Here is a 57,671-nt window from a genome sequence, read left to right on the forward strand (position 1 = left end):
CGGTTTACAATAACAATTGCTTTATCCGCGCCGCCAACGTCTTTCCAGTTCGTTACTTTACCGGAGAAGATGTCGACCAGTTGTTGCTTCGTCAAATCTTCTACACCTGAATCTTTGTTGCTAACTGGTGCCATAGCTACTACTGCTACTTGATGATCAACCAGTTCTTTTACTTTGGCTTCGTCCTCCAGTTTCTCTTCTGCAAATACATCAGAGTTACCGATTGTAGCTTGTCCGTCAGATACTTGTGTCAAACCAGTACCACTACCGCCACCTTGAACTTGAACCGTTACGTTCTTATATTCATCAACTGCCATAAATTTCTGTCCAGCTTGTTCTACGAGAGGTAGCAATGCTGTCGATCCGACTGCCAGAATGTTACCGCTAAGCTCAGTAGCAGCTTCTCCTGATCCATTGCTTGCGGCACCCTCTGTACCAGCGTCATTTTTCGATCCGCATGCTGCGAGTACCAGTACGAACGTTAAGGTCATCAAAATAAACGGCAACTTTTTAAACATGTTTTGTTTTCCTCCCCCAATGTAGTGATGGCGTTTTGTGAATTTGTTTGTTCACCATCAACTCTTTACTCATTGTAGTTTCGGTATGTCATCTTAAAATCAGTGTTTTGTAAACGCAATGTTAAAAATATCGGCTGTATATTGAAATTTATCTGAGAGAAATTGCGCTGAAGTGGCCGTTCCGGTTACGGATCGTTCTTCTGATCGCTGTTGTCTCCAAATTTCTTTGATCAATCATTTTAATTGTTGTAATTAGGAGACAAAGGCGAACGCTTCGCTTCTTCAGAATCGATTCCGTCCCCTCCACTACGATCGCGGTTTCCCTGTACTGCGCTGTGTCAGCGCTCGTTGAATCTCAGGCATTTCAATCTCCTGCCTGGGAAGTAGGCAAAGAAGGCCAGCCCTACAATGGGCTGGCCTTCTGTAAATACTTAATGTAGATATTGAATCAATCCGTTATATAGAACAAACAAAAAACTGCCTCACAGCCAGTGCATGGCACCAGCTGGTTAGAGAATTTATGCAGATTTCATAGTTGTTAAGGCTTTTTTATCTGACGGGTCGCTTGAATTACTTTTTGGTTGATATACAGGTTTCTTTAACAATCCAATCATACAAGCTGTAATGACGGAACCAACTAAAATACAGACAATATACAATAATGGATTACTTGCCGCAATGGGAATAACAAAGATTCCACCGTGAGGAGCTTGTAACGAAATACCTAGAGCCATGCACATTCCTCCACCAATCGCTGCACCTACAATATTGGATGGAATAACTCGCAAGGGATCATTTGCGGCAAACGGAATCGCGGCTTCTGTAATAAACGACGCACCCATAATATAAGCGGCTTTGCCTGCATTACGTTCTTCGATTGAAAATTTATTTTTAAATAATGTTGTAGCTAATGCAATACCCAGTGGCGGAACCATACCTCCAACCATCAGAGCAGCAGAAGGTTCAAAGATTTGATTGGCGAACATCGCCAGTCCAAATGCAGATGCTGTTTTGTTAATCGGCCCTCCCATATCAGATGCCATCATTCCTGCCAGAAGTGCTCCTAATAAAATAGCATTAGAACCTGTTAAACCATTTAGCCAACCTTGTAACGATTCATTGATCCAAGCCATCGGACTGTTGATGACAAAATACATAATCAAGGCCGTTATAAATGAACCTGCTAATGGCAAGATCAGCACAGGTGACAGGCTTTGCAGTGAGTCGGGTATGCCTTTGACTAATTTTTTCAGAGCTAGGATCGTATAACCGGCGATAAATCCAGCCAGCATACCTCCCAAAAATCCTGAACCTCCGATAGTTGCCAGCATCCCACCAATCATACCAGGTGCCAATCCTGGACGGTCAGCAATACTATACGCAATATACCCTGCTAATACAGGAACCATCAATGCAAAAGCAGCACTACCCCCTGCTGTACTTAAAAAAGCGGCGAAAGCATTATAGTCCGGGCTATTTGGGTCAGCCGCATGAATACCAAACATAAACGAAAGCGCAATCAATATACCGCCTGCGACTACAAAAGGAATCATAAATGATACACCATTCATAATATGGCTGTATATTTTAGGCTGCTTTAAGCGTGTTTTTTCTTTTGCTTCTTTAAAATTACTGTTGCTTTGATTCAAAACGACACCTTTTCCAGCAATCGCATCTTCAATTAACTCTTGTGCATGATGAACTCCATTTTTGACAGATGTTTTAATCACTGGACGATCGCCAAAAACATCCATATCGACTTTGACATCTGCCGCCACAATAATACCATCAGCTTCAGCAATATCTTCAGGAGTCAATTGGTTTCCAACACCTGTTGATCCATTGGTTTGCACTTTAATGTGTACACCGAGTTCCTTGGCCGCATTCTTCAATGCTTCCGCTGCCATAAACGTATGGGCGATTCCTGTAGGACAGCCTGTAACTCCAACCACTTTTTTGCCAGCATACTTTTTAGGACGATGAAGCGCCTGCGCTTCTTGCTCTTCTGCCTGTTCAAATAAACGGACAATCTCTTCTTGATCTCGAGCAAGGATAAGTTTCGCTCTAAATAGTTCATCCATCAAAAAGGTCGAAATTTTGGATAATGTTTGCAAATGCTCTGATGAAGAGCTTTGATCGACTGCAATCATAAAAAATAAATTACATGATTCGGTACTATATTCAATACCGCTTAATGATCTGCCCATAATAATGGCAGGGGACTGTACTCCAGTAGACTTGGCATGTGGAATGGCTATTCCGAATCCCACTTCTGTAGGAACCTGTTCTTCACGTGCCCAAATATCCTTTTTGAATTGCTCGATATCGCTTAAATAACCGTTATCGTTTAACTTTTGCGATAATTCATCTATTAATTCGGCTTTGGTCGTAGCGGTGACATCTAATATGATATTTTCTGGTTTTAAGACATTAGAAATCTTCATGATGGATCTCTCCTCTTAAATTTCTCCCAGTTTATAAAGGGATGCTTTACCTGTAGAACCGAACAGATCCATTTTTTTCTTCACCAGTTCTGTTGCTGCTTTGGTCGCCTCAGGCATCAGTTGATCCGGTTCATATGCATTCGGATTCGCATCGAGTGTCGCTCTTAATTGGTTGTAGAAAGCTCGCTTCATATCGGTTGATAAATTGATCTTCGCTATCCCATGCTTCACTGCTTCTCTAATCTCTTCATCAGGATTATCTGATCCACCATGCAGCACTAACGGAATTTTTACTTTTTCATGAATTTGTTTTAAACGATCGATTTTGATCGAATGGTCTTTGGATTGAGGATAAATACCATGTGAAGTACCTACAGCGACAGCAAGTGTATCGATACCTGTTTGTTCTACAAAAATCGCCGCTTCTTCTGGATTCGTATACAAAATCTCGTCTGCCCCACCTTCCGAGCTGCCTTCATTACTCCCAATCGTACCTAGTTCACCTTCTACAGATACATCGACTAGATGAGCCAGTTCAACCGCTTCCTTGGTTGCCGCAATATTCTCCTCAAAAGGTAAATGAGATGCATCCATCATAACGGACGTATATCCATTGCGAATCGAACGCGTAATATCTTTGATCGTCGCTCCATGATCCAGGTGAATAACAAACGGCACTTTAGACTTGGATGCCGCTTCTCGCACATAAGCTATAAACCCATCAGTGACTAGATCAATTTCATTCGGGTGAATCTGCATAATTGCAGGCGAATTCTGCTCCTCTGCGGCTGTAATGACCACTTTGACGAACTCGCTATTGGCTACATTAAATGATCCGACTGCAAATTTATTTTCATACGCTACTTTAAGTAAATCTTTCATATTAATTAACATTTGAATTCCTCCTAGATTTATTTGGAAGACCAGACTTCCAAAAATTCATCGTAATTGGTGATATGGAGTAGTTTTTCTGTCATATTGGTCTGTTTAAACACATCGTAAATTTCTTCGAAAAATTTGGTGTTATTCACCTTCTGATTTTTCGGCGGAATAAACAGAAAAATGATCTGCGCCATCTGATCACCCCATAGCATTTTCTGCTTATTAATCGCTACCAGTACACGTAATTTTTTGTTATCTCCACAATCAAATGGATGGGGCATCGCGACCAAATTCCCAATATTGGTACTCGACATTTTTTCTCTTTCCACAATACTGGTATATAAATGCTGAATATCGCCTAGTTCTGTAAGTTTTTTTAACAAATCAATTGGATTGTCTTCATTTAGGAAAAAAACATCATCTGGTGATAAATAATATTTGAGTAGTCCACGATTTAACTGAATCGAAATATTCTTCATATCATCACTTGTAATCATTTCACTTACCAAAATGATATTTTGTACATTTAACTGCTGTTGTTCCGCAATCTCGCTCGTTGTGATAATCGTTTCAATTCCTTCGGGAAGAAGATGTATTTCGTGATTAGCTAATAGACTATCGATTCTAATATTCGGAAAATAGAGATTAATCTTACGCTCCAATAGCTTGCCGACTAATAGATTTTTGCCATAAATAATTGCAATACGTTTTCTGTTATCTTGAGAGTTCTCAATAATGCCCATAATGTGTAACGTCAAGTAACCGATTTCATTTTCGGGTATTTTGATATTCAAGCAAAATTGCAATTCTTTTGCCAACACAACTGCGACATTATAAGCATTGGTATATTCTGATTTTATTTGGGCAATAAAAGGATTTTCGACAGGGAAATAATACTTTAATGGGTATAATGATTTGGTAATATGAGCTAATAATCGATCAAGTAACTCTTGGTTTTTGTAGCTGATGAATCCATATTGCTCTCCAACTTTTTGGATCACTGATTTGATTTTTTGTTCCATTTCATTTACGTGTTCATGCCCAATTTCTTCATTTTTTTTGGGTAAGATCTGCAATGCGATCAGCAGGTAACCTAAATACTGATACTCATATTCATCAAAAGGGATATCCATTTCTTGAGCCAGACGGATCAGAATAGATTGGGCTATTTTTAATTCTTCAAAGCTTGTATGATCCAACCTCATATCCTGTTCAGTTATTTTTTGTGCAAGACTTACTCGTTTAAGACTGATCAAAACATTCACACAGATCGAGAATAATTCTTGAAAACTTAGCAATAAATTATACTTGGCAACCTCTTCTTCAATACAAGCGTAGATAAAATGAATAGAAGATTCGTTGAACCAATCGCCAAAATAGTATTGCAGTGCTTCGTCTATCGGCATGTGTTTGAGACAATCGGTAGTGACTAGTTTTTTGAGCAAAATCCGTTTCTCAACTTCGCTTCCTTTAAGCCGGATACCTTGGAAAATAATCGCTTCAATTTCGATGTTCTGCTTTTCTGCTTGAATCGTTTGCACTAATTTTTGCACGTCTTTACGGATCGTTTGAGTCGAAAAATAAAGCGTTCTAGCCAGATCCTCATACGTAATAAAATCAGTCTGCGATAACAGTGCTTTGATAATATGAAATGCTCTTTCTTCGTCATCATCTTCATTTTTATACAGGCTGGATAAATCCCCGACTAATTTGTATCCTTTGCGAGTATTGCCAATAATCATTGCTTTATCTAAATAATTTTCATTCATTTCTTTGATGTCATTGCGAATCGTTCTAGTCGTTACATCAAATAGATTAGCTAATTCGCTTCCACTCACAAAATCATGCTCAGATTGTTTTAAATGCTCTAATAGCTTAATGTAACGTTTTCTCATTTGGCTTTCCTCCTTACACACATACTAATGCAAGCGCTTTATATCCACCAAGCCTATACTCTTTCCTAATAGTTAGGAAGTGATCGTGTATTCGTTTATGATACCCACTTTTTTTAAATTCTAAGTTAGTATTCTATTTAAGAATCGTTTGGGAAGGAAAACAGAACAAAAAAAACCAACCTTCTAAAAAGGTTGGTTTGTGTGTATAGTACCACTACATCCATGACAATAAGCGCGATCCTTACAACACTACCTACTCCAGACACTTAACGGTCTGTGCTAGTTGAAAATGTAAAATACGATTGTACTAACCTAAAATCCAGAGCCACAACGCCAATCCGGCTAGGGTAATTAACAATGTTGGAATCGTCAGGATGATGCCTGCTTTGAAATAATACCCCCATGTGATCTTCACACCTTTGCGGGATAACACGTGCAGCCACAGCAATGTGGCAAGTGATCCAATCGGGGTCATTTTGGGACCCAGGTCGGAACCAATGACATTGGCGTAGATCAATGCTTCCTGAATGATACCTTCGGTATGTGCGCCCTGGATGGCTAGCAGGTTAATCAACACGGTCGGCAGGTTGTTCATCACCGATGATAATACAGCAGCGATGATGCCCATCCCGAGCGAAGCAGCCAGCAGACCATGCTCTGCTATGGCATCCAGCCAGCGGCTCAGATGATCGGTTAACCCTGCATTACGCAGTCCATATACGACGATATACATGCCCACCGAGAACACCACAATCGACCATGGCGCTTCCTTAATTACCCGTTTCAGATCAACAGCCTCGCTCTTGCGTGCCAATAAAGCGAACAGCAACGCAACGGAGCCAACGATAACCGACACGGGAATCGGCAGAAACTCACTGGATGCATAGGCAACCAACAACAGCCCAAGCATGAACCAGGCGATTCGGAACATCCGTGGATCACGTATCGCTTCCTTCGGGTCACGTGCCGCGGAGATGTCGTAGCGAAGGGGTATGCTTTTGCGATAGAACAAAAACAACATCCCCGTACTCGCTACGATTGAGAACAGATTGGGCACAACCATGCGTACCGCATACTCCACAAATGTAATGCCAAAGAAATCGGCCGATACAATGTTAACCAGATTGCTGACGACTAACGGTAACGACGTGGTATCGGCGATAAATCCACTCGCCATTACAAAAGCCAACACCATGCGCTCATCAAACTTCAATGCACGCACCATCGCGAGCACAATTGGCGTCAGAATGAGCGCGGCACCGTCATTCGCGAACAAGGCAGACACCGCGGCTCCCAGCAGAATGGAGTAGAAGAACAGTCTGCGACCGTCTCCTCCAGCCAGCCTTGCCATATGAAGGGCAGCCCATTCGAAGAAACCCGTCTCGTCGAGAATGAGAGAAATCATAATAATGCCGACAAAGGCTAGCGTTGCATTCCATACAATCGATGCTACATCCGAGGCATCATTTAAGCTAACAACTCCACATAGCAGGGCAAGCAATGCCCCGCCAGAGGCAGTCCAACCGATACCCAACCCACGAGGTTGCCAGATCACCAAGGTGATCGTCACTACAAAAATCAGTATTGCTACGTATACCATAGAGCCTCCTGCTGTACCCTGTATCAATATATTATTTCGTTAATTCGATCTTTTTTTGTAAGATTACACCGCTATACGCGCAGAATAACCAGACGATATATTTATACAGGGCTACAGGAGCAATGTCTATCTTTATTTTCTTCTATTATAAAAAGTGTGGTAAATTATGGCGTTCCAATGTTAGATTTTATTCTTTGCCCTTATCCTTCGGTGTATCCTCCACCATCTTGAACATGCCGAGCAATCCTTGCAATTGTTCCGCCATGCTATTCAGATGTGCCGAGGATGATGCGATCTCTTCTACCGATGCCAGTTGTTCTTGCGAAGATGCAGACACGGATTCTGTATTCGCAGCCGATTCCTGGGTCACATTCGAAATATCACTCATCGCCTTGGCAACGTGGGATGCACCACTCTCCAGTTGCTTTGTTGTTGCGGACAAGTCATCCAATGTATGAACCGCATCTTCCACTGCCTCCCGAATCTGAGCAAAGGATTGTCCTGACGTATTCACGGCCTGAATTCCTTCTCCTACCCGAGTCTGAGCTGCATTCATGGCGATTAGAGCGGCATCCATGTCCTGACGGATATTATGAACCACCTCACCAATCTGCGCTGCCGAACTCCCGGATTCTTCTGCCAGTTTGCGTACCTCACCAGCTACAACTGCAAACCCACGACCCGCATCCCCCGCTCTTGCCGCTTCAATAGAAGCATTTAATGCGAGCAAGTTCGTTTGTTTGGAGATGGATGCAATGACATCAACCATGCTACCAATCTCAACGGAACGGGCATTCAGAGATTGAACCACAGTCCCCAGCTGCTCCACCGTTTTCTGAATGCTGTTCATCTGCTCCACAGCCTGTCCTGCTGCCGCATTACCAGAAGTAGCTGCTCCGGACGTATTCCGCATATTCGCCGTAATCGATTGCACACGCTCGGACATCATTCGAACATCTTCTGCCATTCGGCTCATCTGTCCCGATCCGTCTTTCACGCTGTTTACCTGCTGCTCTGCACCTTCAGCCAGTTCCTGAATGGCCTGTGTTGAATGTTCAATCGCTTTGGTAGTTTGTTCTGCACTGGCAGACAACTCTTGAGAAGAAGCTGATACCTGCTCTGTCGTTTCCTGTACACCCAGAATCATCATTCGAAGGTTATCGACCATACGTTCAAAATACTTGGCAAGTTCTCCGACTTCATCTTTACGCCCTGTTTCCATTTTCACGGTCAAGTCACCTTTACTTACGGCTCTGGCAGATTCCTGCAGTCGTTTAATTGGACGCAGCATGGAGCGTGTAAACCAGATAATAAAGAGGAGCGTAAGGAACGTAGCCGCCAGAATAACAATAAATGTGGCCATGCGGATATCCTTACTCGCATTAGTTATTTCACTCTTGAACATCGTGCCGGCAATTTTCCAGCCTGTTGCTTCATTTGTTGAGAAAATTATCATCTTCGGCTGATCGTTGAACACGTAATCGAATTGACCTTCTGGACCTTCATACATCTCATCCAGCAAGCCACTCGTTTCCGGCGTACCTGCATCTGCTACAGGGGATACGACATAGTTTTTGTTTGCATCCATAATAATGACGTAGCCTTCTTTGCCCACCTTAATGGATGCCTGCTCTTGCAGGTCTGTCAGGTCTAGAGATAAACCGATGACACCGGATTGATCCTTTAATGTTTTGGAGATAAACACAACTGCAACGCCATCGGTATTAACAGACACAGCTGATACAACAGCTGTACCTGGCTTTTCCATCGCAAGCTTGTACCACTCCCGCTCCCTAGGATCATAATTGGCCTCTTGAGCATTTCCAGTCTTGGCCTTACCACGCACCATAACTCCCTCTTGGGTTCCTACAAAGATGTTCAGAGCATCGGGATGCAAGCCCAGATATTGCTCCAGCTTCACCTGAAGCTCCGGACTATCGTTCTCCCCTTTGACCAGGCTCGGATCAAGGGCATCCGCGAAATAGTTAATGTCATGAATCTTGTTATTCACTTGGCTTTCTACAATTGTATTGGCAGTACTCACACTTTGCATGGCACTATCCACTAATTGTCCTTGTACGCCATCTTCAGCCATCGTTAGTGTGATCAAGCCGACTGCCAAGCTTGGCAGGAGTAGAACGGCCAGGAAGGAGACCAATAGTTTGTTCCTTATATTCCAGACAAAACCTTTCTTTTTCTTCTTTTTATTTTGATTATGTTTTGGTTTGGCAGGTTTCGCTGCTTTCATTGGTTTATTATCCTGAGTTTCACTCATGTCTTTCTCCCCCTCAAAATGTAAAAATGCCCTCTTTCTTTGTATGTATGGATCAATCTAAAAGGCTTATCTTATATATCGGCTAAATGAGGGTATTTATTTGAGAGAAAAATGTGCAGGCACGCCAAACAAGCCACCTCTGATCAGAAGCGACTTGTACAAGGTACAGGTTACTAATTATTCCATGAATTAGATGAAGTATTGGAGTATGGACCGTCTGGGGGATGTGCCGAGGGTTTACCAAAATAGTAGCCCTGTGCAAGCTCAATACCTATGGAACGACAGAATTCAAACTCTTCCATTCGTTCGATCCCCTCGGCAAGGACTTGCCCTCCAAATCGACTCGACATCTCAACAATATGAAGAATTTGCTGTTGTTTGGTCGAATCCTGATCACAACGGTCAATAAGACTTCGATCTATTTTGACAAAATCCGGTTCTAACCTATTCATCAACTCTATTGTCGAATATCCGGCACCCACATCATCCAGTGCAACCGACATTCCACGGGAACGATATACCTCAAATATTTGCTGCAAGATGGGCATATGCTGAATCTGCTCTGTTTCCACGACTTCAAACACAAAATCTTTAGGGTCCAGCGAAAGACGTTCAATCGCTTCAAACGTATGTGTCAGACAATATTCGGGATTATATATGGAGGAAGGCAGGAAATTTACGAAGCGTTTGACACCATGCGGCAGAAAAAGGGCACTGGTCTCAATAGCAGTAATACGCGCCAATCGATCCAGAAAAGAATGTAGTCCGGTCTCACGCGCAACTTCAAATAATTCATAGGAACTGAAGGATTTTCCATTCTCAGCAGGACGAAGCAAAAACTCATATCCGATAATCTGCTCCGATGCATCAACGATAGGTTGCATATGACTGCTGAATTGATGCTCCAGAATAATCGAAACAAGCTCCGCATGCTTGAAACGGGACTCCTGCATGGTTAGACTAATCCAGCTTTCTTCATTAACCTGTTCGTAAATAGGCATAATCTGAACGGTTAGGGAATCACGTAATATCGGATCAATTTCGCCGATCTCTTCTATTAAGCTCTGAACCGTCTCAAGATTCGAAAAATCCATCCACATCATGTCATCCGACGTCTCGATAAGTCTTCCCGGCGTTTGTAGCGCTTCCAGCAAAGCGGGGGAAATGGGACGCAAGTACAAGGTACCTTGGCCCTCTATAGCATAGATTGGACTGCAGCCACTGCAATTCATGTAGGACCCCCCTTGCCAATTTAGATTCCATGTCCATTAATGTTCACTTGTATATACCCAAAGTTTGTAAATATTATATCATGGGTCTTAAAATTAATCTCTACTGTTTTGATGACTTCCTGTATGACGGTTCTTGGAACAAATATATTCAAATTTGCAGAAAAAAAGACCGACAGTCTGATGACTGTCGGTCTCCCTCAACTTATAAAACTTTAAGAAGCGGGAATCACAATTTTCTGTCCAACTTTCAGGTTATGCACATTTGAGATTTGGTTAGCTGTCGCAAGCTTGCGCCAGTCCACACCATATTTTAAGCCGATACGGTACAAGTTATCGCCTTTTTTCACCACATATACCACTTTGCCGCCCGCTGGTTTCTCAGGCTGTGGCTTGGTCGTTGGTTTGGTTGGAGTAGTCGGATCCGTAGGTTTAGTTGGCTTTGTAGGCGTAGGAGCAGGCTCCGTACCTGGTTTCGGAGTTGTTGTTGCTTCTCCAGTCAATTTCATGCCGTATTCAGCAAAACCATCATCATTTGTACCAATGAAAGACATCGCCGGGTTTGCTTCAACCAGATCTTTTGCATCCGGGGAAGAAGCAAACACAACTTCAAGATCGTTCAGCGCTGCTGCGGTTAACCCAGCAGATGGTTTAATTGGTGCCAGGGACCAGTTGCCGTCCGCTGCCGGGTTAATCGTTTTGTTCTCACGGATATAGTCGATGATCACTTGACGGTTCTCATCCGGTGCAGCCAGAACGATACGTTTACCGTCCGGGTTAGCCAGCTTGGACGAAGAAGCACGGTAGTTATTCGTCGCTACGATGAATTTTTGCGCTGGGTCAATCGGTTTACCGTTAAAGCTCAGATCCTTGATCCGGCTTGCGGATGCATTTACAACGGTTGCTTTGCCGTCATACTTGGCTGGTTGTGTCACATCGATCTGATACGTTACACCATCGATAACATCGAAGTTGTAGGTTGGGAAGTCGTTGTTGATCAGTTGTTGTTGTCCACCTTTAGCCGGGTCGATCTGGTTGAACTGGCCTGCAGACCATTCCAGCCACTCTTTCAGTTCTGCGCCGTTAACCATTACAGCATGTACCGTATTTGGATATACGTACAGGTCAGCAACGTTTTTGATCGCAATGGTGCCTTTAGGAATATTCGTGTAATACGAAGCGCCTGAACGTCCACCGGCTTTGAACGGTGCACCTGCGGACAATACAGGGATTTTCTCATATTCCGTACCTTGCATATGTTTTTCGACATACCATTTCTGTGCATTCGTTACGATCTGAATGGATGGATCATCCTGAACCAGAGCGAAGAAGCTGTTGATAGGTGCAGTCGTTTCGCCCACCGGACCACGAACATACTCCAATGTACCTTCATGCTCTTCATGAACCGCATCAATGATGTCCTGATCCGCATCTACTAGTGGCTTTTTGTTGGCTGTGTCATAGATTGGGCGAGCTTCCGTTTTGGAATCCACCACTTTCCATTTGCCATCAACCAGTTCCAGATCCAGGTCGATGATACCAAGATGATCACCCCAGAACCCTGGCTCTACAGCAGGAACGCCATTAATTGTACCTTTCTCCAGGTCTACCCCTTTTTTGCCCGCAAAATCAGCACTTGGGAATACTTTGTGAGCATGTCCAAACAGAATGGCATTAATGCCTTCTACCTGGCTCAGATACAGTACGGAGTTCTCCATCAGATCCGTTTGAGGGATATCCTCAAATCCGGAGTGAGGGATGGCTACAATAATGTCGGCACCTTTTGCTTTCATCTCAGGAATGAATTTTTTCGCGGTAGCAATAATATCCTTGGCGATTACTTTGCCTTCAAGGTTGGCGCTGTCCCACTGCATGATTTGAGGCGGCACAAATCCGATCACACCTACTTTGATCGTATGTTCTTTGCCAGTCTCATCCGTTACTTTTTTATCCAAAATCTCATACGGTGTGAAATAGTTCTTGTCATTTGTCTCATCATCATCACCATCGTCTACATAGACATTGGCATTAATGTAAGGGAAGTTCGCTCCCTCCAGCGTCATGTCCAGGAAGTCCAGACCATAGTTGAACTCATGGTTACCGATGTTACCTGCATCATAATCGAGCAGATTCATCGCTTTATATACAGGGTGAGTCTCACCCTTTTTCAGTGGATCAATCTTCGCAACATAGTCTCCCAGCGGGTTACCCTGAATCAGATCACCATTGTCGAACAGCAAGCTGTTCTTGGCTTCATCACGTGCTTTTTTGATCAGTGTAGCTGTTTTGGCGAGTCCATACTGGTCTGTCTCTTTGTCGGAATAATAATCATAGTTAATCAGATTGTCATGAATATCTGTGGTCTCCATGATCCGCAGTTTAACTTTGGTAGCATCCGCAGCCGATACAGGTACCGGAAACACCGCAAGCACGTTTAATGCAACCAAAGCGGCAGTCAGGCTTGATAATACTTTTTTTCTCATTTTCAAAATAACCCCTCCCGGTTATGTACATTGAATCATGCATTAATGGGCAAACGAAGAGCGCAGAAAAAGATAGATTTCATGGGTTGTGCGTACTGACGCTCTGATGACATGCATCGGAATTTCAGGTAAGTTTATCTCACATGAACATCTATTTATGTCTGTGCTTGTCGTTTACATTCCAAATCATAACGCAATGATCAGCCATTGAAAAGCATTATTTTTACATTACCCGCACATACCTAGGCGAGTTTACATTATCATGCGTGATTTCGACAATTTTTTCAACATTTTAGTAGGTATTTAGTGCTTATTATCTTTAAAATACGTATATTACATGTGTCTTACATGTATATCCAATTCAGCGTTATTCATCCATACCAAAAACCGTGAAACCATAATGGCTTTCACGGTTGGATTAAACTCTGCACGTATTTTCGCATAAGGACGCTACTTTGCAGAGGTTATTTTCATATTCGGATTATTGTTCCCACACATGATGTTCATGATCTTTCCCCGTGTATTCAATACGAGTCGGGGTGATGTCCAGAATGACGTAATTAGGATCATTAGGTCCATCGAACCACGCCTTCAGTTCGTCGTTCCACACTTGCTCACGCAAGCCTTCGTTCTTTGTCACTTCACAGGTTCCTTCGATCTCAACTACTTCCTTGGAACCACCAGCCTCATAACCAAGTAGCAGGCTAACATTCGGATTATTCTTCAGTTCCTCTACTTTGTGTGTACGGCGGTTCGTTGCCAGATGAATGTTCAGTCCATCGTTGAAAAGCGCCATATAGCGGGATTTCGGTTTACCATTCTCCACAGTCGAGAAGCTGCAAAAAGGGTTGTTTTCCAATGCTTTTACAATGTTTTGTTCCAATTCAGTCTGGTTCATGGGAAGTGCTCCTTTCGGTTTTGGGAGTATATTGGAAGGACTATGTAGAAGGCCGTTGCGGGTACGGATCGTTCTTTGGATCGCTGTTATCCCCAGATTTTTTTTGATTCCCTTTTCTCAAGGGAAAAATCCGGTGATAAAGGCGAACGCTTTGCTTCCTCAGAATCGATTCCGTCCCCTCCACTACGTCTACTGTTCTTCCGATTAAGGGTGGATAATAAAAAGTACAAGAGAAGTGTAGTTGTTACCATCTCTTTGTGTTTAATGACAGTTCATTAATCCCTTATTACTAGAGAAAGCTGCAAATGCTTTTGTAATAAGCCTGTACTTATAGTGTACCCACCTCACCTATGGTGAATCCATGAACCGATACGCAAACGTGACCAAATTGGAAAAGTTCTTTATAAAAATGTTTACATAAAGGGGTTAGCACGATATTTCTTCTTGGCTGATTTAATTCAGATCTCCAAGATAGATTGATGAAGAACCCGATTTAAGAAGCAATTCACCAATGGTTTTTGGATATAAACGAATCTGGGACAGCTCTTCAAGTGCAATCCATTCCACGGCGACTTGGTGGTCGTCTGGATTGGAGCCTTCAAAAATAGTTGCAGCTGGATCTAAGAGGCTGCACGCAAAATAAAATTCAACCTGGTGGATATCTGCATCCCACTCGGCGAATTCATGATTTTTACCGATATACTCCCGGATATGTAACAGCTCTCCAACGTTCACAGCCTGACCAATCTCCTCCAGACATTCGCGTGCGACCGCATCCTTGAGCTCTTCACCTTTCTCCTGTCCTCCACCCGGGAACACATAAGCGGTACCATATTGGTCTTCCAGCCGGATGACCAGCAATCGTCCATCCTGCACAATGACAGCCTTCGCCGAATTGCGTATGGGTTTCATTCTGTTCATTCACTCCTTTTCATTCCAAAATTTCAAAGTTCAATCCGAACAACCTAATACTACGATTGTTCTGCTGAACAGGCGTATCATCCCGTGGTATGCGCGGATAACTTAATGCATTCCGATTCCAACACGTGACGAATCTCTTGCGCAAATGCGAGAGCGTTTGCTCCGTCACCGTGGATACAGACCGTCTCTGCCTTAATGGGAACCAACATACCATCCGTGGATGCAACCACGCCATCTTTCACCATCCGAAGCACTTGAGCAATCGCTTGTCCCGATTCTTCAATGAGGGCTCCAGCTTGGCTGCGAGGAGTTAACTGTCCGTCCGTCCCATAGGTTCGATCTGCAAACACCTCGCTCACACTGCGCAGACCGATGCGATCCGCAGCGTGAATCAACTCACTGCCCGCCAGACCATACAAATACAGTTCAGGCTGTACTTGATAGATCGCCTCCACGATGGCTTCAGCAAGCTTCGCATCTTCTGCGGCCATATTATATAAAGCACCGTGCGGTTTCACGTGATGCATTCGCCCTCCGCTTGCCCGAACAAAGGCATCCAGCGCTCCGATCTGATATACCACCATGTCATATGCTTCCCTTGGCGTAATCTCCATTCGTCTTCTGCCAAACCCTTGCAAATCCGGCAACCCGGGGTGGGCTCCAATTGCAACCCGATGCTCCAATGCCCTCTCTACCGTCATCCGCATCGTAGCCGGGTCCCCTGCATGAAACCCGCAGGCAATATTGGCTGACGTAATTAAGGGCAGAATGGCTTCATCCGATAGCGTGCGATATACACCATAACTTTCGCCCAGATCACAATTGATATCCAAAGTTTTCGAGGTATTCATTAAGTGCCCCCCATTCCTGCCATTCTTCTGCGTATCAGTTTATCCATGAGTTGCATATTGATTTCCTGTTCCATGTACAACTGCCGGGCTTGATCATGCGTAATCTTTTTAAAGAAAATTTGGGTTCCTGGCCTAGCCTGAGCCAGGATAGGCATATCCACCCGAGCTACCTGTGCAATGACAGGATAACCTCCAATCGTCTGATGGTCCGCCATCAAGATGATTGGCTGACCATCCGGTGGCACCTGCACCGTGCCATAGGTAACGGCTTCAGACAGCCGATCCAAGGGCTGATCCAGCTCCAGTCTGGAGCCTTGCAAGCGATAGCCCATCCGATCGGATTGCGAAGAAATCACGTATTTTTCGGCATAGAATTGTCCAAGACTTTCTTGGCTGAACAGCGAACTATCCTTGCTCTCCATCACACGAATAACAGGTTGCCCATAATAGTCAGGTCTTTCACGTTCAGATAAAAGCCACGCAGGCGCCAATATTCGGTGGTCTCGCTCACTCTCCTTTACCTGCTGCTCCATACGCTGCATCCATACTCGTGCTTCGGCAGAAGGTTCACCATTGGATAACAGATCCTCCACGCGCAAGGCTCGCCCATCCAAACCGCCAAGACCTGTCTTGAGATCTGTACTTCGACTTCCCATCACTTCAGGCACAGCTATTCCGCCCGCAATCGCCAGATAACCACGCAAGCCATGACGACATTGGCCAAACTTCAGTACACTTCCTGCCCGCACCAGCACAGGACGCCACAAAGGTACAGGCAGATGATCCACCGTTGCCGTCAGATCGGCTCCACATAATGAGACTAGCTGGCTCTCCTGAAATCGAAGCTCTGGCCCCCTCATCGTCATCTCCAGTACTGCCGCATGTCGGGAGTTGCCCACAAGCATATTGGCTGCTCTGGCTGCAAAGGTGTCCATGACCCCTCCAGGATGAATACCATACCGGCGATAGCCGGTTCTGCCTTCATCCTGAACGGTAGATAACAGACCAGGGCGAATCACTTCGATACTCATCGTTCGCCCTCCTTCCGCTTCAACGCCAGATAGTCCTGCATCGTAATCTGTTCAAATCGAACCCGATCACCTGCTGCCAGCAAACTCGGTATGTTCTCATCCGGCCGAAACAACCGGAGTGGCGTTCGTCCAATACATTGCCATCCTCCGGGTGTGTCCACTGGATATATTCCCGTCTGTTTGCCACCAATACCTACTGTACCCGCCTCAACCCGAAGCCTTGGCGTTGCACGTCTGGGCGTAGTAATCTGTTCAGACAACCCGCCGAGATATGGAAAACCCGGTGCGAATCCTATCATATGTACGAGATAATCCCCGGATGTATGAATCGCAATAACGTCCTCTGCGGTCAGTCCATGTTCACTGGCAACGTAGTCCAGATCAGGCCCCCACTCGCCACCATAACATACGGGAATCGTGACCGTTCTGGGTTTGCCTTGGACGGATTCCTTCATTTGATTCAACTGCTGAAGCAGAATACGGCATAACTTGGGGTACGGGGAGATGAACGGATCATAAAATACTGTAACGGACGTATATGAAGGCACCCATTCGATCATGGCTGGCAGAGTGCTTCTTTCCAGCAAAGCACATACAGACATCACTCTGCGCTGCACAGCGTCAGACAATTGATCCCCGCAATCGATGGTAACCGCTGTCTCACCCAGCGGAGATAAGATCTCCTCCGTCCATGCATACGGCTGTTTGGTCATGTGCCATCTCCCCCTTTGTCCACAAAGTTTGCTAGCGTTTTAACGTCAGAGCATCCATCTATTAAGACTCCCTGGACGAATCCAAATGCACGCTGCAGTTGTACAGTTCGCATTGCCACGTATCATCTTTCTTGGCAATCCGGGTAATGGATGTGTTGGACAGCTTCACGCTGATATCCAGTTCAGGCACCAGACCTCGCAGTGTATTCCGTAGAACGGCTCCGTGACTGACAACGATCACTCTACCATCGGGGTGCTGCTGTACAATATCCTCAAGCATCGCACTGCCTCGAACAGTCCCTGCATCCGCAAGCTCCCGTCCCAGATCCAGGGTACTCCAGTCCACTCCCCACTTGGCTATACGTTCTGCTTCCGTCGTTCCTTCGACCTGACCCCCGCCCATCTCGCGAAGTCTAGGGTCCAGATGAATCTCCTGAATACCCAGGCGATCACCAATGATGCGAGCCGTCTCACTTGCACGTTCCAAGTCACTTGCATAGATGGCATCCCAGGATTCTTCGGCCAGCCTCGCGGCAAGTAATACCGCCTGTTCCCTACCATCCTGATCCAGCGGATTATCCGTCTGTCCCTGTGAACGTTTTTCCTTATTCCACGCTGTACTTCCATGGCGAATCAATGCAATTTGAGTCATTGTTGTTCCTCACCTTTTTCTATATGAAGTTCTTCTTCTGTAAAATGTTTGCGTGCCTTCGGCTTGGCAAATTTGCCGCCATTATATTGAGCAGACCCGTTTCTCGGAATCGAGAGACTGTCCCAAGCTGTTTCTTTGAGCATTTTCGCGGCAAATACAATCTGCCCGACATGATACGGATAATGCGCCAATTGCCGAATAATTGCCTCCATAACGGTATGACCTTCATTGCGAATGTATATGATATGAGACAATTGTTCCGGGGTAAACGAACGAATGGCTTCGAGTAGGCATGTCCAGCCTTCTTCCCATTTAGCGAGCAACTCTTCCCGGGATGCAATATCATTCACGAATTCAGCATCTCGCTCACGCCACGGTTTCTCACCATCTGTTGTCAGTACGTCCGTCCAACGGGACAGCATATTGCCCCACAGATGTTTTACGATTACCGCAATGCTGTTCGCGTCTTCATTCCAGGATTGAAACAATTGCTCGGACTCCAGTTGTGCCATGGCTTTTTCCCCGAGCTGCTTGTAATACAGAAATTGCTTCTCCGCTGTCTCCAGAAAAACCTGATTCATATCCATCCGTTAACCACCCTTCGGAAAAGTAATATGACCCCTGATCACGTTCAGAAAGATACGTCACATGTTATTTTATTCAGGAAATGAAAATGTACCGTCTGCATTCGGTTCAAATGGAATGACTTTGCGAACCGCATCCAGATTGAGCTCTCCATAGATATGTGGATATAGTTCATTCAATTCGTAGAGATCCTCATACACCAGTTCTGGCTTCAATGCCTTCTCATCAATACTAAGTAATAACAGATCTGTGCGGCCTGCATAATATTGCCCGGCTACCCATGGGATCTGTTCCTTAGTGGAACAATGAATGAATCCGTCTGTCTCCAGGCTATCTGGTGCATACTCAGTCCCCTTTGACACTTGCTCCCACAACGAACGGGAAATAATACTATAGATCATGGTTCCGCCTCCTTCAATTTCTACGATGTACCCTATATGTCATTGGAAGTATTATAGATCATCCCGGATACGGGAGTACAATTTTTGATCCGTAAATACACCTTTGATCTTCAACTGTTTGCGTAACAAACCTTCGTACGACATGCCCAGCTTCTCCATTACGCGTGCAGAGCCTATGTTGCCTGCATTACATTTCCCCTCAAGCCGATTGCAGTCCAATTCCTGAAAGCAATAATCCACGATGGGTTGCATCGCTTCTGCTGCGAGCCCCTTACCCCATTGACTGCTGGCTATCGCGTACCCTAGTTCAGCACTCTGCATGGGTTCGTTGAGATGAAAAATGCCACCCCTCCCGATCAAGGTCCCTGTTTCCTTCAAAATAAAAGCCCAGATATGTACCGTTTTCCGTTCATAATTATCCAGTACCCGCTGAATATATTGAATTGAATCCTCCACCGTCTCATGGCAGTTCCACAAGCTTTGCTGACTCACTCGCGGATCAGAGGCAAATGCATAATATTCATTGAGATCATCCATCACAAGGCGTCTCAGCTTTAACCGCTGTGTTTCGAATTCGGGCAATTCGGCAAAAAGTTTTTCTACATTCATTCAGCACACCTCCATGATTCACTTGAGTTCATGATCCAGCCATCTTATTTCTCAGGAAATAACGATCTATTATAACCATGCACAGAATACCGACCGTATATCGAATCAGATCGATTACCAGAAAACCATGTCCCAAAATAAGAGCACCTAATACGGTAGAGCGTATCTCAATCAGCCAAGGCGTCTGAATCAACTGTGAGAACTCAATCATCCAGCTGAATACACAGCTCAAACACATCGCCCATACCAAGCTGCGATGAGGCCACACCATGCGTACTCCGAAATAAATCATGCCTGCCCAACATGCATCCCCGAAATGTTCATGCACCCAATTTGGCAATCGTTCACCATAGTGTCTGGATGCGAGCCCTGCCGCCATGGTCATCATGACTGCGAAGAAATAGATCAGCCTGTCTCTGATAAGTACGCTTTTCAATCAATCACACGCCTTCATCAAGCACTTGTAAAATAAATTGCGTTTTGGCAGCGGTATACGATTCCCTATCTTCCTTGTTCTCATCAGCAAGCTTCGCCTTCAGGACGGCGTAAGCTTCCACCAGATCTGGGCGTTTTCTCAGCACATCCCGAAACCGAATTTGACGATCCCAGCGTTCTTCTCCCGGGCGCATCAGATGCAGGTGTACAGCTCTCTTGCCATCCTTAACCCTGACCCAGAATCGTCTGTACTCCCGTCCATCCAGTTCAGGCGGAACGTAATTCCAGCCCACCGGATTCAACTGATCCGCAATCAGATCCATGTCGTCCCATGACTGTACCTCTGCCATCAGATCAATAATGGGTTTGGCGGGTAACCCTGGAATGGACGTGCTTCCGATATGTTCGAATTGATGGATATTAAACTGCTGTAAACGGTGTTTGAGTTGCCGGATTTCTTCCTGAGCCTGCGCATCCCAGTTGGGGTTGGCCGGAGCAATCTCTACCGCCTCTGTCGCCCAGGCAGGCCAGTTTTCCGGTTGCATTGGATCTTTCATTCAGGTACCTCCTCTTCACCATGACATTTTAAATGGTAACCTTCTCTGTATTTTTCATAGGTGCTTTGCTTCATGCGCTTAATCGTAGTGCTCCGTTGAAATGTAAGTATGGAACTTAGGGATAAAAGAAGATATTTCAGGTAAGTCAGATCACTAGAGTTAGAGTCTGAGCTTATAATCGAAGCTTTCATATTCATCCAATCCCCTTATATAGTTGTTAAAGCAGAAGGCATTTCAGATACATATTTCTATATATCCAAAAAAGGAGCGTATGTCTACGCCCCTTGGTTGTCTGTTACCTTGATGATATTGATGATTTTAACGTGTCATGTACTGATTTTATCTTTGAATTGATGCAAGCACTTCATTATATAAATATTTATTTTACCGTAACAGGGATCGTCACTTTTTTGTTGCCCCACTTGGCTGTTATGGACGTTTTACCTTTGCCTACAGCCACGATCTTGCCATTTGTTACTGTCGCTACGCCCGGCTTTGTGCTGCTCCACACCGCACTGTTGGTCACAACAGTGGTCTTGCCCGTATCATACTGGGCCATCACACTCAGCGTTGTACTTCCCTGTGGGGACAAAACCAGTTTTTTCTGGCCAGTAATCAACTTTTTGAGTAGAGGTACAACGGTAACCTCTGCCTTTATTGTCTGATTTTGATAAGTTCCTGTCAAGGTGGCTTGTCCCTCGGTCAGCGTCTTAACGGCTCCATTTTTCACGATAGCTACATTTGTATTGGAAGAGGTCCATATCACTTGTTTCGAAAGGTTGATCGTTTTGCCGTTTGCGTAGGTGCCGATCACCTTCAACGCTTTGGACTTCTTGATGTTCAGCTGCATTGTGGCAGGAGTGACTTCAACTTTGGTAATCTCGTCCGTCACGGCAACAGGAACTTTTACAATCGTTGTTCCGTACTTGCCTTGCAGCAATACTCTGCCGGGTGTAACGCCTTTGATTTTACCGTTTTCCAGCACAGCCGAAGAAGTGGATACGGACCACACAATCTCAGACGTCACATCCTCTTCCTTACCATTCGCACGGGTAATGCTTACTTTCGGAAGGGTGCTTTCACTGCCTTTAACAAAACTGTAGGATTTCGGTGAAGCTTTGATGCTTTTGATCTTCTCCTGAACTTGGACAACCAACTGGGCTTTAGCCCCGTCTACCTGTGCAAAAATGGTTGCTTCGCCCGCGGCCACAGCCTTGACTTTGCCTTTCACCATCGTCGCAACCGCTGCATTACTGGTGGACCAAGTCACGCCTTCGGTAACATCCTGCTTGTTATCAAAACCTTCTACGGTTGCCATCACCTGAAGCTTAGCTGTCTCGGAAACACTCATCTTCTGCGGGCTGCTATTGGTAATTTCAATCGATGTCACGTCACCGGTAGCCGCCAAAGCCAACGAAGGGACCAGTACGGTCAATGCAATCATTAGAGCAAGTGTGCCTCGAAGCGCCAGTTTGATTCTATTCATTTCAATATCCATCTCCCATAATCCAATATTTTACTTCTATTATATTATATCGGATACGAATTGCATAAAGTTGAATAACGTGAGTGAGAGTCTTGTAACAATTCATGATTTTCATTGTATAATATGGGAAGGTCGCGTAATACTGTTTTAATAAACCTAAAAAATGGGGTGGGATATGTATGATCGAAAAGAATTTGCTTGATATGGTTTCACCTAAAAATAACCGTAAACGTATGAAAGCTATCGTCACTTCGACATCCACCAAGATTCGTCCTGAAGACGAAATGGTTCTATTGATGAAAACAGCCCGCAATCGTTTCAAAAAAGCCCTTGAATCTGGACAAATTGAAATCATTAACGAGCGTGAATGGAAGCTGCGTTAACATTTAAGAAATAACTTTATTTACTTACATAAACGAAGAAATTTTAATCAAAGAAGTAAGCTATATCTGAGGTTCAAGCACTTACCAGCTCAGTTAAATTCAGCACAAAATATTAGGAGATCGGTTCGTTAAATAGTGTTACCGTTTAAAAGGGGATGTCCATCGTCACATACAACATGACGTGTGGAACATCCCCTTTTTGAATTACTAGAGCGTTACCTAACCTCTCTAATTCACTTTATCCTGCTCTGGCAAAATCAAGCTCTCGGCCCCGCCCATATAGGGCCGCAGGGCTTCCGGAATGTGAATACTTCCATCCTCCTGCTGATGATTCTCAAGCAAAGGAATCAGGATACGCGGCGATGCCACCGCCGTATTATTCAACGTGTGACAGTAGGCCAACTTGCCTTCGGCATCCAGGCAACGAATGTTCGAACGGCGAGCCTGAAAATCATGCAGATTCGACGACGAATGGGTTTCTCCATATGCACCGCGGCTCGGCATCCAGGTCTCGATGTCATACTGTTTGTACGTTTTCTGCGACATATCTCCGGTACATACGGCGACAACACGATACGGCAGTTCCAGTAATTGCAGCAATTCTTCGGCGTGTCCCGTAATCTCCTGTAACATGCGCTCCGATTCTTCCGCATCAGGAGCACAGAGAATGACCTGCTCAACTTTGGCAAATTGGTGCACACGATACAATCCGCGCACATCACGTCCGCCGGAGCCAACCTCATTGCGGAAACACGTCGATACCGCGGCCAGCTTCACAGGCTCTTGAACATCAACAATCTCATCCGCATAATACGAGACCAGCGGCACTTCAGAAGTTCCCACCAGCCACTTGTTCTCCCCTTCGAGTTCATAAACCTGATCTCGACCGGTTGGGAAGAATCCGGTGTTCACCAGTGCGTCCTCCCTGACCATCAACGGTACTTCCATCGGTGTAAACCCGTGCTTCAGCAGCAGATCAAGCGCAAGTTGCTGTACTGCCCGATGTAATAACAGGCCAGCGCCTTTTAATACATAACTTCGCGTACCGCCAATCTTAACTCCACGAGGAATATCGATCAGATCATGCAACTCCCCAAGTTCCACGTGATCTTTGGTGTTATACTCGAACGTTGGCACCTCTCCCACACGTCGCAGCTCTACATTATCCGCATCCGACGAGCCATTGGGGGTATCCGGTGATACGATATTGGGTACCAGCCATTGCAGCTTGGTTACTTCCTCCTGCACAGGGGCAAGCTTCGCTTCCACCTGTTCCAACTGTTCATTGAGCTGTTTCACCTGAGCGCGCAAACCCTCGGCCTGTTCCCGATTCCCCGCTTGCATTAGCTTACCAATATCAGCAGATAACGTATTGCGCAACCTGCGACCTTCTTCAATTTCCTGCAAAAGTGCTCTACGTTCTTCATCCCGCTCTAACAATGTGCGAATGTTGATCTTGATTTTTTTCCCGTCTGCTGCAGCCTGAACCTCTTCTGCATGCGCCCGAATCCATTTCATTTCTAGCATGGTCACCGTCTCCTTTGGCTGTAAAAATACAAAGAGCGCCCTCATCCCTTGGGACGAGGAGCGCTCTGCTCGCGGTGCCACCCAACTTGCTGAATCAGGATATCCTGCTTCCAGCCTCTTGGTCCGCGATAACGGGCGGTTCCGGTTAACTTGGGGAAATATCGCTCCCCTGGCGAAAACGCCTCCGAGTTGGATGCTCTTCAACGGCATGGTCCGATCTGTAATTGTTGGTCTCAGTATATACGAACGCCGGACCTAATTGCAACCTTCTGTATCGATCAGGAATTCATGGCACAACGTAACATGTCCTGTTATGATAGACTTTGTCTTCAAGATTGCGCTTTATTGTGATCCTCAATTTATGTATATAAGTAAAAGGAGTTCTTTATGAAAAAATTACTTTGGATCGGATGTCTGTCCTATTTCCTGATTGGACTTGCCCACGTTGTGCTCGGTTCCATTCTGCCGGTTGCACTTGAACATTATGGCAAAGATTATAGCCAAGGCGGAACGCTGATCTTCGCTCAATTTGCCGGATTCCTGGGTGGTGTATTGTTATCTCCATGGCTGAACAGACGCTTTGGTAAACGGGGAGGCCTGTTAATCGCCACAGCACTGCTCTGTATCGCAGAATTATCCTATATGCTGCTGCCCCCATGGGGCTGGATGTTCGTCATCGCACCCGCAGCTGGCTTCGGATTCGGAATGGTTGAAGCTGTTATTGGAACCATTATCATCGCTGCAATCAAAGACAATACAGCCGTTGCCATGAGTCGACTGGAAGTGTTATTCGGGATCGGCGCGATGGTCATGCCGCTCATTGCCAGTGGTCTGATTGCTGCCGGATACTGGCGCCTTTCCTTTCTCGTTGTTGCGATCTGCGCCGCGCTGACCTTTGTTTTCTGGGCGAAAGGATCATTTGGAGAGCTCGATAAGTTTCTGGAGCGACAGAATTCAAATCATGCTTCCTTAAATACGCACTCTGCTGGGACATCGGGTGAGATGCATCCCGCATCTGCAAGTACATCCAGTCCAACCTATCGTGGCAGTAACAGGACTCTTCTGGTATTATTCGTCCTGTTCTTCTTCCTCTATGTTGGCACAGAGATGAGTCTTGCGAACTTCATGCCGGCGATCCTGATTGAGAAAATGAACATGAAGGAAGCCGGAGCAGCGCTTAGTGTCACCTGTTTCTGGATTGCCATGTCCGTGGGACGACTCTTCGCCGGGTATATCGCAGAGAAATTCCAATACCGCGTCTATGTTCTGTACAGTTGTCTTGCATCTGTTCTTTTGTTAATGGTATTTCCATTTACAAACCAAATCTGGTCTGCATTTCTCATCATCTTACTGCTTGGACTTGCGATGTCAGGGATATTCTCCATTGCCCTTGTCTTTGCCAGTAAACTGCTGCCCGGAACAGAAGAATCCACACCCAGCATTTTGATTGCCTCAGGTGGGGTTGGCGGTGCCATTCTGCCTTTGACTACGGGGTGGAGTCTTGATCATCTGGCGGTTAATCAGTCTGCATGGATGCTTGCCATCTTTGCAGTTGGCCTGTTTGTCATTAGCGTAATCACGTATCAATGGCAGAACAAACATATAGTGAATTCTGCGACTTAACAGTTATGTGTTGATCCAGTCCTGAGGATTAGAAATACCTATTAAAGAAATTGAAATGTCCACCGCCATGACCTGACGGTGGACATTTCTTTGTAGCGTTACTCTGTTCTAACGAACCTAGCACACGCTATTCCCATCCATTTCCGCATGTTTGAAATCTAACGAATCCTAGAGACGTTATTATAGATAATTAACTTCAATTAAATGCCTCGTTGGAGGTTTTTTGCATAATAACGCCGCTGAGATTCGTTAGATTTTTCATTCCTTAAAAACTGGCCTAATACGGCGTTCTCGATTCGTTAGCGCTGTAATCATGGTGGCAAGTACCCTATCTCTGCCTCTCTGATCACCTTTCATTAGAGGTGAGAATAATATCTATTCATTTGCGTAAGATTGCCCAGGAAATACTTAGGGCCAGCCAAATCACACACTTTTGTTAACGACAGGGCACTACAGGGCCATTGCCTTTGATGAATTTACCAAATACATATCGGACGAGCGGTCCCAGAATGATTAACTGATATGGAAGCGCAAGGCTGAAGTTACGAGCAATGGTATGGAGATACGTACGGAGTACGGATGACCCACTTAATTGATCCGCAAGATATGCCGAGATCATTCCATACAAGGACATGATCAGAACCATGCCAATCACCATAAAAAATGATATAGCAAGCACACCCATAATCTTGTTGGACTTGTCAAAGGGCAAGGAAAAAGCAATCTTTCTCGCTATAGGTCCAACGATGAAAGACTCCACCAGAAACGCGATGACAAAACATACTATGAATTGAAGCAGTATCTCAAGCGGGGACATCTTACCGAGTAACCCACTGTGCCATAGATTGAAGAACATCATGATCAAGACCATTCCTGTGCACATCATTAATCCGAAAATAATTTGTTCCTTCTTGCTTGTTGGCAATTCTCTCATCCTCTCTGTTTACCTTCGTAATTATAGAGATGAGGAAACCCTCCACATAAGTGAACATTCTGTGAACAATTATGATTTTCCCAAATTAAAACCGGATTTGACAACCATGTAGTACAGCCCTATGATATCCCTTAAAATGGTAGAAAGATTCATGGTATAAGGAGGATTTGGATTATGAGTTTTCAAAAACGCATTGACCACGTCGGCATTGCTGTGCGTGATCTGGAGACCACGCTGCGTTTCTATACGGAGATTGTTGGTCTTGAATTGAAAGACCGGGTAACCCATACCAACGGCGTCATTCAGCTCGCCTTCCTTGGCTTCAATGGAAGTAATGAGACTGAGATTGAGTTAATTCAAGGATACAGCGACAAGCTGCCTTCCGAAGGTACGGTACACCATTTTGCGATCCACGTGGACGATCTTGATTCTGAGTACAAACGCATCCAAGCCACCGAGGCCGAATTTATTGATGGAGAGATTATTACACTGCCTAACGGTTACCGCTATTTCTTCATCTATGGACCTGAAAAGGAATGGATTGAGTTCTTCCAGCGCTAAGAATTGGAGTTGATTTCATGAACATTTTAATTACCGGCGCAGCCGGGAAAATTGGAAGGGACTTGTCCCAACACTTGTCAGAAGCATATCACCTGCGACTAACAGATTTGAATATCGACAGACTGCATACGTATCAAGAAACCGACCATGAGATCATGACACTGGATGTGACAGACCCTGAAGCCTGTCAGCATGCTTGCGAAGGCATGGATGTGGTAGTACATCTGGCGGGAGACCCTTCCCCGAATGCCGGATTCTTTGAATCGTTGTTGGACATCAATATCAAAGGTACATTTAATGTATTCCGTGCAGCTAAGGACCAAGGTGTGCAAAGAGTCATTCTGGCGAGCAGTGCACAGACGATTGAGGGGTATCCCATTGATGCTCAAGTCTATCCGGACATGCCAACACGCCCACGGAATTTGTACGGGGTTAGCAAATGTTTTGGAGAATCGCTCGCTTCCTATTTTGCGTATACCGAAGGTTTACAAAGTGTAGCAATACGTATAGGTGCATATGATGATTTTCAACCGGACGGACCAGCGCTGGAAGCAAGGGATATGAGCGCGTATATTAGTCCGGCTGACTTGTGTGATTTGATGTTCAAAGCCATTACAGCTACCAATCTGGAGCCTTTCACCATACTGCATGGGATCTCGAATAATCGGTTTAAACGATTGAATCTGGAAACCACTCAGAAACAGGTAGGTTATGCCCCAAAATCCGATGCTTTTGCACTCAGCCAGATTTCCTTATATGATTCGCCACGATAATTATTGAAAATAACACATCTAAACAGGCTGATACACATATGTATAATGGCCTTCTTGATTAATTCATACGTGTCCCCATCCAGTTCCTGACTGGACACGTTCCACCCGCTGGCCTATAATTACACCTAGTAATGCCCGTAACTTCATAGTTTCCCAGGGGAGTCGGAATTGGCCGGCTGAGAGTGTATCCCACCAAGATACTAACCCTTAGACCTGATCTGGATCATGCCAGCGTAGGAATCGGAGTATATCGAAATGGCACAGCCCTATGGCTGAACGCCACCTCTCTAACGCCTGCACGCGTCCCGGAATACGGGACGCTTTTTTAATGTTCTTTTATATAGCCAGAGAGCTAAAAAAAGTGACGTTATCCAGATCTCAACTGGTATAAATCTGTCGATTTATGCAAGATGATTTGATATGAAGCCAAGGAGTACCCCGTGCCAATTGGCCGGACATACCGAAGGAGAGAACCACAGATGAAATGGCGTAAAACGATGGGATTGTTGCTCTTATGCGTGCTTATGGTGACTGTAGCCGCATGTGGTGGCAAAGAAGCTGCCCCAGCTGGGCAGAACGGCAACACAAATACGGAAAGCAGCAACGAAGGTGACACTGCCGCCCTGAAAGATATTAAAGTGGTGCTCGACTGGACACCAAATACGAATCATACCGGCCTGTATGCGGCTGTAGATCAAGGTTTTTATAAGGCCGAAGGCTTGAACGTGGAGATTGTACAACCAGGCGCCGGTGGCGCAGATACGATGGTCGCCTCCAATGAAGTACCGTTTGGCGTAAGTTATCAGGAGAGTGTAACTCAAGCCCGCACACAGGGTGTTCCTCTCGTCTCCATTGCAGCAGTTATTCAGCATAATACATCCGGGTTCGCTGCTCCGGCAGATCGGAATATCAAATCACCGAAAGATTTTGAAGGTAAAACCTATGGCGGTTGGGGTTCCCCAGTCGAAGAAGCCGTGATGCAATCCATTATGGAAGGCGACGGAGCCGATGTATCGAAAGTGAAAAACATTAATATGGGTGACGCCGACTTTTTCACCGCAGTAAAACGGGACATTGATTTTGCATGGATTTTCTACGCATGGACGGGTATTGAAGCCGAACTGCGCGGGGAACCAATCGACATGTTATATGTGAAGGATTATTCAGATGCACTGGATTATTACACGCCTGTCCTCGTAACCAACGAGCAGACGATCCAAAACGACCCCGAGTTGGTGAAAGCATTCCTGAAAGCCACCTCCGAAGGGTATCAATACGCAATTGATCATCCCGAAGACGCAGCGAACATTCTGATCAAGGCCGTACCGGATCTGGATAAAGACCTCGTACTGGCAAGCCAGAAGTGGCTCAGTCCAAAATACACGGATGACGCCCCGCGTTGGGGTGAGCAAAAACAGGAAGTGTGGCAGAACTACACCGACTGGATGTTTAGCAAAAAACTGCTTGATGAACAGATCGATGTGAGCAAGGCATATACAAACGAGTTCTTACCCCAATAAAATTTCTCATATAAAACGAACTTAATATTTACACGAGGACGGAGAGGACAGAAATAACGTGAAAAAGCGAAGCGGTCGCCTTTATCACCGGATTTTCCCTTTAGAGAAAGGGAATCAAAAAAATCTGGGGATAACAGCGATTGGAAGGTTATTCTGTCATCGAAGTGGCAAGTGTAACAGTCATTAGTTCATTTTATATATCACGAAAGGAGCCGTGATCTCTCATGGCAAGCACATTACTTAGCATTCAGGTTATTCCGAAAACGCCAAATGGCGAGAACTCTTATCCTTACGTTGATCGCGCCATTGAAGTTATTCAGCAATCCGGCCTGAAATATCAGGTGAACGCGCTCGACACCACGATGGAAGGTGAACTGGAGGAACTGCTGGAAGTTGTACGTAAAATGCACGAGGTACTTGTGGAGGCTGGCAGCCCAAGCATCATCTCCCAGATCAAAATCGCCCATAGCCCTACTGGCTTCAGCATGGATACCCTGACGGAGAAGTATCGCTAATGCCTGCCTATTTCAAAAGTGTATGGCCGCCCATTGTGGCGGTTATTCTCTTTATAGCGATATGGCAGGGAGCCGTCTCCCTCTTCCATATTGAGAAATGGATGCTGCCTGCACCATCCGACATCGCCCGCGAAGCGGCAACCCAGGCCGAACGACTTGGTATGCACGCTTCCGCAACCATTCAGTTAACGCTGATTGGATTCGCGGCTGGAACAGCGGTTGGATTACTGATTGCAATGGTGCTGCATTTGGTTCCTTTTCTCAAGTCGGCCCTGTACCCTCTACTTATTCTTAGTCAAAATATCCCAACTATCGCGCTCGCGCCGCTCCTGTTAATCTGGTTCGGATTCGGGCTGTTGCCCAAGCTGATTACCATCATCCTGGTCTGTTTCTTCCCCGTTGCAGTGGCGGCTATGGACGGCTTGACCCGTACAGATGCAGCGATGATGAACTATATGCGCATGGCTGGTGCGAAACGTCATCAGATTTTCTGGAAGCTGGAGCTTCCCCATGCGCTGCCATCCGTGTTCTCCGGTGTCAAAATCGCCGCTACCTATAGCGTGATGGGTGCCATCATCGCCGAATGGATTGGTGCAGACAAGGGTATTGGTTATTATATGATGCTGCAAAAGTCGGCTTATCGTACGGACCGCCTATTCGTGGCGATCATGATTATTGTCGCGCTCAGCTTGCTGCTCTTCCTGTTCATTGCCCTGCTGGAGAAGCTGCTCGTGCGCTGGCGGCCACAGAAGCGGTAGTAAAGCAAGTAATCTGTATATTAGGAAGTGATGACCATATGAATCGGCAACAGGATGAACAAGTCCAGCCTGGACGAGGAGCAAGTGTAATGGAGCCAAAGCATGGTGAAAAGCTTCACCATGCTACCCCTAATCGACCTGCTGCTCCTGCTTCGATTCCACCTGCACTGGACGTCGTTGATGTTCATGCATCATTCCGTGAACGGCGCAGCAAGCTACCGGTTCTGAACGGCCTGTCCATGACTGTGGAGCAAGGCGAGTTTGTTGCTATCGTTGGACCTTCTGGCTGTGGCAAGAGCACCCTGTTCCATATCATCGGCGGTCTGCTGAAGCCACAGGAAGGCCAAGTGCTTATGAACGGTCAGAATGTAACGGGACAGCGTGGCAAGATTAGTTATATGCCACAACAACCCGCTCTTTTCCCTTGGCGCACCATTGAAGACAATGTACTGCTCGCTGGAGAAGTAGCTTCAAGTGCTCCCCCCCGGACCGAAGCACTTGCAGAAGCTCGTAAGTGGTTAAGCAGCGTGGGTCTTGCCGGGTTCGAGCAGGCATACCCTCATATGCTGTCGGGCGGAATGCAGCAGCGTGCTGCATTTCTGCGCGCCCTGCTCAGTCCGCAGGAACTCATGCTGCTGGACGAACCTTTCAGCGCGCTGGATGCACTGACACGTAGCGACATGCAGCGCTGGCTGCTCGATATCTGGGAACAGAACCGCCGCTCGGTGCTGTTCATCACCCATAATATCGAAGAAGCATTGCTGCTAGCGGATCGGGTCTATGTATTATCCAACCGACCTGCAACGGTGTTGCACGAGGTGCATGTTCCTTTTGATCGCCCAAGACGAGAAGAAATTACGGAGGAATCCGCATTCCTTGCGCGTAAACGGGAGATTGCTCAGTGGATGCGAGAAGAACAGCAGAAAGCCCGCCTATCTTGATAGTGCGGGTTTTTAAGTTATTATTTTCCTTTATTGGGTGATCCACCACAAAAAAATCTGCGTAACATAGTTAAAATATAAATGACCACAAGGAGGAATTCCCTCGTGCATTCTCAAGCTTTTGCACCATTCATTGATGCTCATATTCACTTCGATCAGTATACCTCTGACGAACAACGCGAAATGCTCCTATCTTTCCCGTCTCAGCAAGTCGAGGCAGTCATCGCCGTGTCCATGAATCTCGCTTCTGCCCAGGCTAATCTGGAGCTTGCAAAACAACATCCACGTAATATCTATCCGGCCTTCGGTTTCCATCCGGAACAGGAACTGCCGTCCATTGCAGAAATGGACCTGTTCTTCCAATGGATCGAGAAGCATATGGGACAAGCTACAGCCATCGGAGAGGTTGGCCTTCCCTATTACAATCGTCAGGAAGCGGAGCAGACAGGGCAGCGCTTCGATCAGAGCGGGTATATCAAGCTGCTTGAACGTTTCATCCAACTTGCCAAAAAGCATAACAAACCACTTGTCCTTCATGCGGTATACGAAGATGCGGATATCGTCTGTGATTTGCTGGAGCAAAATCAGTTCCGCCGTGCTCATTTCCACTGGTTCAAGGGATCTCGCGAAACCATTAGACGCATGGCTGATAATGGATATTTCATCTCTTTCACGCCAGATATTCATTACGAAGAAGAGATTCGTGAACTCGCCCGGCAATATCCATCAGAACAAGTGATGGCCGAGACCGACGGACCTTGGACCTTCCAAGGACCATTTCAGGGACGAATGACACACCCCGCCATGACCAGACAGGTTATCCAGGCATGGAGTGAGATCACCGGCATGGGAACCGAGCGGGCCGCCCGTCTTTTTTATCAGAACACAAAGCGTTTCTATGGCTTAACTTGAGTACATTTTAGGTAGCAGCAAGTACTCTCGCTTGCCCTGCCAACACAGCACAAAGAAGCCAGTCGGTTTCGCCCCGACTGACTTCTAGTCTACTATTATATATCAGTTGAACTAAATTTTTACACAGGAACGTAGAGGACAGAAATAACCTGAGGAAGCAGAGCGGTCGCCTAAAAGCTTTCTGAAAGAAGGCTACTTCGGAAGCATACGCTATCACTAGATTTTCACCTTCACAAAAATTGGATCAAAAAATCTGGGGATAACAGCGATCGGAAGGTTGTTCTGTCATCGGAGTGGCAAGTGTAACTACCTTTAGTTCAACTTAACGCTTCAAGAATCCTTTGCCTTCCAAGAACGGTCTCACTTGCAACCTTGTCGGCTCAGTCAAGCGCTTCGCCATCAGTTCGGACCATGGAGTCGTTCTTTCACCGTTAGTCCGTTCTTTCATGTAGGCTGTCGTTGTCTCATCATACTGCTCAACACCTTTGATGCTCTGCTCGGCATTATAACGATTACGATGCAGAACTGCATTAAGTGGCAACCGCGGGCGAATTCCCGTTTCCTGATCTGCAACACCAATACACATGCCATACACCGGATATACCCCTTCCGGCAATCCCAACAGCTCAGCAACTTCCTCAATCCGGGTACGAAGCCCGCCAATATATACGATTCCGAACCCTAGTGACTCTGCTGCCAGAGCGGCGTTCTGGGAAGCCAGTGCAGCATCAATTGTGGCTACCATGAAATTCTCGGTTGAATCAGCATACGATTCCTTCTCAGGAAGATGACGTTTCGCAGCATCACTCAGTCGATACAGATCAGCACACCATACGAGAAACACCGGACATTCATTGACATAGGCCTGATTGCCTGCCAATTCAGCCAGCTTGGCTTTTTGCTCTAAATCAGTCACAGCAATTACGGTATATGCTTGCACACTACTTGAAGAGGAAGCCATCTGCCCAGCCGCTACGATGGCTGCAAGCTGCTCATCACTTACCGGGTCTGGCTTGAATTTGCGTACAGAGCGGTGTTTCATCATCAACTCAATGGTTTCATTCATGGCTGTTCACTCCCAATCCTCGTAATACGAACTCAATTGTCTGCTCAGCAAGCTCGTCGGTATTCATATCCTGATAATCAAAGCCAAATCGTGAATTCTTGGCCCGTTTGTGCGCCAAAGCCACACCCATAACCTGAAGCATCGCATAAGATACGGACTCGACCTGGAACAATCCCTGGTCTTTTCCTTCTTGCAGCAGTTCCCTCACTCGGGTCCATACAGGGTCTAGAAAACGAAATACGGTAGCTGTACGATGTGTACGCAGTGTAATTTCAAGCTGCACAATATCGCTCATCTCCCGATCCGTCATCGTGAACTTCACAACTTCACCAATAATTCGGCGGATACCTTCCACAGGCGAGGACATCGACTCTTCCGCCAGCGAGTTCATCATATGCCCAGGGAAAAAATGCTCAAATAATGCTTCGAACACCTTTTCTTTTCCGCCAAAATGATAAGACACCAACGACACATTGGCACCTGCCTCATCACATATTTGACGAACACTCGTCCCGTCATACCCTTGCTGTGCAAAAAGCTTCTTGGCTGCAAGCAATATCCTCGTTTTGATATCCAACTCCGGTTCCGTCATTCCGTCCCGCTCCCTCTTGTCCGTTCATCTCATTCGCTCCAGCTCAAGGACTGCAGCCAGCGATTCATCTGTCTATTATATTACACCAAGCACCCCGATGAAAATCATCGGGGTGCTTGTCCTATCTATGAAGCCATAACATGCATCTGCTGTATTAGTTGTTTGCTTGAGCAGGGCTTGGAGCCATAGCTGGCATGCGTTGTTTTTTCAACAACGTCACGACCAGGGACAACGCAACGGCAACCAACAGCACAATCACGATAGAGCCCGCAGCAGACTGAACTCCTGGGCCCCCCAACTGCACGCTCAGAATACCCTGAACGGCGTATGTTGCAGGCAGGTACTGCCCAATGCCGCTATAGAAGCTGTTCAGCAATTCACGCGGTACCATTGCACCGGAAGATACCAGCTGCAAGGACAGTGAGATGATGTTGAACAGACTTCCTGCAGGTCCGAAGCAGATCAGGAAGAACTGGGAGAAGAACATAAACGTGCACAGGAAGAGCGCCTGGAACAACCAGAATGCAACGAATCCTTGTGCAATCTGTCCTCCCAGTGCCACGATCAATGATGATCCCAGCAAGGAAACGACCAATGCAGAACCCACGTTAATGACTACTCTCGCGCCAAACAAAGTCAATCGGGAATAGGTAGATGACAGCATACCCATAGCTGTCTGGAGGTTCATCCCCATGATCATGGCACCTACATAGGAAGCCAGTACCATCATCATCGGCACCATCTGATTATTCATCCCGTTAACCGGGTTGATGGACGTTGTCGTTCCTTCCACTCGGGTAGTCAGGTTAGTAGCGGCTTCAGCAGCCTGATCGGCAGGCGTACCTGAAGCGGTTAACACCGTCTGTACTCCTTGTGCTGTAGCTTGTTTGTTAATCGTGTTTGTCACACTTTGTGATACACCTTGCATCATGCTTTTAATCGTAACCGGGTTTGCTTCATTAATGGTGTATTTAATCTCGGCGGTGGAGCCAGCCGTCTGAAGCAATTCGTTAAATCCAGCCGGGATATCCAGCACCATGTGTACTTGGTGATGATTCAGCTGATCCAACGCTTCAGCCGCACTCAGATTGGATACGGTATGAAAAGGCAGTGTTCCTGCGAGCGAATCCGCAATTCCTTTGGACATTTCGCCGTCCTCGTTCACAATCGCAACCGTCAATTCTTTCGTACGGTCATTTACTCCAGAATATGCGGTCATCCAGATCACGCTAAAGATCACTTGGAACATAAGTGCTGTTACGATCCCTACAATCACTGGCGGTTTTTTAAACAATGTACGTAAAGCCTGTAACATAAAAGGTGTCCTCCATTACTCAAATAGTTCTAATTTGATTTAAACAGTTGTTTGAATCAAACGATCGTTTAAATTTTATGTGAATATGTCCATATTGTCAACTCATTTTTGAAAAATTCAGAAAACGTAAGCTTTATTCATGAATACAATCGATCTATTTTCACAAAAGAGCATTATGCTATCCTTTCTCCGTAGAAAAGAACATCTATACCAACGATTCAGGCTTACTTTCTGGCGACTCAACTGTATTTTTTCTCAACAAAAAACACGGTCCGCCGCAGCGAACCGCACATTTATTCATCCTTACTTCATTTACAATGAGGCGTTGAATATATCTCCAAACAAAGTTCGGTCAGTTATTTCTCTTCAGCTTCATCCGTTGCAGACGTAGGGAATTCAGTACAACCGATACGGAGCTGAACGCCATCGCTGCCCCTGCCAGCCATGGAGCCAAGAAGCCAACTGCCGCAATAGGAATACCAATAACGTTGTAACCGAGCGCCCAGAACAAGTTTTGTTTGATGTTCCCCATCGTGCGCCGGCTCATCTCAATGGCATCTGCAATGCTGTTCAGATCACCACGCATCAACGTAATATCCGCCGCTTCCATCGCTACATCCGTTCCTGTTCCGATGGCCATCCCAATATCAGCAGTAGCAAGTGCCGGAGCATCATTAATGCCGTCACCTACCATCGCTACTTTCAGGCCACTCTCCTGAAGTTTCTTCACTTCCGCAGCTTTACCTTCCGGCAGAACCTCAGCCAGCACTTTACCGATCCCTGCCTGTTCTGCTACAGCGCGAGCTGTTCGCTCATTGTCTCCCGTGATCATGATGACATCAATTCCCATCGCCTGAAGACGCCCAATGGCTTCTCGAGAGGTATCCTTGATGGTGTCAGCCACAGCCACGATCCCTGCCCACTGACCATCCACTGCTACCAGCATCGCTGTACGCCCTTGTTCCTCCAGACGGTTCATCTGCTGAACGGTTTCCTCAGAGACATTCACCTGTGCATCCGCAAGCAACCGACGTGTGCCGACCAGTATTTCCTGCCCTTTTAATGAAGCTCGCACGCCATATCCCGGTATGTTCTCGAACTTCTCTGTTGGGGTTAACTCCAGACCCTTGGCACGAATACCTGCAACAATGGCCTCTGCCAGCGGATGCTCAGAACTCTGTTCGGCCGCTCCTACACGCTCAAGCAGATCGGATTCCGTCCAATTCGGAGCCGTGACAATATCCGTAAGCACCGGTTTACCTTGGGTTACTGTACCTGTTTTGTCGAGCACCACGGTCTGAATCTGTTGTGCCGACTCCAGATGTTCGCCGCCCTTGAACAGAATGCCATATTCAGCCGCACGTCCTGATCCAGCCATGACAGAGGTCGGCGTTGCCAGCCCCAGTGCACATGGACAGGCAATGACAAGCACGGCAATCGCTTTTTCAAGGGAACCAGCGAAGTCACCTGGACTTGCAAACAGATACCAGATCAGGAATGTCAGCGCAGCTATGCCAACAACAATTGGAACAAATATGCCTGAAATGACATCTGCAATCCGCTGGATCGGTGCTTTGGAGCCCTGAGCTTGCTCGACTACTTTAATAATCTGGGACAAAGCCGTATCCGATCCCACTCGGGTCGCACGCAGTCGTAATACCCCGTTTTTGTTCAGCGTAGCACCTGTAACGGGATCTCCCGGCTTTTTATCCACGGGAAGGCTCTCTCCACTTAGCATGGATTCGTCTACTGAGGATTGCCCTTCTTCAACGATACCATCCACCGGGATGCTATCACCCGGCTTCACCAGGACCAAATCACCCACCGCAACATATGCGGCAGGAACTATCACTTCCTGTCCATCACGAATGACACGAGCTTCACGTGGAGCCAGTTCAATTAAGCTTTTGATTGCCTGTGAAGAGCGACCTTTCGCCACAGCTTCGAACCATTTTCCCAGTAAAATTAACGTAATTAGAATCGCACTTGTCTCATAATAGAGTTCTACCGAAGGCATGGCGGCTGTGCTCGTTCCCATTGCCCCATGATCCATGGTTGTAGAAGGTAAGTACCCACTGGATAACGTCAGATACAGACTGTAGAAAAACGCTGCGCTGGTACCAAGTGCGACGAGAACGTCCATATTGGCACTGCCGTTACGTAGCGCTTTGTATGCTCCCACATAGAATTGCCATCCAATCACGAACTGTACTGGCGTTGCCAGAATCAGCTGGAACCAAGGGTTCATGAACAGATCTGGGACATAGATTCCGGATGTAAACGAGAAATGCCCCACCATTGCCCACAGCAAAGGAATCGATAACAACGCAGATATCATCCATTTCCACTTTTTGCGTTGCAGCTCACGTTCACGAACCGATGTGGTCTCTTCTTGCGTCAATTGCAGTTCAGCACCGTAGCCCATCTGCTTGATCTTGGCGGTAATATCCGAAGGTTTCAATGTGCCAGCGGCATATTCGATATGCCCTGTTTCCAGCGCCAGATTCACATTCGCCTGAGATACCCCAGGTAATCGGGAAAGACCTTTTTCAATCCGGGCAGAACAGGCAGCACACGTCATACCCGTAATGTTCAGATCAACCGATTCGGACACCGTAGCGTAGCCCAATGCTTCCACCTTATCTCGCAAGGCACTCACGTTGGTTATCTTCGGATCATAGGAAACGGTCGCCTGTTCAATGGCAAGATTCACATTGGCCTGCTGCACGCCTTCCATACGAGACAAGCCCTTTTCGACTCGCGTTGAACATGCGGCACAGGTCATCCCCGTGATGTGCAGTGTTGTCTTTAGTCCTGGTGCGTTTGCCATAGGTGGTATTGGGGTGGGTTCGGATAATCTATCCATTGGTTTATTCGTTGAGTTATCCATCATATCAGCTCCTTTCATATCGATTCAATTTATCGCAACATACCCCTAAGGGGTATATATCAGACAGAAAATTAGGCTTAAACCTGACTCGTGGGAAAAGGGGTTTGCCCTCATTGTGCCCATGAGCATGTTCGGTTTAAGCCTGTGATCCCGTTAGACTACATCGTATCCCTGATCTTCAATCGCAGCTTTGATCTGATCCACGTTCACTTTCTGCTCATCATATTCCACCGCTACTGTTCCCGCTGCCAGATCAACCTTACCACTCGCACCGGTATTCTTCACAGCTTCTTCAACCGACTTCACACAGTGATTGCAAGACATTCCCGTAACGTTCAATGTAACATTAGACATTCTAAATTCCTCCTTGGGGTATATTAAAATGATAAATTAAATAGGTGAATTGATATAACTTACTTCATTAACTTCCGCATCGTAACCAGCAGTTCGTCCACAACCTCATGTTCACCAGCCTGAATACGCTCAACGATACAGCTCTTCATATGGCCTTCAAGCAAAAGTTTGCCTACTGAATTAAGAGCAGACTGAGCCGCCGCGATCTGCGTCAGCACATCATCACAGTACGTATCCTTCTCGATCAATCCCTTGATCCCGCGAATCTGACCTTCCACACGGTTCAAACGAGAAACCAGGTTACTCTTCATCTCCTGCGAATGGTGACTCTTGCGCACATGCTTCCCATCACTGCCCTCGGCATGACAGGATACCTCTTCTTGAACTGTAGCCAAAGCTTCCGTTGAATCTGAAATGGAGGATTGTAAAGGTTCCTCGGGATGGCTCTGATGATCCATCATGAACACCCCTTTTCTCTCGTTCTTTTCTAAGAGTAACATACCCCATGGGGGTATTCAAGAGTATTCTGATATTTTGATAAAAATGGATGAATCCTTCCTAATTAAATAGAGCGATGCATCTTACAAGGTATACTCCATCCTGCTGCTGCGGACGACTAGACCCATCTGTTCATAGAAAGCCTGTGCCCCAGAATTAAAAGTCGACACGGACAATTCCAAGCTGTCTGCCTGAAGTTCTCTCCCTAACTCGATGAATGCTTGTAGTAACTGTTTGCCTGTTCCTTGACCCCGATGCTTGGTATCCACTACAAATTCATGGATGTACAACATCTTGCGATCCACCATCAATGGGTTATCCTGAATTACACTTAACTGCGCGCTCCCGTAACCCAGAATCAAACCCGTTTCGGAAGACTCGGCAACATACAGGTAACGCTTGTCCGTTTCCAGCAGTTCGGTGAACTCCTTTTCCTCCATTCTGGTCTCTAACGCTCTGTATAGGTCCGCCCGCGCCTCGACATGCATCTGGTGCAGGTCATCCATCAACAATGACACGCCAGAGTAGTCCCTCATTTCTGCCTTTCGGATGTTAATCGTACCTGTACTCATCCCATCACTCTTTCATCTAATGAATTTTACATTATTATACAACCAAAAAGCAGATACCATAAGGGTACCTGCTTCGCTAAATTTATCTTCATTCCATCAAGCCCGTAGGATGCTCATGTTGTTTATTTTTTCGAAGAAGCATTTCCTTCATTAAAAGCAACAGGTGATGGCTTCGCTGCCCATTCGTCCGCCTGCGGTTCAATGTCTACTCCGCTCAAAATCTTCTTTTTTTCCATCAAGGAATCCCCGTCTTCATCCAGTTTGTTGCGAATTTCTGCCTCGTCCTGAGGTTGATTGTTCTGTGTCATCGTAGAATCCTCCCTTATGTGTTTATCTTCAATATGATGTTCCTTTATATAACTTACCCATTTTTTGCTTTATCATTCTCCACTAGGGACAGACGCCATAGCTAACGAATCGCACACACCTTATATGGGCAAATATGGGCGGAATGAAAATGTAACGAATCTCAGACACGTTATATTACGGTAATTCATCAGAATGGGTGGATAAAAGGGACCTTTACAGTCATTAGCGTGCCTACGATTCGTTAGAATTTCACACTTGCGATTTCCGCCCGAATAAGACGTGCTGAGTTCGTTCAGTCGAAACAGTACACCATTCATAACCTCCTTTTCTCAGGTCAGCTCGCAATCACAAATCACCTAAAAAACTTATCGTCGATACAATTTCCCAACTCTTTTAGGCGCAAAAAAGGGCATTCCCCCAGGCCATTTTCATGACCTTACAGGATGCCCTTTTTCCTTATAGTCCACCCCAGGTGGACGTTTAACCGATTTATTTCTGGTTTCGTATTACGCCTGATCTTGGCGAGCAAGCGCGGCTAGTGCGCGTAGCGCTGCATTAATCTCGAGCTCCACCGCTTGTCCCACCGCATCCGTATGCGGATCATACTCGGCTGCCAGATCACTGTCCGCGAATCCATCGATCGCGACAATGGCTCCGGCGCGAGCGCCACGCAAGGTGCTGACGATGTAGAGCGCCGCAATTTCCATCTCAGCTGCAAGTGCTCCAGCCTGCTTGTACTTGCGGTGTGGAATCTCTTCCACGCCTGCAAAGAACGCATCCAACGTTACGGTGATACCAACGCCCACTTTGCCTGCAAATGTTGCAACATCCGCGCTTTCTTGCTCGCGAGCAGCTTCGATCAACGCTTGTGTCACCCCAATGTCCGCTACCGCTGGGAAACCATCCGGCACCAGTTGGCGAGTCAACCCGTCCGTACGAACAGCGGCTGTACTCACAATCACACTGCCTGCCGGATAATCGGCTGTATACGATCCCGCTGTACCTACACGAATCAGAGTTGTTACACCCGCGCGAATCAATTCCTCGAAGCAGACAGCTGCTCCAGGTGAACCTACACCATGGCTGACCACAGCGATCTGTACCCCTTCATACAAACCAACAAATGTACGATACTCTCGACTGAACGCCAGTTCTCTCGCCTGCTCCAGCTTACGGGAAATCTTCTCCGCACGTGCCGGATCACCACAGACGATGGCGTATGCCGGCATGTCTTCCGAATGAATCTGCAAAATAGGCATCAACATATCAATCAAACTCCTTCTTCGTCCACTCGTCTTCCGGAATCGGCAGATCCTCACCCGAGAAGCGTTGTTCCTTGAACGGATCGGCAAAATGGTGGAAACCATTCACTTCCCAGAATCCGTTACGGTCTTCTGTCATAAACTCCAGACCACGTATCCACTTGGCACTCTTCCAGAAGTACAGTTGTGGCACAACCATACGCAGCGGAAAACCATGTTTGGGTGTTAGTGGCTCACCGTTATATTTGAATGCAAGCAATACATCATCATGCATCAACTCTTCGAGCGGTACATTTGTCTCATAATCATGATCTGCATGGATCATGACGTATTTTGCCTCTGGTTTAACCCCCAGAAGTTTCACAAAATCGGAGAAGCGAATACCTTCCCACGACGTATCGAATTTCGACCAACGGGTAACACAGTGAATATCACTCACCGTGTTCACCTGAGGCATCGCCTGCAACTCAGCTAGGGAGAACACTTTCTCCTCTTCCACTTCACCGAACACCTTCAAGTCCCATGTGGAAAGGTCATATTCCGGCACTTCCCCTTCATGCAGAATCGGGAATTTCTCCGTCAGCATCTGTCCTGGCGGCAGCCGATCTCCGTGATCGTTGCCTGTTTTGGGTGCCGGAGTTTTACTTTTTTTCAAACGTTCAGCCTTGTTATGCAAGTGGAATTCCTCCTTCTTTTACTGTCTCTAACATAGACATTCAGGAATTAACGCGAGCTTCCGCCCGCTTTCAGTGCATCCTGTGCATAGGTACGGTCTTTGAAAAAGAACATCGCGACCAGCGTTACAATATACGGCAGCATCAACGTGAAATGCGTTGGCAGGGAGAATCCTTGCAGACGAATACTTAATGCTTCCATGAAGCCAAACAGTACACTGGAGCCCATCACGCCAAGCGGATTCGCTTGCCCCAACATCGTTGCCACCAGCGCGATAAAGCCACGACCAGCAGTCATGCCTTCGGTAAACATCGTTACCTGACCGAGCGACAACTGAGCTCCAGCCAGAGCACACAACACACCGCACATCAGAACGGCACCATACTGGATGCCACGTACCTTGATCCCGATGCTCTGTGCTGCAATCGGGTTCTCACCGACGGAGCGCAGGCGGAAGCCGGATACACTTTTGAACAGATAAAATTGTAATGCAATCACGAGCACAATGCCGAGGTAGACCAGAGGGCTATGTCCCGATATTACATCGCCGACCCACGGAATGTCCTTAATCAGCGGAATATCCCACTTGGGAAGTCCCACCATGTCTTTGTCGTAGTATGCACCTTTTACATCAAAAATCGCACGCAGTGCAAAGGTCGTCACCCCCGCAGCCAGGAAGTTGAGCGAGATCCCGACCACGATGGCGTTGGCCTTCAGATTAATGCTTATAAAGGCAAAGAGCGCCGAGAATAACATCACAATTATAATGGAAAAGAGTACAGCCAGCAGCACATTGCCAAACAGATAATTGCCGACAATCGCGGAGAATGCACCGATCAGAACCAGTCCTTCAAGACCCACGTTAAACAGACCGACACGAGAACATAAAGCCCCACCGAGCGCTGCAAGCAGGATTGGAGTCATAATCCGCAAGGTTGAGCCAAACATGGCTGCATCAAACAGTTGTTGCATTGGACTTTTTCTCCTTTCTCCGCTTCAGGAATGAATAACCGATCTGAGCTGATACAAATAACGTCAATACAGCTTGGATGACACTGCCAACTTCCAGCGGCACATCCGTATTCCGTTCCATCCCCATGGCACCTGTCTGTAGCGCAGCCAGCAAAATAGCTGCTACAGCTGTACCGAGTGGATGCGAGCGGGCAAGCAGCGTTGCCATAATGCCGCTCCATGCGTAACTTGCCGATGACAACGAGCCATCAAGGAAACGGTACTGTGTACCGAGCACTTCCCCCGCACCCGCGAGTCCAGCAAGTCCGCCACTGATGACCATGGACAGCATCATCATGCGAATGCGCCGAACACCACCGTAGGTTGCAAAGGACGGGTTGCTGCCGAGCATGCGGATCTCGTAACCGGTCACCGTTTTATGCGTGAACCAGTAGATCAGAATAGCCGCTACAATGGCAATAATGAAGCCGGCATGCAGCCCCATCCCTTGGAACAACTTCGGCAACCAGATACTCTGATCAATCATGGGTGTCTGAGCCATTGCTGCAGATCCTGTGCGGTCCTTGAATGGATAGGAGACCATGTAGCCCCCGAAATAAATGGCAATATAGTTAAGTAGTAAGGTTGTGATCAACAAGTTCATGCCGAAACGTGCATCCAGCCAGCCTGCAAACAGGGACCAGATTCCCCCTGCAACAATACCTGCCACAATAGCAACAATACACACAAACCAGCCTGGTCCTGGCAGATAGAGCGCCGTGAGCGCGGCACTAAGCCCGCCAAGAATCATCTGGCCTTCGGCTCCCATATTGAAGAATCCGGCACGGAATGCCAATGCTACGCCAAGCCCCGCCAAGATGATTGGTGTGGAACGAGCCAACGTATTGGTGAAGAAGTAGAAGTTGCCGAAGGCCCCTTTCCACATCTCCGCATACGTATCCACCACATTACCGCCAACGATCAGAATCGCTACAGCCCCTGCAATCAGACCGATGAATACGGCAAGCAGCGGCTGCACGAGTCCGCGAAGTGTTTCTTTTACCCGATTCATATCCGCTCTTTCCCTCCTGCCATTAACAAGCTGATCTGTTCCTCAGTCGCTTCCTCTGCTCTCAATTCTCCGGCAATCTCACCTTCATACATGACAATAATCCGATCAGATAATTGCAAAATCTCCGACAACTCGGATGAAATGAGCAGAATGCCCGCGCCCTCGCTACGTTTGCGCAGCAATTCGGCATGAATCGTCTCCATCGCTCCGATATCCACACCACGTGTTGGTTCGGCTGCAATCAGAAACGGTGTATCCTGTGCAAATTCACGGGCAGCAATCAGCTTCTGCAAGTTTCCTCCGGACAAAAACTGTGCCTTGGTCTCCGCAGAACCTGTCTTGATGCTGAACTGTTGGATCCAGCTCTCTACCATCGTTCTTGCTGCCTTGGCTTTGATAATACCGCGTGACTGCAAGCGATGATGGTGTCCCATTAGCCCGTTCTCACGAACGCTCGCATCCTTGGCCGCTCCCCACATGTAGCGATCTTCCGGAATATGAGCAAGTCCATGCTCCCGGATGCGTCGTACAGGCCAGTTGGTTGTATCCTGCCCGGAGAGTACAACGCGACCACTATCCGCCTTACGTAGTCCGGCAATGACCTGAATCAGTTCCGACTGGCCGTTACCCGAGATACCCGCTATGCCAACAACCTCACCTTTTCGAACCTCCATATGAATGTCCTTGAGCGCCGAACGATCCTTCGCTCCGGACAGATTGACCCCTTCCACCTGAAGCACCGCTTCCGCTGGAACCGATGGCTGCTTGTCCATACGCACAAGTTCACGACCAACCATCAGACGGGATAGTTCCTCCACATGTGTATCCTTCGCTTCCAACGTACCTGTCACCTGACCATCCCGAAGCACCGTGATTCGGTCGGCTACATCCATAACTTCTTGCAGCTTGTGTGTGATCAGTACAAAGGTTTTGCCCAGCTTGGCGAGTGATTTCATGTTCGCCAGCAGTTCCTTCACTTCAAGCGGTGTCAGTACCGCCGAAGGTTCATCCAATATAATGATGTCTGCGCCCTGATGCAGCACCTTGAGAATTTCAACACGCTGCTGCATGCCAAGCGGGCACTCGGACACTTTTTTCCACGGGTCAACTGGCATGCCATATTGTCTGCCAAGCTCATTTACCTGGGCTGCTGCCTTTTTGCGGTCAAATGCGCCTGCCTTAGCCGGTTCGCGTCCGATCACGATGTTCTCCGCCACCGTAAAGGAAGGGAACAGCATGAAATGCTGATGCACCATACCGATGCCACTTGCCATCGCCTGGGACGGCGTGGCAAAGCTCACCTCACGTCCACGGACTTTGATTGTGCCTGATGTGGGCTGTTCCATACCGTACAGCATACGCATCAAAGTTGTTTTACCGGCCCCGTTCTCACCTACCAGGGCATGAATCTCTCCCTCACGCAAATTAAAACGGATGTCACGGTTAGCGGTGAAGCCGCCGTATTTCTTCGTAATCTGCTCCATCTCCAACAGCATATCTCGCGTTCGCTCCCCTCAGTTCAACTTAAAAAGGTTACACTCGCCACTACGATGACAGAACAACCTTCCGATCGCCGTTATCCCCAGATTTTTTTGATCCCTTTTGACACGGGAAAATCCGGGGATAAATGCGAGGTGTATGCTTCCGAAGCAGCTTTCTTTCAGAAAGCTTTTAGCGTTGCTTCCTCAGGTCATTTCTGTCCTCTTCGTTATCGTGTAAACGATAAGTTGAACATAGACTGGTCATTTAATAGCAGCAAAACCGGCTGCCTGATCGGGCAGCCGGCTGATCATTTCCATCATTCATTCATTGAAAAGAACATTCAACACTATTGTTGTAATGGATCTTTGACTACGATTTTGCCGGATACGATATCATCCTTGATTGCTTTAACCTTGTCGATCACTTCTTGTCCAACAAAAGCATTTAGCGGAGATTCGCTGTCACGTGTAACGTAAGTCAGGCCTACACCGTCTTCTTTCAAACCGTAGTTAACAGCGCCTGCTTTGAAGTTGCCTTCTACGAAATCTTTCACAGTCTCATAAGCAACCGTATCGGTTGACTTCAATTGAGACAGTACGATATGTTCCGGGTCTTCAACCGTACGGTCCGTATCCTGACCGGAAGTGTAGAATCCTTTTTCTTTCGCTGCTTCGAACACGCCGAGATCACCTACAGCGGATGCACCAGCGATGAAGTCAGCGCCTTTGCCGAATTGCACCAGCGCCAATTCTTTGGCTTTGGCCGGGTCATTAAATCCACCTACATAGTTCACGAGGAATTCTGCATCCGGATTCACGGATTCCAGTCCAGCTTTGAAACCTTCCGTATATTTCTTGATCAAGGGTACATCCATTGCTGCAATCATGCCGACTTTGTCTGTTTTGGTGGACAATCCAGCAGCTGCACCGAGCAGGTACGCCCCTTCATATTCACGGAAACCAACGCTACGAACGTTAGGAAGATCAACGGTTGTATCTACAATTGCAAAGGACTTGTCCGGATTCTCTGCTGCGACTTTCTTCAATGCATCTTCTGCCTGGAAAGTTGCTGTAATAATCAGATCATAATTCTCGGCAACCGCAGCACGCAGATTTTGTTCAAATGCTGCCGGGTCTGTCGATTCAATCGTCTTGGTATCTACTTTGAATTCTTCGCCTGCTTTTTTGAAACCTTCATCCATCTGTACAAAGAAAGGGTTAACCCCTATTTTTTCGGGAAGTACGAGGGCCATCCGAAGAGATTTCTCCGAATCACTGCCTTGGGCGGATTGTTCGTCTTTGGAAGCCGAATTCCCACAAGCTGCCAACAAAATAGCCAATATGATGATCGATAAGACGAACGATAAACCTCTTTTCATTTTGAAAATACCCCTTTTCAACATTCTTTTTTCTTATCCTAGCGGATACTGTCGATCCTTGTCAATAAATCTTTGAGCGTATACACTCAAATAGAATATAATTGACAATTCGCTTTCTACCAAGCTTTGGAAACCGTTCTGTATCAAGCTTTTTTTCGTTGACATCCAGCGCGTCTCCGTGCTAAAGTCAATCCAATTATTCTATTCTTATAGGAATTGTCAGAATTATAACCCGAAGCTGATTATTTTCCAACCCATTTTAAGGAGGCTATTCATTTGAAAAAAATCACCCAGATCACGTTGGCGGCCCTACTCGCCGCTCCGGTAACACTCGGCAGCCTTAGCTTGCCCGCTTCCGCTTCTGCAGCATCTGCAACTCCGGCTAAACCCACCACCTCACAAAGTGTCAAAGGACCGGTAGCTCAGGCGCCAGTAACCTATACGGAAAGCGCAGCGGATTTTGCTCAATTCTTGCAAGCGAAATACAACATTCAATTGCCGCAACAGATTACCAAAGGTGATTTCATTCAAGCCATTGCAGCCATCACGGAAGCAGCTCAAGCAAGCGACAATGAAGCCAAAGCTCCAGTCTTTACCGATCTGTCTTCTGGTGATTCTTCATATGATGCTGCCGTATCCTTATACAATAATGGGGTTCTTACCGGTACAGAAGTACGTGCCAAGGATCATCTGAGCACTTATGCAGCGGTCTTCATCGCGGTGAAAGCAGCCGGATTCAAGGAACTGGCTTATACATATCCTGCTGAGAAAACAGCCAAAGCGCTTGCCAAAGTTGGCATTAGCCCGAACCGTGTTCAGGGACAAGCCGCACAGGAACTGGCTGCGGCGATCGATACAGGCCTGATTCCCGAAAGCCTATACCCCGCTCTCCTTAAAGGTGGCGTAGCAAGTAAAGATTTCGCTGATATCTTGCTTGGACGCGTACTAGTCAGTCAAGGGAAGTACAAACATGAGATTGGGCGTTCCGGCGATGCGGACATCTATTCCAAACTATACGCTGCATATCGCACAGCCGATCTAATTGAATCACCTGAGCTGAGAAAGATTGTGGATCAGGCCCTGCGAGATGATCTCGTAACAGGTTATAATCTGAAGGATAGCCGCTTTGATTCCAACTTTATCGATGAACTGACACTTACCTACGGCCACGATAATATTCAACATGCTGTACAGTTGGTTGGTTTGTTGCATAGCGAAGGTATTGATGCTGATGTACAATTCCAGCCAAAGACATCTGCCTTCATTTATTTGAAGGAATGGGGCGAGCCAAAGGAAACACCTGATTATAAAGTGACACAGATCGAGAACGGCAACTATATCGCTTCTGCGAAAGAATATGATATTCAGTTCGAGTTCAACAATGTGGCAGACAAAGTCCGCTTCAATGACATTGTGCTGAAATATGCCAAAAAGAATAGTGACAGTACATCTCCACTGATTCTCAGTTCCTGGTGGCAACCGCTGTATTATTCACCAACTGCATTGGCGAACTACCCTGTCATTTCCAATAATAAGATCGCGCTTGGCAATTACTATGCTCAGTCCTTCTCTCTAAAAGAGAATGCCAAATCCATTCGGGAAGGTTTCCTAAAGTTGGCACCTGATGCGGACATTACGACGTATGACTTCTGGGTGGATCAGCCTTTCTTCAACTATCTGAACGGTGGATCTGAATAAAATAAATTCCGTCTCCAACCGAATTAAAGCTCGTATTTTGGCACCATAAGCAGCCGTCCTTTACCGAATTTTACAGGGGTTTCGACCCCTAGATTCGTAAAGGCGGTTTTTTGTTCAGCATTTTGCAAATTTCTTCTACAAAATCATTTTTCTCATGCAGGAATTACCAATATAAGGTCGAATCCTTTATGTACACAAACACGCAATCATATTGCATATCTCCGCACGAACAGGAGTTACTCCATGGTATATGACGGTATTCTACTAGGCTTGATCGTTGGATTTTTTCGGGGCGGGTTGCGGCATGGGCTCAACCAGTTTGCAGCACTCAAGCTGCGAAGCGGCTGGATTTTCCCTGTATTGTTGCTAATCCAGTTCTTTATTTTCTATCTCCAGGAACGATTCGAATGGGTGGCATCCATTAATGGATATCTCTTTGCTGCCGTCTACATTACAGGGCTTGCTTTCCTGTGGCTCAACAGACACCATACCGGTTTCATGCTCATCTGGATTGGGGTATTTCTCAATTTTGCCGTGATGGCTGTAAATGGTGGGCGCATGCCTGTTTCTGTGGAAGCCTCCGCTGTACTGGGGCCCTATTATGTAGACATGCTCAGGGAAGGCGGCGCCGTATCGAAGCATTTTATGATGGATGCATCTACAAATCTGCCTTTTCTCGGTGATATCATCCCACTCTCCAGCCCTTATCCACGGACTCAGGTGATCAGTATCGGTGATGTGGTCATGAACGTTGGCATATTCCTTTTTATCCAATACATGATGGTGAATCGGGACAAAAAGGCTGTGCAACCTGCTAAAACTCATCAGGCTTGAAGAAAACAGGTAGACTCCAAGGAAGGGAGGTCTTCTCCATGAAAAAATTTGAAGGTGTGAAATATTCCCGCATTGTCATCAACGCAATCATCGTGGCTTCTGTCGTTGTAGCGTTAACTTCGGGATACAAGCTGGGCGGCTAGTATCCATACCGCCAAACAAGACAAACAGGCTGCCAGCGGCCTGTTTTTTCTTTCTGGATTTTTGGCAGGCAACTTGGTATGTTATACATCTATATAGTATATCCCTATAGAAGAACACCAATTATATACACATCAAGAGTAGACTAAACCCAAGCAGGAGATTTTTTATGAACTTTATTCGTAACCTTATCCATAAGGCAGATCGAAGCAGTCTGTATGTTATTTTGCTTAGTTGTACCGGGATCGGTGTTTTTCTGTACATGAACAAGTGGTCTTACCTTCATCTAACCACGGCGGATTGGGTTATGGTCTACACCATGCTGGGTGCGGCTTTAATTCTGGATTATTTCACATTCCAGATTCCACCCAAAGGCAATCAGCAATCCATGGATTCATCGGTATACCTTGCCTGTATATTCATGTTTGGCGGAGCTTTCAGTTTATCTGTACTGCTTCCTGTCTCCATCATCCTGTTAATCAAAGAGCGCAAGCTCACCTGGTGGAAACACATTGTCAATTTCAGCATCTACAGTCTCATGATTACGGGAGCAGCTGCCGTGTTTGAGTGGACTGGCGGGCAATCGGGAACTCTGGACGGCTATAACCTGATACCTTATTTTGCAGCACTCGCAGCCTACTTCATCATCAACACGATCACACTTGGCTTATTCTTTCACTTCTCAACAAAGGATGCATTACAGCAGATGAAGCGGGCATTCGTAACCGAATCCCTGCTGGTTTATTTATGTACGCTGATTCTGGCGCTTGTCCTGACGATTCTGGTTGTACACAATGGCGTACTCGGTCTGTTGTTATATCTGAGTCTCAGTATTCTGCTCTCCCATGCATTCAAGCAGTTGTTTGTCATGTATCAGACCATTGAGGAGAAAGCTAACACGGATCAGCGCACAGGCCTGTTCAACCATAGTTATTTTGAAAGTATGTTGGAAAATGAACTGACTACCGCTCGTACGCAAGGAACACCGCTCTGTCTGGGGCTTATTGATATTGATGATTTCAAAAAGTATAACGATCGGTTTGGCCACCTTCAAGGTGACAGTCTGCTGGCCCTGCTGGGGGATTTTCTAATGCGAAAGACGGAAGGCACACCTGTTACCGCCTTTCGTTATGGAGGGGAAGAGTTCACTTTGCTCATGCCAGGCATGGAACTGGACGAATCCTACAGGTTCATGAACAAGCTGCGTAAACAACTGAACGACACGCCGTTTGAAGGCGTTGAAGTGTTTCCACACGGTTGTCTCTCCTTCTCTGCTGGCGTCGCGCCCTATCAGGTAGATATGTATAACAAATCCCAGCTCGTGGATCAGGCGGATAAAGCACTGTATTATGCGAAGAAACAGGGCAAGAACAACGTGCACCGCCACGGCAGCAACGATGGTATGGAACATGAGATTGATCTGGTACAGGACGTTCGTGACATCGAGCAGCAGCTCAATCTGTTCAGATACAAGGATATGGATACGTTTAAACATTCCAAACGGGTCTACAAATATGCACTGGATATCAGTGAATTGCTCGCACTGGACAATGCGGAAAAACGTCGCTTCGTGCTGGGAGCACTCATTCATGACATCGGAAAACTGGAGATTCCTTGGTCCATTCTGAACAAAAAGGACAAGCTCACCGCAGAAGAATGGGAAACGATCAAAGGACATGTCACCTGGGGTAAAAAAATGGTGATCACGAACGATCGCTTCGCCGATCTGATTCCGTATATTGAACTTCACCACGAGCGCTATGATGGCAAAGGCTATCCTTACGGCCTGAAGGGTAACGAGATTCCCCGGCTCTGCCGGATGCTGACCGTAATTGACTCCTTTGATGCCATGACGACAGAGCGGCCGTATCAGGAAACCAAGAACGTGGAAGAAGCGATTCGGGAGCTACGCTCATGTTCGGGTTCACAGTTCGATCCAGAGCTTGCCGAGTTGTTCATTCAATATATTGAGAAAAGAACCGCTCAGCAACAGTTGCAGTAGATGAATGGAGCTTCTTCTATAAGCCCTAAACAAGTCAAAGCGCTATCCCCGGTCTGATCGGAGATAGCGCCATTTTCATTTTCATGGAATGAATCGTACACCAGACAACTTCATTCTCGTGCAGATTCTACATTAAGATTTGGTATTCAGCTCATGTGAAGTCTGATGCAGCTCTTTAATCATCTGCTGCAAAAACATGTTGTCTTGGCGACTGATACCGTGCTGATTGTCTTGAACAAGCATCTGATGAATGTTCTTTTTGAGCAATTCACTGCGACGTTCCAATACTTCTTGACTCATGTTGTTGCGTCACTCCTTAACATGTTTTGTAATGAATTCACGTTCTATATTAAGTATAGAGGACCTTCTCTGATAGGGAAAACGGACTCAGCCTTCCTCAGCTGGTCACACCAACCCTCACCTAGCGTGACAACATTTCACCCCTTGTCGTTCTTAGATATCCTTCTAAATACTCCCTGATCCTCCCCAGCTTTCTCCAACGACACAGACTAGGGTCTTGGACAAGCTTGCGTTATAATGGTCCCATCCCTGTATAAATAAAGTACCTAATTAAGCTAATCCTAGATCAAAGGAGTTCTGCATTCATGTCCTATAAACAAATTAAATGGATGATTCTGCTGATCCCCACATTCACGGTTGGCATCTGGGAATACATTCGCCATCAGTTTCTGATGCCGTACCTTTCGATGGATGCTGGAAACTGGTTAACACCCGTCATCGTTTACCTCGTCAGCGTGACACTGCTCAGCCGATTGTTCCACATGCTCGAAGGTGCCAGGGCTGCTCTGGAGCAGGAACGTGCAGCGAAAGCAGCTCTGGAAGCTCGTGACCAATTGGCACGGGAACTTCACGACGGCATATCTCAGTCTCTTTTCCTGCTGTCAGTGAAGACCGATAAAGCAGGTCGTAGTCTGGTAGGGAGCGGACATGAGCATGAGATCCAGGAGATTCAAAAAACCGTGCATGAAGTCAATACATATGTAAGGCAAGCTATTGCCCAGTTGCGTTTTGTTCCTTCCTCTACGGTAACATCAGAAATTATTTCACTGCATGCGCAGGTCGAAGTGCTCGTCAAGGAAACGGTACCTGGTGCACAGATTCATTGGGACCTCAGGGGTGTAACGTTCTCTGCCAAGGAACAAGTGGAACTGCTCGCCTGTATCCGGGAGGGTTTACTGAATGTACGCAAACATGCGCAGGCCACCCGGGTTCAGGTTCACGCGGAAGGTAACCCAATTGCCTGGTTCATTTATATTCAGGATAATGGGAATGGACTAAGTGGAGATCCTCTTCATCTGAAGGATCGGTACGGACTGCGAATTACGAAAGAGCGTGCTGCCGAGATGGGTTGGTCTTTTACCCTCGATTCAAGACCGGAGCATACACGAATGACGATAGGAAAGGAGCATACTTAACATGGAACATGTACGTGTATTGGTTGTTGATGATCATGCGCATGCGCGTGAAGCGATCTGTAGCATTTTATCCGAGGACAGCCTGTTTGAAGTGATTGGTACAGCTTCGAATGGACAGGAAGCGCTGGAGATCACCGGGCAATGGATGCCCGACCTGATCCTGATGGACGTGCAGATGCCGGACATGGATGGGCTGGAAGCCACCCGTCAGATCAAGCTGCAATTCCCTTATGTTATTGTTGTTATGGTGACTGTATCGGATGATGTGACCTTTCTGTTCGAAGCATTGAAACAAGGCGCTCAAGGCTATTTGCTCAAAAATCTAACGCCTTCCACCTGGCTTGAATACCTGCGCGCCATCGTCAGTGACGACGCACCGCTCAGTAAGGAACTGGCCTACCGGATTTTGCAGGAGTTTCCCGCACCGCGCAGTGAAGATGTGCAAGATAACCCGCTAACGGCGCGGGAACTTGAGATCCTGCAATGGGTATCCGCGGGATATACCAATCGGGAGATCGCCGATCAACTCGGTATTTCAGACCAGACGGTGAAGAATCATCTCAAAAACATTTTGCAGAAGCTCCAGCTTGAAAACCGGGTACAACTCACCCGCTACGCGTTAGAGAGCGGGCTTGCAGGACGTAAGCTTCGCAAATAAACATTGTTAATTCGGAGTCAATGATGCATCCGACATAGGTGAGAAATGACATAGCATTCATGCTTTTGTCACAATTATGTAGACCAAATCGTTTTTTTATAGCCCAATGTAGTCATACGCAGTCATTTTGGACAAAGTTATAATGGGTTAGATTGTGTTTAAAGGCCATGAATGACTACAAATCTATAACCTGAGGGTGATGATTTTTTGATTTTTACACGCTTTACCCTGAAATGGGGCAAACGGCACTGGGCATTGGTCACCTGTCTGTTGCTCGTGTGCTGCCTTGTTATGCCACAGTGGGCATCTGCCCATGCTTATATTGTTAAGGCTTCGCCAGGAGAAAATGAGATCCTCGTAGCTGCTCCGGAGCGGCTGACGCTGGAGTTCAACGAATCCTTGCAGACGGCCTTTTATGATATCAAAATCACTGGACCTGACGGTAATCAGGCAGACGATGGAAATGTAAAGATTGATGTGGATCGCCCTCATATTCTGGAGACTGGCCTGCAAGCTGGACTCGGGAACGGGACTTATGCCGTTAACTGGAAAGCTGTATCTGCCGATGGACACCCGATCCAAGGGGCATATGTTTTCCATATCGGTGAACCGTCCGGTTCTCCTGCCGGACTGAGTGATCTTACATCCGGTTCGGGTTCAACAGGCGGGCCGCTGAAATGGATCGTATCCCTGACAGACTGGATTCAGTATCTCGGATTGTCTGTCATTCTGGGGACACTTGCATTCTTGCTGCTGCGAATTGCACCGACATCCATGACAAGAGAACCTATGGACGTTCCGGGTAGCTACAGATTGTTATGGATCAGCTATGCTGCTGCTTCCTTTGCCGCTCTGGTCAGCCTGCCACTGAATACGTTATATGAATCTGGTGTGGCTCTTAACGAATTAAGCTGGGCACTGATTGTAAGTGCGCTCAAACTGACGTCTTTTGGCCAGATCTGGATGTTACAGATACTCATTGTAATGCTGCTGGCTGTCACGATTCTCTCCGGATATGATCGCGATCGATCCATCCGTGCTCGCATCTGGTCTTCTTACGGGTCACTCGTGCTCGTGCTTGGATGGCTGTTCACTCATGCCATGACGGGACATCCGGCTGCGGCGGATCAACGTGCTCTTGCGATTGCCATGGACTTCGTGCATCTGATCGGTGCTGCTTTCTGGATTGGTGCATTAACCGCCATGGCGATATGTCTGCCCCCACTGGCGGATAAGCTGCCTTCGAAGGTACGAGGAGAAGTTTACTGGGTTGCTATTCGCAGGTTTACCGCCTGGGGGATTGGCGCCGTAGCCGCTCTGGTTGCTACAGGGATATACAGCAGTCTGATTATTCTGCCTGCACCTGTGCTGACCTCCTTGTTCACTACAGCCTATGGCCTTGTCCTGATCGGCAAGATCGTCCTGCTGATTGTGATGCTTGTCTTCGCGTGGCGTCATGCCAGATTGGCAAGAGCAGCAACGGGAAGCAGATTATCCGGCAGCCTGAAAGCCGAGCTTGCTACTGGTGCTGTGATTCTCGCTCTTGCTGCCGTACTGACACACCTGTCTCCGGGACAACCAGCAGCGGTCGGTCCGTTTCAGGAGACAAAGACTACAGAAGACGGCTCGTCGATCACACTTCAGGTGAGTCCCAATGTAACGGGAGAGAACCAATTTGAAGTCGATGTGAAACATGCAGATGGCAGTATCGTTAATGATCTGGAACAGATCACCCTGTCACTCACACATCTGGACATGGATATGGGGATCTATGAGATTACCATTCCGAAAAATAACACTGGTGTGTACAAGGCTGAAGATTACATCTCCATGCCTGGACGTTGGAATATCAAGGTACATCTTCTGACCAAAACGTTGGATGCACTGGATGCCGAATTTGAGATCGACACCGCCAAGCCATAGTTATACAAAGATCAAATTGAAAAGTGACCCAATCTAAAATTAGTGTTTCTATAAACTGCAAATGTAGTGAAGGGAATGAAATTGATTCTGGAGAAGCGAAGCTAAAAGCTTTCTGAGTCTACACGAGAACGGAGAGGACAGAAATAGCGTGAAGAAGCGAAGCGTTCGCCTTTATCCCCGGATTTTACCCTTTAAGAAAAGGGAATCAAAAAATCTGGGGATAACAGCGATCGGAAGGTTATTCTGTCATCGAAGTAGCAAGTGTAATCTGCTTTTAATCACTCGAAAGAACAATTCGTAACCGAAACGGCCTTTGCAGAACGTAGACACTCATTTAAGAAAATGGGCCGCATCATATATGATAAGAACTGAGAGGGGTTATTTATTTTGAAGAAAACATCATGGATTTCCAAACTAACATCCACTATCGCAACAGGTACCGCAGCATTCATGTTATTCGCCGGATTCGCGAGCGCTCACGTTACCGTTAGCCCATCCGTTGCACAGACAAGCGCATGGCAGACGTACACGATTAAGATTCCATCCGAGAAAGAACTGCCTACAACCAAAATCACCATGAAAGTTCCGGAAGGTGTTGCATTCAAGCAATATCAACCACTGGCAGGCTGGAAAATCACTACAGAGAAGAACGATTCCAATGAAGTAACATCGATTACGTGGGAAATTGACGGCGATAACGAAGGCATTCTGGCAGGACAATTCCAGCAGTTCAACTTCGTTGCACAGAACCCTAAGGCGGAAGCTGAAGTAGCTTGGGATGCCTTCCAATATTACAGCGATGGCAGCATCGTAGAATGGACAGGCCAACCAAGTGACGCCAACCCGCACAGTATCACAACGATTAGCGAAGATCCGGCTGCTGGTAATGCTGCGGCAGGTGGAGGTCATGCCAACGATGGACATGATAGTGCAGGTACAGAAGGAGCTACTGGGGATAATGCAGCTACCGACGATAGCAAAGCAAACGATGACACTACGTTGGGTGATGCACTCAATGACACCGTTACAGGTGAACCAAACAACACGGATACAGACCCGGGTACGCTGAAGCTTCAACAAGCAACACTCATCGTATCCATTCTGGCCCTGATCCTGTCCTTCCTGGGAATCGCGTTGGCTACACGTCGCAAAAAACGTTAAGAACTAACTTACAGTTTTACGAAAACCTGAGAAAAATTCAGATAACAAAAAGCCTATGGCATTCGGGATCAAACCCGATGTGCCGTAGGCTTTTTAGCTATCATCATCTTGATTGGCTACCCATGTTCTTTACAATCCGTGGTTTAGAACTAATCATGCCGCTCCACGGTCACACTCTTATCCACGCTGATTGCCATCCGCAATATGGCATCAGCCTTACCACTCTTTAGCGTTCCTGATCCGTCTGGATCATGATCTCAATGTATTGCAGCAAGCTTTTCTTCTGCTGTTCAATGGATTGAATACGTCTGGACAGGCCCGCAAAAAACTCTTCAATCTGCTGTCTTGTATGATCTGCGGACTGGCCTTTCCAATCGTTCAGGCGACTGTATAGCACCCGCGCTTCTTGCTCATCGGCTTGCAGACGGGCAAGCAGCTGTGTCAGTTCTTTTTCCGCAATTCGAAGATCATTCAATTCCACTAGCAATTG

The 57,671-nt window shown here is 46.7% G+C and carries 54 protein-coding genes and 1 riboswitch (2 of these 55 only partly in view); of the genes, 16 read left to right on the forward strand and 38 right to left on the reverse strand.

Features of this window, described 5'->3' with window-relative positions:
- The 20 genes from QF041_RS18245 to QF041_RS18340 form a co-directional block, all read right to left on the reverse strand.
- Nucleotides 1–518: the 5' portion of a phosphate ABC transporter substrate-binding protein gene (locus QF041_RS18245; RefSeq protein ID WP_307415224.1), read on the reverse strand. 409 nt of this gene lie to the left of the window's left edge; the window shows 518 of its 927 coding nt (coding positions 1–518); the start codon lies at nucleotides 516–518; the stop codon falls past the left edge of the window.
- 518 nt (nucleotides 519–1,036) lie between these two features.
- A complete protein-coding gene (locus QF041_RS18250) occupies nucleotides 1,037–2,962 on the reverse strand; it encodes a PTS fructose transporter subunit IIABC (protein ID WP_307415226.1) in 1,926 nt (641 codons plus the stop codon).
- Between the two features lie 15 nt (nucleotides 2,963–2,977).
- Nucleotides 2,978–3,856, reverse strand: coding sequence for a ketose-bisphosphate aldolase (locus tag QF041_RS18255; protein WP_036673204.1), 879 nt, complete (start codon nucleotides 3,854–3,856; stop codon nucleotides 2,978–2,980).
- A 17-nt stretch (nucleotides 3,857–3,873) separates the two neighbouring features.
- Nucleotides 3,874–5,739: a BglG family transcription antiterminator gene (locus QF041_RS18260; RefSeq protein WP_307415227.1), complete on the reverse strand. Its 1,866-nt coding sequence runs from the start codon at nucleotides 5,737–5,739 to the stop codon at nucleotides 3,874–3,876.
- A gap of 307 nt (nucleotides 5,740–6,046) precedes the next feature.
- Nucleotides 6,047–7,339 carry an arsenic transporter gene (locus QF041_RS18265; protein ID WP_047840355.1) on the reverse strand — a complete coding sequence of 431 codons (1,293 nt, stop codon included), beginning with the start codon at nucleotides 7,337–7,339 and terminating at the stop codon, nucleotides 6,047–6,049.
- Between the two features lie 187 nt (nucleotides 7,340–7,526).
- Nucleotides 7,527–9,614, reverse strand: coding sequence for a methyl-accepting chemotaxis protein (locus QF041_RS18270; protein ID WP_307415228.1), 2,088 nt, complete (start codon nucleotides 9,612–9,614; stop codon nucleotides 7,527–7,529).
- A gap of 173 nt (nucleotides 9,615–9,787) precedes the next feature.
- On the reverse strand, nucleotides 9,788–10,846 hold the full coding sequence (locus tag QF041_RS18275) for an EAL domain-containing protein (RefSeq protein WP_307415229.1): 1,059 nt from the start codon (nucleotides 10,844–10,846) through the stop codon (nucleotides 9,788–9,790).
- 212 nt (nucleotides 10,847–11,058) lie between these two features.
- Nucleotides 11,059–13,332: a bifunctional 2',3'-cyclic-nucleotide 2'-phosphodiesterase/3'-nucleotidase gene (locus QF041_RS18280; protein WP_483874692.1), complete on the reverse strand. Its 2,274-nt coding sequence runs from the start codon at nucleotides 13,330–13,332 to the stop codon at nucleotides 11,059–11,061.
- 475 nt (nucleotides 13,333–13,807) lie between these two features.
- The gene (locus QF041_RS18285; protein ID WP_307415230.1) at nucleotides 13,808–14,224 is read right to left on the reverse strand and encodes a pyridoxamine 5'-phosphate oxidase family protein; all 417 of its coding nucleotides are present in this window, start codon (nucleotides 14,222–14,224) and stop codon (nucleotides 13,808–13,810) included.
- Nucleotides 14,225–14,677: 453 nt separating this feature from the next.
- The gene (locus QF041_RS18290) at nucleotides 14,678–15,136 is read right to left on the reverse strand and encodes an NUDIX domain-containing protein (RefSeq protein WP_307415231.1); all 459 of its coding nucleotides are present in this window, start codon (nucleotides 15,134–15,136) and stop codon (nucleotides 14,678–14,680) included.
- 86 nt (nucleotides 15,137–15,222) lie between these two features.
- The gene (locus tag QF041_RS18295) at nucleotides 15,223–15,996 is read right to left on the reverse strand and encodes a LamB/YcsF family protein (RefSeq protein WP_307415232.1); all 774 of its coding nucleotides are present in this window, start codon (nucleotides 15,994–15,996) and stop codon (nucleotides 15,223–15,225) included.
- Complete coding sequence (locus tag QF041_RS18300; RefSeq protein WP_307415233.1) at nucleotides 15,996–17,027, reverse strand: 5-oxoprolinase subunit C family protein; 1,032 nt, start codon at nucleotides 17,025–17,027, stop codon at nucleotides 15,996–15,998. Before QF041_RS18300 ends, QF041_RS18295 begins: the two co-directional genes overlap by 1 nt.
- Nucleotides 17,024–17,740, reverse strand: coding sequence for a 5-oxoprolinase subunit PxpB (gene pxpB / locus QF041_RS18305; RefSeq protein WP_307415234.1), 717 nt, complete (start codon nucleotides 17,738–17,740; stop codon nucleotides 17,024–17,026). The genes QF041_RS18300 and pxpB overlap by 4 nt, the downstream gene beginning before the upstream one ends.
- Before the next feature lie 61 nt (nucleotides 17,741–17,801).
- Complete coding sequence (locus QF041_RS18310) at nucleotides 17,802–18,392, reverse strand: histidine phosphatase family protein (protein ID WP_307415235.1); 591 nt, start codon at nucleotides 18,390–18,392, stop codon at nucleotides 17,802–17,804.
- Nucleotides 18,389–18,979, reverse strand: coding sequence for a DUF1572 family protein (locus tag QF041_RS18315; protein ID WP_307415236.1), 591 nt, complete (start codon nucleotides 18,977–18,979; stop codon nucleotides 18,389–18,391). The genes QF041_RS18310 and QF041_RS18315 overlap by 4 nt, the downstream gene beginning before the upstream one ends.
- A 69-nt stretch (nucleotides 18,980–19,048) precedes the next feature.
- Nucleotides 19,049–19,378, reverse strand: a complete 330-nt coding sequence (locus tag QF041_RS18320) for a DUF952 domain-containing protein (RefSeq protein ID WP_036673184.1) — start codon at nucleotides 19,376–19,378, stop codon at nucleotides 19,049–19,051.
- Between the two features lie 51 nt (nucleotides 19,379–19,429).
- Nucleotides 19,430–19,987, reverse strand: coding sequence for a GNAT family N-acetyltransferase (locus QF041_RS18325; RefSeq protein ID WP_307415237.1), 558 nt, complete (start codon nucleotides 19,985–19,987; stop codon nucleotides 19,430–19,432).
- Nucleotides 19,988–20,015: 28 nt separating this feature from the next.
- Nucleotides 20,016–20,423: a ribosomal maturation YjgA family protein gene (locus QF041_RS18330; RefSeq protein WP_307415238.1), complete on the reverse strand. Its 408-nt coding sequence runs from the start codon at nucleotides 20,421–20,423 to the stop codon at nucleotides 20,016–20,018.
- Between the two features lie 4 nt (nucleotides 20,424–20,427).
- The gene (locus QF041_RS18335) at nucleotides 20,428–20,979 is read right to left on the reverse strand and encodes a GrpB family protein (protein WP_307415240.1); all 552 of its coding nucleotides are present in this window, start codon (nucleotides 20,977–20,979) and stop codon (nucleotides 20,428–20,430) included.
- Nucleotides 20,980–21,358: 379 nt separating this feature from the next.
- Entirely contained in the window at nucleotides 21,359–22,465 is a 1,107-nt protein-coding gene (locus QF041_RS18340) for an Ig-like domain-containing protein (protein WP_307415241.1), read from the reverse strand.
- A 179-nt stretch (nucleotides 22,466–22,644) separates the two neighbouring features.
- Here QF041_RS18340 and QF041_RS18345 point away from each other — a divergent pair, with 179 nt between their 5' ends.
- Nucleotides 22,645–22,848 carry a hypothetical protein gene (locus tag QF041_RS18345; protein ID WP_076253873.1) on the forward strand — a complete coding sequence of 68 codons (204 nt, stop codon included), beginning with the start codon at nucleotides 22,645–22,647 and terminating at the stop codon, nucleotides 22,846–22,848.
- 228 nt (nucleotides 22,849–23,076) lie between these two features.
- Here QF041_RS18345 and serS read toward each other — a convergent pair whose 3' ends face one another.
- Nucleotides 23,077–24,375, reverse strand: coding sequence for a serine--tRNA ligase (gene serS, locus QF041_RS18350; RefSeq protein ID WP_307415242.1), 1,299 nt, complete (start codon nucleotides 24,373–24,375; stop codon nucleotides 23,077–23,079).
- Between the two features lie 387 nt (nucleotides 24,376–24,762).
- On the opposite strand from serS, the gene QF041_RS18355 reads away from it, so the two are divergent.
- Entirely contained in the window at nucleotides 24,763–25,998 is a 1,236-nt protein-coding gene (locus tag QF041_RS18355; protein ID WP_307415243.1) for an MFS transporter, read from the forward strand.
- A 436-nt stretch (nucleotides 25,999–26,434) separates the two neighbouring features.
- On the opposite strand, the gene QF041_RS18360 is transcribed toward QF041_RS18355, so the two are convergent.
- The gene (locus QF041_RS18360; RefSeq protein ID WP_307415244.1) at nucleotides 26,435–26,932 is read right to left on the reverse strand and encodes a DUF2798 domain-containing protein; all 498 of its coding nucleotides are present in this window, start codon (nucleotides 26,930–26,932) and stop codon (nucleotides 26,435–26,437) included.
- Nucleotides 26,933–27,106: 174 nt separating this feature from the next.
- Here QF041_RS18360 and QF041_RS18365 point away from each other — a divergent pair, with 174 nt between their 5' ends.
- The 7 genes from QF041_RS18365 (at nucleotide 27,107) to QF041_RS18395 (ending at nucleotide 32,912) form a co-directional block, all read left to right on the forward strand.
- Nucleotides 27,107–27,493 (forward strand): VOC family protein, encoded by a 387-nt coding sequence (locus tag QF041_RS18365; protein WP_307415245.1) that lies wholly within the window; start codon nucleotides 27,107–27,109, stop codon nucleotides 27,491–27,493.
- Between the two features lie 17 nt (nucleotides 27,494–27,510).
- Complete coding sequence (locus QF041_RS18370) at nucleotides 27,511–28,266, forward strand: NAD-dependent epimerase/dehydratase family protein (RefSeq protein ID WP_307415246.1); 756 nt, start codon at nucleotides 27,511–27,513, stop codon at nucleotides 28,264–28,266.
- Nucleotides 28,267–28,411: 145 nt separating this feature from the next.
- A riboswitch (TPP riboswitch) is annotated at nucleotides 28,412–28,524 on the forward strand.
- Between the two features lie 221 nt (nucleotides 28,525–28,745).
- The gene (locus QF041_RS18375) at nucleotides 28,746–29,786 is read left to right on the forward strand and encodes an ABC transporter substrate-binding protein (RefSeq protein WP_036673166.1); all 1,041 of its coding nucleotides are present in this window, start codon (nucleotides 28,746–28,748) and stop codon (nucleotides 29,784–29,786) included.
- Nucleotides 29,787–30,010: 224 nt separating this feature from the next.
- Nucleotides 30,011–30,301 carry a thiamine-binding protein gene (locus tag QF041_RS18380; RefSeq protein WP_017690996.1) on the forward strand — a complete coding sequence of 97 codons (291 nt, stop codon included), beginning with the start codon at nucleotides 30,011–30,013 and terminating at the stop codon, nucleotides 30,299–30,301.
- Entirely contained in the window at nucleotides 30,301–31,059 is a 759-nt protein-coding gene (locus QF041_RS18385) for an ABC transporter permease (protein ID WP_036616724.1), read from the forward strand. Before QF041_RS18380 ends, QF041_RS18385 begins: the two co-directional genes overlap by 1 nt.
- 89 nt (nucleotides 31,060–31,148) lie before the next feature.
- Nucleotides 31,149–32,000 (forward strand): ABC transporter ATP-binding protein, encoded by an 852-nt coding sequence (locus QF041_RS18390; protein WP_373461399.1) that lies wholly within the window; start codon nucleotides 31,149–31,151, stop codon nucleotides 31,998–32,000.
- Between the two features lie 81 nt (nucleotides 32,001–32,081).
- On the forward strand, nucleotides 32,082–32,912 hold the full coding sequence (locus QF041_RS18395; protein WP_307415250.1) for a TatD family hydrolase: 831 nt from the start codon (nucleotides 32,082–32,084) through the stop codon (nucleotides 32,910–32,912).
- Between the two features lie 322 nt (nucleotides 32,913–33,234).
- On the opposite strand, the gene nfsA is transcribed toward QF041_RS18395, so the two are convergent.
- The 14 genes from nfsA to QF041_RS18465 form a co-directional block, all read right to left on the reverse strand.
- A complete protein-coding gene (nfsA, locus tag QF041_RS18400; RefSeq protein WP_307415251.1) occupies nucleotides 33,235–33,978 on the reverse strand; it encodes an oxygen-insensitive NADPH nitroreductase in 744 nt (247 codons plus the stop codon).
- Entirely contained in the window at nucleotides 33,971–34,570 is a 600-nt protein-coding gene (locus QF041_RS18405; protein ID WP_062837201.1) for a TetR family transcriptional regulator, read from the reverse strand. Before QF041_RS18405 ends, nfsA begins: the two co-directional genes overlap by 8 nt.
- A gap of 154 nt (nucleotides 34,571–34,724) precedes the next feature.
- On the reverse strand, nucleotides 34,725–35,885 hold the full coding sequence (locus QF041_RS18410; protein ID WP_307415252.1) for a YhgE/Pip domain-containing protein: 1,161 nt from the start codon (nucleotides 35,883–35,885) through the stop codon (nucleotides 34,725–34,727).
- Between the two features lie 352 nt (nucleotides 35,886–36,237).
- Nucleotides 36,238–38,715: a heavy metal translocating P-type ATPase gene (locus tag QF041_RS18415; protein WP_307417001.1), complete on the reverse strand. Its 2,478-nt coding sequence runs from the start codon at nucleotides 38,713–38,715 to the stop codon at nucleotides 36,238–36,240.
- A 213-nt stretch (nucleotides 38,716–38,928) separates the two neighbouring features.
- Nucleotides 38,929–39,129, reverse strand: coding sequence for a copper ion binding protein (locus tag QF041_RS18420; RefSeq protein ID WP_036673156.1), 201 nt, complete (start codon nucleotides 39,127–39,129; stop codon nucleotides 38,929–38,931).
- Between the two features lie 59 nt (nucleotides 39,130–39,188).
- A complete protein-coding gene (locus QF041_RS18425) occupies nucleotides 39,189–39,587 on the reverse strand; it encodes a metal-sensitive transcriptional regulator (RefSeq protein WP_307417002.1) in 399 nt (132 codons plus the stop codon).
- 123 nt (nucleotides 39,588–39,710) lie between these two features.
- Entirely contained in the window at nucleotides 39,711–40,199 is a 489-nt protein-coding gene (locus QF041_RS18430) for a GNAT family N-acetyltransferase (protein WP_307415253.1), read from the reverse strand.
- Between the two features lie 122 nt (nucleotides 40,200–40,321).
- Complete coding sequence (locus QF041_RS18435; protein ID WP_017691007.1) at nucleotides 40,322–40,507, reverse strand: hypothetical protein; 186 nt, start codon at nucleotides 40,505–40,507, stop codon at nucleotides 40,322–40,324.
- A 507-nt stretch (nucleotides 40,508–41,014) separates the two neighbouring features.
- Entirely contained in the window at nucleotides 41,015–41,773 is a 759-nt protein-coding gene (locus tag QF041_RS18440) for a nucleoside phosphorylase (protein ID WP_307415254.1), read from the reverse strand.
- 1 nt (nucleotide 41,774) lies between these two features.
- Nucleotides 41,775–42,446: a sulfite oxidase-like oxidoreductase gene (locus QF041_RS18445; RefSeq protein ID WP_307415255.1), complete on the reverse strand. Its 672-nt coding sequence runs from the start codon at nucleotides 42,444–42,446 to the stop codon at nucleotides 41,775–41,777.
- Between the two features lie 47 nt (nucleotides 42,447–42,493).
- The gene (locus QF041_RS18450; protein WP_017691011.1) at nucleotides 42,494–43,417 is read right to left on the reverse strand and encodes an ABC transporter permease; all 924 of its coding nucleotides are present in this window, start codon (nucleotides 43,415–43,417) and stop codon (nucleotides 42,494–42,496) included.
- Nucleotides 43,401–44,468 (reverse strand): ABC transporter permease, encoded by a 1,068-nt coding sequence (locus QF041_RS18455; RefSeq protein WP_307415256.1) that lies wholly within the window; start codon nucleotides 44,466–44,468, stop codon nucleotides 43,401–43,403. Before QF041_RS18455 ends, QF041_RS18450 begins: the two co-directional genes overlap by 17 nt.
- Nucleotides 44,465–45,964, reverse strand: coding sequence for an ABC transporter ATP-binding protein (locus QF041_RS18460; protein ID WP_127551676.1), 1,500 nt, complete (start codon nucleotides 45,962–45,964; stop codon nucleotides 44,465–44,467). Before QF041_RS18460 ends, QF041_RS18455 begins: the two co-directional genes overlap by 4 nt.
- A gap of 332 nt (nucleotides 45,965–46,296) precedes the next feature.
- A complete protein-coding gene (locus QF041_RS18465; protein WP_307415258.1) occupies nucleotides 46,297–47,328 on the reverse strand; it encodes a BMP family lipoprotein in 1,032 nt (343 codons plus the stop codon).
- 276 nt (nucleotides 47,329–47,604) lie between these two features.
- On the opposite strand from QF041_RS18465, the gene QF041_RS18470 reads away from it, so the two are divergent.
- The 3 genes from QF041_RS18470 to QF041_RS18480 all read left to right on the forward strand — a co-directional run bounded on the left by QF041_RS18470 (nucleotide 47,605) and on the right by QF041_RS18480 (nucleotide 52,003).
- The gene (locus QF041_RS18470) at nucleotides 47,605–49,026 is read left to right on the forward strand and encodes a hypothetical protein (RefSeq protein ID WP_307415259.1); all 1,422 of its coding nucleotides are present in this window, start codon (nucleotides 47,605–47,607) and stop codon (nucleotides 49,024–49,026) included.
- Nucleotides 49,027–49,269: 243 nt separating this feature from the next.
- A complete protein-coding gene (locus QF041_RS18475; RefSeq protein WP_076216483.1) occupies nucleotides 49,270–49,860 on the forward strand; it encodes a DUF5317 domain-containing protein in 591 nt (196 codons plus the stop codon).
- A gap of 310 nt (nucleotides 49,861–50,170) precedes the next feature.
- Entirely contained in the window at nucleotides 50,171–52,003 is a 1,833-nt protein-coding gene (locus QF041_RS18480) for a bifunctional diguanylate cyclase/phosphohydrolase (RefSeq protein ID WP_133386953.1), read from the forward strand.
- 132 nt (nucleotides 52,004–52,135) lie between these two features.
- On the opposite strand, the gene QF041_RS18485 is transcribed toward QF041_RS18480, so the two are convergent.
- Complete coding sequence (locus QF041_RS18485; RefSeq protein ID WP_017691019.1) at nucleotides 52,136–52,303, reverse strand: hypothetical protein; 168 nt, start codon at nucleotides 52,301–52,303, stop codon at nucleotides 52,136–52,138.
- Nucleotides 52,304–52,608: 305 nt separating this feature from the next.
- Between QF041_RS18485 and QF041_RS18490 the strand changes: the two genes are divergently transcribed.
- From QF041_RS18490 to QF041_RS18505, 4 genes are all read left to right on the forward strand, one after another.
- Complete coding sequence (locus tag QF041_RS18490; RefSeq protein WP_307415260.1) at nucleotides 52,609–53,439, forward strand: sensor histidine kinase; 831 nt, start codon at nucleotides 52,609–52,611, stop codon at nucleotides 53,437–53,439.
- A gap of 1 nt (nucleotide 53,440) precedes the next feature.
- Nucleotides 53,441–54,097 carry a response regulator gene (locus QF041_RS18495; RefSeq protein WP_307415261.1) on the forward strand — a complete coding sequence of 219 codons (657 nt, stop codon included), beginning with the start codon at nucleotides 53,441–53,443 and terminating at the stop codon, nucleotides 54,095–54,097.
- 207 nt (nucleotides 54,098–54,304) lie between these two features.
- Nucleotides 54,305–56,020 (forward strand): copper resistance CopC/CopD family protein, encoded by a 1,716-nt coding sequence (locus tag QF041_RS18500; protein WP_307415262.1) that lies wholly within the window; start codon nucleotides 54,305–54,307, stop codon nucleotides 56,018–56,020.
- Nucleotides 56,021–56,407: 387 nt separating this feature from the next.
- Nucleotides 56,408–57,181 (forward strand): YcnI family copper-binding membrane protein, encoded by a 774-nt coding sequence (locus QF041_RS18505; RefSeq protein ID WP_307415263.1) that lies wholly within the window; start codon nucleotides 56,408–56,410, stop codon nucleotides 57,179–57,181.
- Between the two features lie 226 nt (nucleotides 57,182–57,407).
- Here QF041_RS18505 and QF041_RS18510 read toward each other — a convergent pair whose 3' ends face one another.
- Nucleotides 57,408–57,671 carry the 3' portion of a hypothetical protein gene (locus QF041_RS18510; protein WP_307415264.1) on the reverse strand. 9 nt of this gene lie beyond the right edge of the window, so the window shows 264 of its 273 coding nt (coding positions 10–273); its start codon lies off the right edge, out of view; the stop codon is at nucleotides 57,408–57,410.

This window comes from Paenibacillus sp. W2I17 (assembly GCF_030815985.1).
Lineage (GTDB): Bacteria > Bacillota > Bacilli > Paenibacillales > Paenibacillaceae > Paenibacillus.

Excerpts from the sequence above, each read along its gene's own strand:
- QF041_RS18255 (WP_036673204.1), bottom strand. The coding sequence starts at position 3,856 with ATGTTAATTAATATGAAAGATTTACTTAAAGTAGCGTATGAAAATAAA.
- QF041_RS18345 (WP_076253873.1), top strand. The coding sequence starts at position 22,645 with ATGATCGAAAAGAATTTGCTTGATATGGTTTCACCTAAAAATAACCGT.
- pxpB (WP_307415234.1), bottom strand. The coding sequence starts at position 17,740 with ATGACCAAACAGCCGTATGCATGGACGGAGGAGATCTTATCTCCGCTG.
- QF041_RS18265 (WP_047840355.1), bottom strand. The coding sequence starts at position 7,339 with ATGGTATACGTAGCAATACTGATTTTTGTAGTGACGATCACCTTGGTG.
- QF041_RS18315 (WP_307415236.1), bottom strand. The coding sequence starts at position 18,979 with ATGGATATGAATCAGGTTTTTCTGGAGACAGCGGAGAAGCAATTTCTG.
- QF041_RS18395 (WP_307415250.1), top strand. The coding sequence starts at position 32,082 with ATGACCACAAGGAGGAATTCCCTCGTGCATTCTCAAGCTTTTGCACCA.
- QF041_RS18475 (WP_076216483.1), top strand. The coding sequence starts at position 49,270 with ATGGTATATGACGGTATTCTACTAGGCTTGATCGTTGGATTTTTTCGG.
- QF041_RS18260 (WP_307415227.1), bottom strand. The coding sequence starts at position 5,739 with ATGAGAAAACGTTACATTAAGCTATTAGAGCATTTAAAACAATCTGAG.
- QF041_RS18295 (WP_307415232.1), bottom strand. The coding sequence starts at position 15,996 with ATGAATACCTCGAAAACTTTGGATATCAATTGTGATCTGGGCGAAAGT.
- QF041_RS18250 (WP_307415226.1), bottom strand. The coding sequence starts at position 2,962 with ATGAAGATTTCTAATGTCTTAAAACCAGAAAATATCATATTAGATGTC.
- QF041_RS18460 (WP_127551676.1), bottom strand. The coding sequence starts at position 45,964 with ATGCTGTTGGAGATGGAGCAGATTACGAAGAAATACGGCGGCTTCACC.
- QF041_RS18370 (WP_307415246.1), top strand. The coding sequence starts at position 27,511 with ATGAACATTTTAATTACCGGCGCAGCCGGGAAAATTGGAAGGGACTTG.
- QF041_RS18340 (WP_307415241.1), bottom strand. The coding sequence starts at position 22,465 with ATGAATAGAATCAAACTGGCGCTTCGAGGCACACTTGCTCTAATGATT.
- QF041_RS18390 (WP_373461399.1), top strand. The coding sequence starts at position 31,149 with ATGGAGCCAAAGCATGGTGAAAAGCTTCACCATGCTACCCCTAATCGA.
- QF041_RS18450 (WP_017691011.1), bottom strand. The coding sequence starts at position 43,417 with ATGCAACAACTGTTTGATGCAGCCATGTTTGGCTCAACCTTGCGGATT.
- QF041_RS18485 (WP_017691019.1), bottom strand. The coding sequence starts at position 52,303 with ATGAGTCAAGAAGTATTGGAACGTCGCAGTGAATTGCTCAAAAAGAAC.
- nfsA (WP_307415251.1), bottom strand. The coding sequence starts at position 33,978 with ATGAATGAAACCATTGAGTTGATGATGAAACACCGCTCTGTACGCAAA.
- QF041_RS18405 (WP_062837201.1), bottom strand. The coding sequence starts at position 34,570 with ATGACGGAACCGGAGTTGGATATCAAAACGAGGATATTGCTTGCAGCC.
- serS (WP_307415242.1), bottom strand. The coding sequence starts at position 24,375 with ATGCTAGAAATGAAATGGATTCGGGCGCATGCAGAAGAGGTTCAGGCT.
- QF041_RS18490 (WP_307415260.1), top strand. The coding sequence starts at position 52,609 with ATGTCCTATAAACAAATTAAATGGATGATTCTGCTGATCCCCACATTC.
- QF041_RS18420 (WP_036673156.1), bottom strand. The coding sequence starts at position 39,129 with ATGTCTAATGTTACATTGAACGTTACGGGAATGTCTTGCAATCACTGT.
- QF041_RS18270 (WP_307415228.1), bottom strand. The coding sequence starts at position 9,614 with ATGAGTGAAACTCAGGATAATAAACCAATGAAAGCAGCGAAACCTGCC.
- QF041_RS18435 (WP_017691007.1), bottom strand. The coding sequence starts at position 40,507 with ATGACACAGAACAATCAACCTCAGGACGAGGCAGAAATTCGCAACAAA.
- QF041_RS18320 (WP_036673184.1), bottom strand. The coding sequence starts at position 19,378 with ATGATCTATAGTATTATTTCCCGTTCGTTGTGGGAGCAAGTGTCAAAG.
- QF041_RS18375 (WP_036673166.1), top strand. The coding sequence starts at position 28,746 with ATGAAATGGCGTAAAACGATGGGATTGTTGCTCTTATGCGTGCTTATG.
- QF041_RS18415 (WP_307417001.1), bottom strand. The coding sequence starts at position 38,715 with ATGGCAAACGCACCAGGACTAAAGACAACACTGCACATCACGGGGATG.
- QF041_RS18495 (WP_307415261.1), top strand. The coding sequence starts at position 53,441 with ATGGAACATGTACGTGTATTGGTTGTTGATGATCATGCGCATGCGCGT.
- QF041_RS18380 (WP_017690996.1), top strand. The coding sequence starts at position 30,011 with ATGGCAAGCACATTACTTAGCATTCAGGTTATTCCGAAAACGCCAAAT.
- QF041_RS18425 (WP_307417002.1), bottom strand. The coding sequence starts at position 39,587 with ATGGATCATCAGAGCCATCCCGAGGAACCTTTACAATCCTCCATTTCA.
- QF041_RS18465 (WP_307415258.1), bottom strand. The coding sequence starts at position 47,328 with ATGAAAAGAGGTTTATCGTTCGTCTTATCGATCATCATATTGGCTATT.
- QF041_RS18355 (WP_307415243.1), top strand. The coding sequence starts at position 24,763 with ATGAAAAAATTACTTTGGATCGGATGTCTGTCCTATTTCCTGATTGGA.
- QF041_RS18335 (WP_307415240.1), bottom strand. The coding sequence starts at position 20,979 with ATGAAAGATCCAATGCAACCGGAAAACTGGCCTGCCTGGGCGACAGAG.
- QF041_RS18325 (WP_307415237.1), bottom strand. The coding sequence starts at position 19,987 with ATGAATGTAGAAAAACTTTTTGCCGAATTGCCCGAATTCGAAACACAG.
- QF041_RS18455 (WP_307415256.1), bottom strand. The coding sequence starts at position 44,468 with ATGAATCGGGTAAAAGAAACACTTCGCGGACTCGTGCAGCCGCTGCTT.
- QF041_RS18290 (WP_307415231.1), bottom strand. The coding sequence starts at position 15,136 with ATGAAACCCATACGCAATTCGGCGAAGGCTGTCATTGTGCAGGATGGA.
- QF041_RS18480 (WP_133386953.1), top strand. The coding sequence starts at position 50,171 with ATGAACTTTATTCGTAACCTTATCCATAAGGCAGATCGAAGCAGTCTG.
- QF041_RS18430 (WP_307415253.1), bottom strand. The coding sequence starts at position 40,199 with ATGAGTACAGGTACGATTAACATCCGAAAGGCAGAAATGAGGGACTAC.
- QF041_RS18360 (WP_307415244.1), bottom strand. The coding sequence starts at position 26,932 with ATGAGAGAATTGCCAACAAGCAAGAAGGAACAAATTATTTTCGGATTA.
- QF041_RS18440 (WP_307415254.1), bottom strand. The coding sequence starts at position 41,773 with ATGTTGATGCCTATTTTGCAGATTCATTCGGAAGACATGCCGGCATAC.
- QF041_RS18365 (WP_307415245.1), top strand. The coding sequence starts at position 27,107 with ATGAGTTTTCAAAAACGCATTGACCACGTCGGCATTGCTGTGCGTGAT.
- QF041_RS18275 (WP_307415229.1), bottom strand. The coding sequence starts at position 10,846 with ATGAATTGCAGTGGCTGCAGTCCAATCTATGCTATAGAGGGCCAAGGT.
- QF041_RS18310 (WP_307415235.1), bottom strand. The coding sequence starts at position 18,392 with ATGACTCAAATTGCATTGATTCGCCATGGAAGTACAGCGTGGAATAAG.
- QF041_RS18410 (WP_307415252.1), bottom strand. The coding sequence starts at position 35,885 with ATGTTACAGGCTTTACGTACATTGTTTAAAAAACCGCCAGTGATTGTA.
- QF041_RS18385 (WP_036616724.1), top strand. The coding sequence starts at position 30,301 with ATGCCTGCCTATTTCAAAAGTGTATGGCCGCCCATTGTGGCGGTTATT.
- QF041_RS18285 (WP_307415230.1), bottom strand. The coding sequence starts at position 14,224 with ATGAACCAGACTGAATTGGAACAAAACATTGTAAAAGCATTGGAAAAC.
- QF041_RS18300 (WP_307415233.1), bottom strand. The coding sequence starts at position 17,027 with ATGAGTATCGAAGTGATTCGCCCTGGTCTGTTATCTACCGTTCAGGAT.